Here is a 57671-nt window from a genome sequence, read left to right as displayed (position 1 = left end):
ACCAGGGCGCGGCCACCGGCGTCGGCGGCATCGTCCGCGACATCCTCGCCATGGGTGCCCGCCCGGTCGCGGTCGTCGACCCGCTGCGTTTCGGCGCGGCCGACCACCCCGACACCAAGCGCGTGCTGCCCGGTGTCGTCGCCGGCATCGGCGGCTACGGCAACTGCCTCGGCCTGCCGAACATCGGCGGCGAGGTCGTCTTCGACTCCTGCTACCAGGGCAACCCGCTGGTCAACGCCGGCTGCATCGGCGTGATGAAGCACGAGGACATCCACCTCGCCAAGGCCTCGGGCCCCGGCAACAAGGTCATCCTGTACGGCGCCCGCACGGGCGGCGACGGCATCGGCGGCGTCTCGGTCCTCGCGTCCGAGACCTTCGACGCTGCATCCGATAGTGCCGATGGCACGGGCAAGCCCAAGAAGCGCCCCGCCGTCCAGGTCGGCGACCCCTTCCAGGAGAAGCTCCTCATCGAGTGCACCCTGGAGATCTTCAAGGAGAAGCTGGTCGCGGGCATCCAGGACCTCGGCGGCGCCGGGCTCTCCTGCGCCACGTCCGAGCTGGCCTCCGCCGGTTCCGGCGGCATGCGCGTCGAGCTCGACCGGGTCCACCTGCGCGACGCGACCCTCTCGCCCGAGGAAATCCTCATGAGCGAGTCGCAGGAGCGCATGTGCGCGATCGTCGAGCCCGTGCACGTCGAGCGGTTCCTGGAGATCTGCGAGAAGTGGGACGTCATCGCCACCGTCATCGGGGAGGTGACCGAGGGCGAGCGCCTGGAGATCTTCTGGCACGGCGAGCAGATCGTCGACGTCCCGCCGCGCACGGTCGCGCACGAGGGCCCGGTCTACCACCGGCCGTACGCGCGCCCCGAGTGGCAGGACGCGCTCCAGGCCGACGACGCCGGCAAGCTGCCCCGGCCGCAGGACGGCGCCGAGCTGAAGGACCAGGTCCTGAAGCTGGTCTCGTCGCCGAACCAGGCCTCGAAGTCCTGGATCACGGACCAGTACGACCGGTTCGTGCAGGGCAACACGGTCCTGGCGCAGCCCGAGGACGCCGGCATGGTCCGTATCGACGAGGAGACCAACCTCGGCGTGGCCATGGCGACGGACGGCAACGGCCGGTACGCGAAGCTCGACCCGTACACGGGCGCGCAGCTCGCGCTTGCGGAGGCGTACCGCAATGTCGCCGCCTCCGGTGCCAAGCCGCTGGCCATCTCGGACTGCCTGAACTTCGGTTCGCCCGAGGACCCGGCCGTGATGTGGCAGTTCGCGGAGGCCACCCGTGGTCTCGCGGACGGCTGTCTCCAGCTGGGCACCCCGGTGACCGGCGGCAACGTCTCGCTCTACAACCAGACGGGCGAGACCGCGATCCACCCGACGCCGGTCGTGGCCGTGCTCGGTGTGATCGACGACGTGAACCGCCGTACGCCGATCGCCTTCGCGGAAGAGGGCCAGCTCCTCTACCTGCTCGGCGACACGCGTGAGGAGTTCGGCGGCTCGGCCTGGTCCGAGGTGATCCACCAGCACCTCGGCGGCATGCCGCCGGCCGTGGACCTCGACCGGGAGAAGCTGCTCGGCGAGATCCTGATCTCGGCCTCCCGCGACGGCATGATCGACGCGGCGCACGACCTGTCCGACGGCGGTCTGATCCAGGCGGTCGTCGAGTCCTGCCTGCGCGGCGGGAACGGCGCGCGTCTGGTCGTCCCGGAAGGCCTGGACGCCTTCACGTTCCTCTTCAGCGAGTCGGCCGGCCGTGCGGTCGTCGCCCTCCCGCGCAGCGAGGAGCTCCGCTTCACCGACATGTGCGGTGCGCGGGGTCTGCCGGCGGCCCGCATCGGTGTCGTCGACGGTGACGCGGTGGACGTGCAGGGCGAGTTCGCGCTCTCCCTCACGGAGCTGCGCGAGGCGCACGAGGCGACGATCCCGGCCCTGCTGGCCTGATACGGAGCGCGGGGAAGCCCCCGCCCGGACCGGAAGGTCGGGGCGGGGGCTTTCGCGTGTCCCCTTGCGGGCCATTACGTAATTACGTAATCTCGACGGCATGGAGCTGGAAGAGCGGGTCGCCGCGCTGGAACGGCGTATCGCGGCCCTGGAGAGCACGGCCGGCGGCGCGGCTGGACGCGGGACCGAAAGCGCGACGAGAAGCGCGGCCGGCAGCACGGCCGAAGCCGCGGATCGCCCCGGCCCCGTGGCCACCACCGACAGCCCGCTCTGGGCCCTCGAAGGCCTCAAGGCGCAGCTCGCGGCGGACGCGGGAGACCGGGGCGAGGACGGCGCGGTCGTCTTCACGGGTACCGTCAGGCTGCCGACCCGGGAGCGGTACGAGTGGCAGCTCGGCGCCTTCACCGGGCAGCTGTTCGAGGAGGACTGGGCGGACGCCGCCGAGTCCTTCGCAGCGCTCGGCCATCCCGTACGGCTCCGCCTGCTGCGGGAGATCCTGGGCGGCCGGCGCACCGCCGCCGAGCTGGCGGAGCTGGAAGAGACCGGCACGACCGGCCAGATCTACCACCACCTGCGCCAACTGACCGGCGCGGGCTGGCTCAGGACCGTCGGACGCGGTCGCTACGAGGTCCCGGGGCCCCGGGTCGTCCCGCTCCTGGTGGTCCTCACCGCGGCCCGCCCGTAACCGACACCACGATCCTCAGGGGGAATCCGGATGTCCTCGCGCAAACTGGTGGTGGCCCTCCACCGCGTGCTCTGGCTGGCGTTCGTCGTCCAGGTGCTCGCCTCGTTCGTCGTCGAGCTGCCGTACCCGTACTGGGTGGGCTGGCTGCCCGTGATCGTCGCGATGGTTCTCGGCGTCGGTCTCGCCCGGACCGCCCGCGGCCGGGTCATGGCCACGCCCCGCGCCGCGGTCGAGGTGGCCCCGCCGGTCACCGGCCTCTGGTCCGCGCTGAACAGCCCGACGGACCGGACGCCCAGCCACGGCACCCACCAGCTGGGCCAGACGTACGCGATCGACGTCACCCGGGAGGACGAGGCGCGGCCCCGGCCGGGCTTCGCCTGGCTGTGGCCGGTGGCCCGACGGAGCGGGGACTTCCCGGCCTTCGGCGCGCCGCTGCTCGCGGTCGCGGACGCGACCGTCGTGCACGCCGAGGACCGGCAGCGCGACCACCTCAGCCGGAACTCGCTGCTCGGCGTCCTCTATCTGCTGCTGATCGAATCCGGGGCGCGGAGCATCGGCGGAGCCCGCCGGGTCACCGGCAACCACCTCGTGCTCGACCTCGGCGGCGGTACGTACGCGATGTACGCCCATCTGAAGCGCGGCTCCCTGGCCGTCCGCGCGGGCGACCGCGTCTCGGCCGGCCAGGAACTCGCCCGGTGCGGGAACTCGGGCAACTCCACCGAGCCGCACGTGCACTTCCAGCTGATGGACGGCCCGGACCTGGACACGGCGAGCGGCGTGCCGTTCACCTGGCGCGGTGTCGGCGTACCGAGGAACGGCGAGACGTTCGAGGTGCCACGCGGCGCGGTCTACTCGGGCTGACCCCAGAAGGCGTCGGAGACGTCGATGTCCTCGACGCACTCGTCGATGTCGGAGATCTTGCCGCCGATGATGGTGAAGACGAGAGCGCCGTTCATCTCGATCCCCATGCCCATGTCCTCGCGCGTGGCGAAGAACCGGTTCGCCGCCACGGCATGGCCGCGGCCGTCGACGGAGACGCTCTGCAGCTCGATCCGCATCTCGCCGCGGGTGAGTTCGAACATCTTCCGGTACATGTCGAGGACGTTGTCCCGGCCCTTGATGTGCCCGGAGATCTGGCTCTCGCCGGGCGAGTGGTGCGTACAGTCCGCCGTCATCAGGGTGCCGACGGTCTCCATGTCCCCGCTGGTCCAAGCTTCGAAGCCCCGGCGGACCAGGGTGGCGTCAGGGTGCTCAGCCATGGCTGATCGACCCCTCTCGTACGTGTGCGGGTGTGCGGGCGGCCCTCCCTCTCCAGTCTCCGACTACCCTCGCCCCCATGCCACCGGCCAAGAAGCGCACCCGCGGTTACGACTCCGCCAAGATCAGGACCGCCGTGCTCGCCCAGTTCGGGCACGTACGGGAGGCGGTCGGGGCGCTGACTCCCGAGCAGCTCGACGGGCCGACCCGGCTCGGTGAGTGGACCGTACGGGACCTGGCGGCGCACCTCGCGTGGATGGTCGACTCGGTGCCGCAGCTCCTGGCCATGCCGGAGCGCGGCGGGGACCGGCTCGCCCTGCTCGACTGGCCGTTCGTGACCGCCGGCGCGTCCGAGCGGATCGACGCGCACACCCGTGGCATCGACGCCTCCGACCTGCCGGGGCTCTACGCGCGCGTGGCGGACGATTTCGGCAAGGCGGTGGCGGGCGCCGCCGACGAGCGGCTCCTGCCGGTGAGCTTCGGCGCGATGTCCCTCGCCGATTTCATGGTCACCAGGACCGTCGAACTCGTCGTCCACACCGACGACCTGAACGCGGCGACCGGCGCCGCCGTCCCGTACGACCGGCAGGCCCTCGCCGCCTGCACCCGGCTGCTCGCCGACACCCTCGCGGCGAAGGCCCCGGGCGGGGCGGTCGAGGTGCGAATCCCGCCGTACGCGGTGGTGCAGTGCGTGGAGGGCCCCCGGCACACCCGGGGCACCCCGCCGAACGTCATCGAGACGGACCCGCTGACGTGGATCAGGCTGGCGACCGGCCGGGCCGAGTGGGCCACGGAGCTCGACGAGGCCCGGGTCCGCGCGAGCGGCGAACGCGCCGACCTGAAGGGGCTCCTGCCCCTGATGGGCTGAGGCGCGGTCGGCGGTTCAGGACCGGACACGCCCTGGCCCCGCCCGGGCCCTGGAACCGGACGGCGGGCTTCTCCGTCACACCTGCATGCCGAAGCCACGCGCACTCCTCGCCCTGGTTCCCCTCCTCCTGCTCACCGCCTGCGGTACGGAAGGAGGCGGCGGCTCCGGTGCGGACACCGTCTCCCCGGACCTGCCGGTCACCGGCACGCACTGGACGGTGGACGCCGTCACGGTCGACGGCCGCAGGTCCGCCGCCCCGGACGGCGCCCGCGTCGACTTCGTGGAGAACGGCCGTGCCCGGGGGAACAGCGGCTGCAACTCCTTCGGTGCCGCCGTCGCCGTGAACGGCGACACCCTCACCGTCACCCCGCAGGAAGTCACCGAGATCGGCTGCCCCGCCGACCGGCAGCGCTTCGAGCAGGAGCTGATCAAGGCCTTCTCCGGCAAGCTCAAGGGGAAGATCGAGGGGGAGAGCTTCACCCTCGACTCCCCCGACGGGCGCGGTGGCCTGGAGCTGACCGCCGAACCGGCCGCCCCGCTGCGCGGCACCACCTGGAAGATCGACGGCCTCCTCTCCAAGGACACCGCGGCCTCGCTGCCCGCAGGCAGCGGGGGCAAGGCGCGGATCGTCATCGGCGCGGACGGACGGGTCACCGGCAACCTCGGTTGCAACAACTTCTCCGCGACCGCCCGCACCGACGAGAAGGCCCGCACACTCACCGTCGACGGCCCGGCCGCCACGACCCGCATGATGTGCGCGAGCCCGCAGATGACGCTGGAGACGAAGCTGTACGAGCTCCTCGACGGCCCGCTCGACTACCGCCTCGACCACCGCACGCTCACCCTCACCGACGCCTCGGGCGAGGGCTTCACCGCGGTCGCGGACGGCGCTCGGTAAACGCCGTCCACCGCGGTCGCGGACGGCGCTCAGTAGCGCAGCAGCCCCGCGTCGATCCGTTCCCAGGCCGTCCGCAGCGAGGCGGTGAGACCGGGCTCGGCGGTGGCCAGGTCCGCCTGCTCGCGGGCGTCCCGGCCGAGGTGGAAGAGCTGGTCGCGGCCGGCCTTGCCCCGGTAGTACTTCCAGTCGCCCCGGCGCAGGGCCCGCTCGCCCCGCACCCGCCAGAACAGGTCCCGCTCGGGGACCTCGTGGCCGCGCAGCAGGTGCCCGGCGAGGCTCGTGCCGTCGAGGGGGAAGGCGGGGTGCGGGCGGGCCCCGGCCAGTTCGAGCAGGGTGGCGGTCCAGTCGGGGGTGAAGACCGGGAGGCGGCTGACCTGGCCGCCGTCGATCCGGGCCGGCCAGCGCAGGATCGACGGGACGCGGATGCCGCCCTCCTGGAGGGAACCCTTGTGGCCGGAGAGCGGCCAGTTGTAGGAGAAGCGTTCGCCGCCGTTGTCGCTGGCGAAGAAGACGAGGGTGTCGCGCTCCTGGCCGGAGCGGCGCAGGGCGTCCAGGACCGTGCCGATCGACCGGTCGAGGTCCTCGACCATCTGTCCGTACTTCTCGATCGAACCGCCGTCCTGGTGCCAGAGGGCACGCCCGTCGCCCGCCTTGATGCGGCGGGTGATCTCGTCGCTCGTCTCCTTGTCGCCGTCGGCGACCCAGGGCCAGTGCGGGGTGGTGAAGTTCAGGTTGAGGAGCCAGGGCCGGTCGTGGTCGCGGCCGATGTACTCGCTCGCCCGCTCGGTGAGGATCCGGGTGTAGTAGCGCAGGTCCTTGTACGGGGCGTCGCCCTCGTAGAGGTCGTACTCGCCGCCGAGGCCGAGCTTCGAGTAGTACTCCAGGGCCCCGCCGAAGTTGCCGAAGAACTCGTCCCAGCCGGATCGGGTGGGGGAGTAGTCGGGGAGGTAGCCGCAGTGCCACTTGCCGATGAGGGCGGTGGCGTATCCGGAGTCGCGGAGCAGCGAGGCGAGCGTGGGGTGGGTGGGCTCCAGGCCGGCGGAGCGGTCGGCGATGGGTTCGGCGAGACCGCCCTTCGTACGGCCCGGATAGCGGCCGGTGTAGAGGCTGAAGCGGGTCGGGGAGCAGGTCGCGGAGCCGGAGTAGGCGTCGGTGAAGCGGACGCCCTGGCGGGCGAGCCGGTCGAGGTTCGGGGTGCGGATGTGCGGTGAGCCGTACGAGGAGAGGTCGGCCCAGCCGAGGTCGTCGCCGAGGACGAAGAGGATGTTGGGCCGCCGGGAGTGGCGGCGCGGGCTCGCGGCCCGGAAATCGCGCTCCTCGGGCGGCGCGGGCCTGGCGTGCGCGGGGGTGGCGCCGAGGGCCGCGGCGGCCGCGGCTCCGGCAGCGGCACCGCCGAGGGCACGGCGGGACAGGGGTGTGGACATGCGGGGTCTCCAGACGGAGGCAGAGACAGGTGGGGAAAGGGGAGGGGGAGGTCCGCGAAGGGCGGTCAGACGCAGCGACAGGCCGCGCTCGCGACACGGACGAGGTCCACGTGTCGGCGCTGGACGAGGGTGACCGACTGGTCACGCAGGGGCTGCATGGGGCTGGAGCTTCGTCCAGTCCCCGCGTACCTGTCAACGACCGTCTCGTACCCCGGGACGAGTGTGGCGGGGGCGTTGCGGCGGTGTTTCCAGGCCCGTGAACGAGCCGGGAACGCCCCGGAAACCCCCCGGGAACGCCCCGGGATTGCGAACTCCGTCACATCGCGAGGGCGCTCCGGGGCTGGTACGAGCGTCCGCTCTCCGCGGGGCCCGGGGCCGGATCCCTTACCGCGCCTGGTTCGTAGGCCTCTCCAAGCCGAAGATGATCAACTCGTATGTTCACACGAGTGCCGACGCCTCGGATTTCGCCAATTCGGACCAGTGGTCGAGCCCGTCTACACTCGGAAACGTGCCACGTGGTGACGGTCGACTCAATCACGACCTGCTTCCCGGAGAGAAAGGCCCCCAGGACGCTTGTGGCGTCTTCGGTGTCTGGGCTCCGGGTGAAGAGGTCGCAAAGCTCACGTACTTCGGGCTCTACGCCCTCCAGCATCGGGGCCAGGAATCCGCGGGAATCGCGGTCAGCAACGGCTCCCAGATCCTCGTCTTCAAGGACATGGGCCTCGTGTCCCAGGTCTTCGACGAGACCTCTCTCGGTTCCCTCCAAGGTCATATCGCGGTCGGTCACGCCCGCTACTCGACCACCGGGGCGTCCGTGTGGGAGAACGCGCAGCCGACGTTCCGGGCGACCGCCCGGGGCTCGATCGCGCTCGGCCACAACGGCAACCTGGTGAACACGGCGCAGCTCGCCGAGATGGTCGCCGACCTGCCCAAGAAGGAAGGCCGCACCACTCGTGTGGCGGCCACCAACGACACCGACCTGCTCACGGCGCTCCTCGCCGCCCAGGTCGACGAGGACGGCGAGCCGCTCACCATCGAGCAGGCCGCCGCGAAGATCCTCCCCGACGTCCGGGGTGCCTTCTCCCTCGTCTTCATGGACGAGCACACGCTCTACGCGGCCCGTGACCCGCAGGGCATCCGCCCGCTGGTCCTCGGCCGTCTCGAGCGCGGCTGGGTCGTCGCGTCGGAGTCCGCCGCCCTCGACATCTGCGGCGCCAGCTACGTCCGCGAGGTCGAGCCGGGCGAGCTGATCGCGATCGACGAGAACGGCATCCGTACCTCGCGATTCGCGGAAGCGAAGCCCAAGGGCTGTGTCTTCGAGTACGTGTACCTGGCCCGCCCGGACACCGACATCGCCGGCCGGAACGTGTACCTCTCCCGGGTGGAGATGGGCCGCCGCCTCGCGAAGGAGGCGCCCGTCGAGGCCGACCTGGTCATAGCGACGCCGGAGTCCGGAACCCCGGCCGCGATCGGCTACGCCGAGGCCTCGGGCATCCCCTTCGGCGCGGGCCTGGTGAAGAACGCCTACGTCGGGCGCACCTTCATCCAGCCCTCCCAGACCATCCGCCAGCTCGGCATCCGGCTGAAGCTGAACCCGCTCAAGGAAGTCATCAAGGGCAAGCGCCTGGTGGTCGTCGACGACTCGATCGTCCGCGGCAACACCCAGCGCGCGCTCGTCCGGATGCTCCGTGAGGCCGGCGCGGCCGAGATCCACATCCGGATCTCCTCGCCGCCGGTGAAGTGGCCCTGCTTCTTCGGCATCGACTTCGCCACCCGCGCGGAGCTGATCGCCAACGGCATGTCGATCGACGAGATCGGCAAGTCGCTGGGCGCGGACTCGCTCTCGTACATCTCCCTCGACGGGATGATCGAGGCGACGACGATCCAGAAGCCGAACCTCTGCCGTGCCTGCTTCGACGGCGAGTACCCGATGGAGCTGCCGGACCCGGAGCTGCTCGGCAAGCAGCTCCTGGAGACCGAGCTGGCAGCGGGACCGGCGGCCACCGCGGCCTCCGACGCCCTCCGTCGCCCGTAAGAACCCGCTGCGACCCGCAGTACGGCGAGCAGTACGACGACACGAAAGCTCTGAACCCATGTCTCAGACCACCGGTGCCAGCTACGCGAGCGCGGGCGTCGACATCGAAGCGGGCGACCGCGCCGTCGAACTCATGAAGGAGTGGGTGAAGAAGACGCAGCGTGCGGAAGTCGCGGGCCTTGGCGGCCTGGGCGGCTTCGCCGGCCTCTTCGACGCCTCCGCCCTCAAGCGTTACGAGCGTCCGCTGCTCGCCTCCGCCACCGACGGCGTCGGCACGAAGGTCGACATCGCCCGTCAGATGGGCGTGTACGACACGATCGGCCACGACCTGGTCGCGATGGTCATGGACGACATCGTGGTCTGCGGCGCCGAGCCGCTCTTCATGACCGACTACATCTGTGTCGGCAAGGTCCACCCCGAGCGGGTCGCCGCCATCGTCAAGGGCATCGCGGAGGGCTGTGTCCTGGCCGGCTGCGCCCTGGTCGGCGGCGAGACGGCGGAGCACCCGGGCCTCCTCGGCCCGGACGACTTCGACGTCGCGGGCGCGGGCACGGGTGTCGTGGAGTACGACCGGCTGCTCGGCGCCGACCGTATCCGTACGGGGGACGCGGTCATCGCCATGGCCTCCTCCGGTCTTCACTCGAACGGGTACTCGCTCGTCCGGCACGTGGTCTTCGACCGCGCCGGCATGACCCTCGACCAGCAGGTCGAGGAGCTCGGCCGGACCCTGGGCGAGGAGCTCCTGGAGCCCACGAAGATCTACTCGCTCGACTGCCTGGCCCTCACCCGGACCACGGACGTCCACGCGTTCAGCCACATCACGGGCGGCGGTCTCGCGGCCAACCTGGCCCGGGTGATCCCGGACGGCCTGCACGCCACGGTGGACCGTTCGACCTGGGCGCCGGGCGCGATCTTCGACCTGGTCGGCAAGGCCGGTCAGGTGGAGCGTCTGGAGCTGGAGAAGACCCTGAACATGGGTGTCGGCATGATGGCCGTCGTGCCGGGCGACTCCGTGGACGCGGCCCTGACGACCCTCGAGGACCGGGGCGTCGAGGCCTGGGTCGCGGGCGAGATCACCGAGCGCGGGGCGCACACGACCGGCGCGGAACTGGTCGGGGACTACGCCAAGTAGTCACCAGCGGTACGAGGTCCGCGGGGCGCTCCTGAGGGGCGCCCCGCAGGCGTTCCTCGGGGTCCGCCCGTACGGCCGGTCGCCCCGTACGCCAGGCCGCCCGTACGCGGACAGCACAGAAACCCGGCCGGGTGTCCCCGGCCGGGTTTCTGTGATGCGATTCAGAAGGTCAAGCGCGACGCGGGGACGACGCGGGGCCGGACTGGTCGTCCTCGTCCTCGTCGTCCTCGTTGTAGAGATCCGCGTACTGGGCGTACGGGTCGTCTTCCTCGTCGTCGTCCTCGAACGGCTCGCCATTCGGCGGCTGGCTCGAAGTCGAAGCGCCCAGCTCATTGGCCAGACGCGTCAGGTCCGTCCCGCCGCTGCTGTACTTCAGCTGGCGGGCGACCTTGGTCTGCTTGGCCTTTGCCCGGCCGCGCCCCATGGCTCGACCCCCTCGGTGACGGGGCTCGGTGGCCCCAGAGTCTTGACACGCGTTCATGAGTCGGAACGGACTCTCGACAGAGAGACCGGTCCGTAGAGCTTCAACGGTACCTGTTTCCGCGGGTCTACGGTACGCCGCGCGCATCACATACCCCGGTACAGAACCATCGAGGTGCCCTTTCCTCGCTGGTCAATCGCGATTTTAACCTCTTCTGGGGGGCCGACCCGCCGACGGGCGTGAGCGAAGTCTCCCCGCGGACGCCGTGCGGATGCCGTACGGGCGCCGTACGGACGTCGTGCAGACCTCACGCGGACCGCACACGGACATCACACCAACGTCGCACCAACGTCACGCAGGCGGCCCGGTGCCGGGCCGGCCCCCTCGTACGGCTCAGGCGCGCCGCGCCTCCGCCATCCGCTGCTCGGCGATCCGGTCGGACGCCGCGGCCGGCGGAATTCCGTCGGCCTTCGCACGTGCGAAGATTTCGAGAGTGGTGTCGAAGATCTTCGTCGCCTTCGCCTTGCACCGGTCGAAGTCGAAGCCGTGCAGCTCGTCGGCCACCTGGATCACGCCACCGGCGTTCACCACGTAGTCGGGCGCGTAGAGGATCCCGCGCTCCACGAGGTCCTTCTCGATGCCCGGGTGGGCGAGCTGGTTGTTGGCCGCGCCGCAGACGATGCTCGCGGTGAGGAACGGCACGGTCTCCTCGCTCAGGGCGCCGCCCAGCGCGCAGGGCGCGTAGATGTCCAGACCCTCGACGCGGATCAGGGCGTCGGTGTCGGCGACCACGGCGACCCCCGGGTGCTTGTCGGTGATCCGGCGCACCGACTCCTCGCGCACATCGGTGATCACGACCTCGGCGCCGTCCTCCAGGAGGTGCTCGACGAGGTAGTGGCCGACCTTGCCGACACCCGCGACGCCGACCTTGCGGCCGCGCAGGCTCGGGTCGCCCCACACGTTCTGCGCGGAGGCGCGCATGCCCTGGAAGACGCCGAAGGCGGTGAGGACGGAGGAGTCGCCGGCGCCGCCGTTCTCGGGCGAGCGGCCGGTGGTCCACGTGTTCTCGCGGGCGACGACGTCCATGTCGGCGACGTAGGTGCCGACGTCGCAGGCCGTGACGTACCGGCCGCCGAGGGAGGCGACGAAGCGCCCGTAGGCGAGGAGGAGCTCCTCCGTCTTGATCTTCTCCGGGTCGCCGATGATGACGGCCTTGCCGCCGCCGTGGTCGAGACCGGCCATGGCGTTCTTGTACGACATCCCGCGGGCCAGGTTCAGCGCGTCGGCGATGGCCTCGGCCTCCGTGGCGTACGGGTAGAAGCGGGTGCCGCCGAGGGCGGGGCCCAGGGCGGTGGAGTGGAGGGCGATGACGGCCTTGAGGCCGGTGGCGCGGTCCTGGCAGAGCACGACTTGCTCGTGGCCACCCTGCTCCGAGTGGAACAGAGTGCGCAGTACGTCAGCAGGAACGCCGGTCACATCGGTCACGGTGGTGACTCCCAAGTACGAAGCGGCGGGTTCGGCCCTCCCTGCGGGTGGGGGAGGACCAGTTCGGCAAGAGAGTAAGTCCTACCTGTGCGTAGATCGGCCTCAGTGCTCAGGATCACCCCCTCCCGGAGTACCTCCGTGGAAGGATTCGCGACATGTCGGTCGCCTCCTCGGTCCTCGTCCCCTACGCGTCCTATCTGCGGGTGTACGAGCCGCTGACCGCGTTCCCCGAGCCGGAGCGGACCCACTGGGCCCGGTACGCGCGCCGGCCGCGGACCCCGGGGGCGCAGGAGGAGCTGCGGCGGTCGCTCGCGGACCTGCTGCCGACGCCCCCGGTGCCGGTGCCGGTCCACGAGAGCGCGGAGGCCTTCGTCGCGCATCTGGACGGGGTGGTGGTGATCTGCCCGTGGCGGACGCGGCTGCGCGCGTGGCTGGCGGTGGAGGAGCTGGTGGCCGAGGGGTATCCGGGTCTCGTGCTCGACGCGATGCTGCCGCCGGTGGTGCGGTCCCAGGTGGCGAGCGACTACGAGCGGTGGCTGCCGCGGAACCCGGACGCGCGGCCGTGGATCCGTACGGCGGTCTGGCACGTGCCGCTGCGCTGGTTCGCGCTCTTCGGGGACGAGGACCGGCATTACGAGCCGGGAGAGCCGCGAGAGCCGGGGGCGCCCCGGGGCGCGGCGCCGGTGCTGCGCTACCGGACGACGATGGCGCAGGCGCGCCGGCGGCTTGCGAGGGCGCTGCGGGCGCTGCGGGAGTCGATCGACGAAGGTCCCATGACGGAGGGGCTCGTCGAGGTGGGCCGCTGGCTGGAGGAGTTCCATCCGCGGGCGCTCGTGGAGCTGGACTTCGGCGGCCTCGTGCACGCGGTCACGGAGGAGTGGCTGGCCGAGGACCGGTCGGCGGCGCAGATGGCGGAGGGGATCGCGGCGCTGCGGGCCGGCGACGGCGAGGCGGCGAGCGAGGCGTACGGGCGGCTCGCGGAGCGCTGGCGGGCGGTCAGGGACCTGCGCTTCGCGAATTGACATCACTCGGGCATCTTCGTCAGGTCGGTATCGACAAGACATGTCCGGCCGGTGTAAATGATCTTCAGGGATGTCCGGATCCCGCCTGCCGAATGTTGTTGGTCGGGGGCGCGGGTCCTTCGGCACCCGTCGGGCGGGGCCATTGGTCCCGATCCGGGCCTTTGGCTCAAGCGTGACGGACAGCACGTAACGCACCCTTGCGCCCATCGCCCACCCTCGTGCCAAAATAGGACAAGGAGTCCGGGGAGGGTTCCTTCCGTCCATCTATGGGCGGATCGCTCGACATTGCACTCTATGGGGGGTCTGGGGACTCCTGATCACTCTGTGACTGATCGTCACAGGCGTGTGACTGTCCGTTATGGCATGGTCCATCGACTTCCGCCGCTGATGAACACCTGCGAGGGCAATTCCATCGGTTTGGCCGACGTGGCTGGACGGATGGTGTAGTTGTAGTGCCGAGGACAAGCCGTTCGTCCTATAACCGACTCGGCCCGCTTCTGCCATTTCGGGCAACGCGGGTCAAGGTGCAGAATTTAGAGGAAAGAACCGAGAAGGTTCGGTTCTCCCGAGGAGGCCGCTCATGACCGCTCGCACCCCTGATGCCGAGCCGCTGCTGACCCCTGCCGAGGTTGCCACGATGTTCCGTGTGGACCCGAAGACGGTGACCCGTTGGGCGAAGGCAGGGAAGCTCACGTCCATCCGCACCCTGGGTGGACACCGCCGCTACCGCGAGGCCGAGGTTCGCGCGCTGCTGGCGGGTATTCCGCAGCAGCGCAGCGAGGCCTGAGGTCGCGCTGACACCCCGCAGTACCCCGTAACACCGGGCCTGTCCGGATCCCCCAATCCGGTCGCCCACCCATAGCTCTGCCGACGGATTCCTGCCCCAACAGGCCTTCGTCAACGGTCGCGCTGGACTCCGCCGGGTCCGGCGCGATCTTCTTTTGTGCCCGGCGCCACTCTCCGGAAGCCGGTGCAATTGCACATATTAAATTGGGCCGGTGTAGGAAGGGTGTAAGTGAAGCGGTTTCTGAAACTGCCTCAGTGACTCCCGTCACACCGGCGAAGGCTTGCCAAGAACAGCCTCCCACTTGCCGGGACGCTCCCAACCCGCCGTTGGTCATGGGTCGGTAGGGCTTTCGTCCTCAGTGGCCGCAGCCGGCCCCTCCGGCCTCTCCGGGCTCTCCGGCGACTCCTCCGGCCCCTCCGGCCCCTCCGGCCACCCCTCCGGCCCCTCGGGCTCCGGAGACTCCATCGTGAGCCGCAGGAGGCGGTGACAGACCACGCAGTGGCGCGTGAGGTGTCCGTAGCGCGACGCGGCCGCCAGATGGGCGCGCAGCAGTGCTCGTGTGTCGTGCCGTGCTGCGGACGCCGCGGCCATGCGCGACCACCTCCGGTGTGGGCCCCCGATCCCCTGATGTCCGGGGTACCGGCGGGCGCCTGGCCCCGTCAAGACACGGGAACACAACGAAAGGCCCGCATCGTGTGATGCGGGCCTTTCGGTAAAGCGAACCTGACGGGACTTGAACCCGCGACCTCCACCTTGACAGGGTGGCGAGCTAACCAACTGCTCCACAGGTCCTTGGTTGCGGCCCCTCGTGAGCGGCTGCAAGAAAGACTGTACAGCAGGTCAGCGGTCCGGTCGAACTCGCCGCCGGGCAGGCGCTCAGGGAGCCGCCGCGTCGATGGCCTTCACGATTCGCTTGTCCGAGACGGGGTACGCGGTGCCCAGCGCGTGCGCGAAGTAGCTCACCCGCAGCTCCTCGATCATCCAGCGGATGTCGGTGACCTCGGACGGCACCGGGCGCCCCTTCGGGAGCTGTTCGAGGAGCCAGGCGTACTCGTCCTGCATCTCCTGGACCTTCTCCATCCGGGTGGTGTCCCGCTGAACCCCGGTCGGCATCTGCTGGAGCCGACGGTCCACCGCCACCAGGTAGCGCATCAGGTCCGGGAGCCGCTTGAGCCCCGTACGGGTGACGAAGCCGGCCGGCATCAGCCAGGCGAGCTGCGTGCGCACATCGGTCAGGTTGGTGATCAGCGCCAGGCTGTTCGTCGACTTCAGCCGGCGCTCGCAGGCCTGCCAGGCCGCCAGGATCTGCTGGACCTGGCCCACCGTCCGTACGGTGGTGTCCACGAGGTCCGCGCGGACCTTGTCGTACAGCTTCCGGAAGGACTCCTCGTCCCACGCCGGGCCGCCGTGGTCCGCCATCAGCTTGTCCGCGGCGGCGGTGGCGCAGTCGTCGAAGAGGGCCTGGATCGAGCCGTGCGGGTTCGAGGACAGGGCCAGCTTCTGCTGGTTGGTCAGCTTGTCCGAGGCGAACTTCGCCGGGTTCACCGGGATGTTCAGCATGATCAGCCGCCGGGTGCCCCGCCACATCGCCAGTTCCTGCTCGGCCTCCGTGTCGAAGAGCCGTACGGCGACGGTCGCGCCCTCGTCCACGAGCGCCGGGTACGCCTTGACCGGCTGCCCGCCCCGCTTGGTCTCGAAGACCTTCGTGAGCGTCCCCATCGTCCAGTCCGTGAGCCCCGTGCGCTCCAGGGAGGGCCCGGAGCCGTCCGGGCCGCCCGTGGCGGCCGCCGCGGCCTGGGAGAGCGCCTGACGGGCCTTCGGACGCAGTTTCAGCCGCAGGGTCTCCAGGTCCTTGTCCTCGGCGAGCTTCCTGCGCCGCTCGTCGACGATCCGGAAGGTCACCTTGAGGTGCTCGGGGACCTTCGCCCAGTCGAAGTCCTCGGCGGTGACCGGGACCCCGACCATCCGCTGGAGCTCGCGGGCGAGCGCGCCCGCCAGCGGCTCCTGCACGGGGACGACCGCGTCCAGGAAGCGGGTCGCGAAGTTCGGCGCGGGGACGTAGTGCCGGCGGATCGGCTTCGGCAGGGAGCGGATCAGCTCCGTGACGACCTCGGCGCGCAGACCCGGGATCTGCCACTCGAAGCCCTCGTCCGTGACCTGGTTCAGCACCTGGAGCGGGACGTGGACGGTCACACCGTCGGCGTCCGCGCCGGGCTCGAACTGGTACGTCACCCGGAACTTCAACGGACCCTGACGCCAGGAGTCCGGATAGTCGTCCTTGGTGACCCCGGCGGCCTTCTCGTTGATGAGCATCTCGCGCTCGAAGTCGAGGTACTCCGGCTCCTCATGGCGCTTGTGCTTCCACCAGGAGTCGAAGTGGGCTCCGGACACGATGTGTTCGGGGACGCGCTTGTCGTAGAAGTCGAAGAGCGTCTCGTCGTCGACGAGGATGTCCCGGCGGCGGGCCCGGTGCTCCAGCTCCTCGACCTCGGTGAGCAGCTTGCGGTTGTCCGCGAAGAACTTGTGGTGGGTGCGCCAGTCGCCCTCGACCAGCGCGTTCCTGATGAACAGGTCGCGGGAGACCTCCGGGTCGATCCGGCCGTAGTTCACCTTGCGGTCGGCGACGATCGGGACGCCGTACAGCGTCACCTTCTCGAAGGCCATCACGGCCGCCTGGTCCTTCTCCCAGTGCGGCTCGCTGTACGTCTTCTTCACCAGGTGCTGGGCGAGCGGCTCGATCCACTCCGGCTCCACGCGCGCGTTGACCCGGGCCCAGAGCCGCGAGGTCTCCACCAGCTCGGCGGACATGACGAAACGCGGGGGCTTCTTGAAGAGCGCCGAACCGGGGAAGATCGCGAACTTGGCGCTGCGGGCGCCCAGGTAGTCGTTCTTGGCGCCCTCCTTCACGTCCTTCATGCCGATGTGGGACAGCAGACCCGCGAGCAGGGAGACGTGCACGGACTGCTCCGGCGCGTCCTCCTCGTTCACGTGGATGCCCAGCTGCTTCGCGACCGTCCGCAGCTGCGCGTAGATGTCCTGCCACTCGCGGATCCGCAGGAAGTTCAGGTACTCCTGCTTGCACATCCGCCGGAAGGAGCTGGAACCGCGCTCCTTCTGCTGCTCGCGGACGTACCGCCACATGTTCAGGAAGGCGAGGAAGTCACTCGTCTCGTCCTTGAACCGGGCGTGCTGCTGGTCGGCCTGCGCCTGCTTCTCCGCCGGCCGCTCACGCGGGTCCTGGATGGAGAGCGCGGCCGCGATCACCATGACCTCGCGGACACAGCCGTTCTTGTCGGCCTCCAGGACCATCCGGGCGAGGCGGGGGTCGACGGGCAGCTGGGCGAGCTTCCGGCCCTGCTGGGTCAGCCGCTTCTTCGGATCCTTCTCCGCCGGGTCGATCGCGCCCAGCTCCTGGAGGAGCTGCACGCCGTCCCGGATGTTCCGGTGGTCCGGCGGGTCGATGAAGGGGAACTTCTCGATGTCGCCGAGGCCGGCCGCGGTCATCTGGAGGATGACGGAGGCCAGGTTCGTCCGGAGGATCTCCGCGTCCGTGAACTCCGGCCGGGAGACGAAGTCGTCCTCCGAGTACAGCCGGATGCAGATGCCGTCGGACGTACGGCCGCAGCGGCCCTTGCGCTGGTTGGCGCTGGCCTGGCTGACCGGCTCGATCGGCAGCCGCTGCACCTTGGTCCGGTGCGAGTAGCGGGAGATTCGGGCGGTGCCCGGGTCGATCACGTACTTGATGCCGGGGACGGTCAGGGACGTCTCGGCGACGTTCGTGGCGAGGACGACCCGGCGGCCCGAGTGCGCCTGGAAGACCCGGTGCTGCTCGGCGTGGCTCAGACGGGCGTAGAGGGGGAGGACCTCGGTGCTCCGGAGGTTCCGCTTGAGCAGCGCGTCCGCGGTGTCCCGGATCTCGCGCTCACCGGAGAGGAAGACGAGGACGTCGCCGGGGCCCTCCGACTGGAGCTCTTCGACGGCTTCGCAGATCGCGGTGATCTGGTCCCGGTCGGACTCCTCGCTGTCCTCTTCGAGGAGGGGCCGATAACGAACCTCGACCGGGTACGTACGGCCGCTGACCTCGACGATCGGGGCGTCCCCGAAGTGCCGGGAGAACCGCTCCGGGTCGATGGTCGCGGAGGTGATCACGACCTTCAGGTCGGGGCGCTTCGGAAGGAGCTGGGCCAGATAGCCGAGCAGGAAGTCGATGTTGAGGGACCGCTCGTGGGCCTCGTCGATGATGATCGTGTCGTACGCGCGCAGCTCGCGGTCCGTCTGGATCTCGGCGAGCAGGATGCCGTCCGTCATCAGCTTCACGAAGGTCGCGTCGGGGTTCACCTGGTCGGTGAAGCGGACCTTCCAGCCGACGGCCTCGCCGAGGGGAGTGCGGAGTTCCTCCGCGACGCGCTCGGCGACCGTGCGGGCCGCGATCCGGCGGGGCTGGGTGTGCCCGATCATGCCCCGGACGCCCCGGCCGAGCTCCAGGCAGATCTTCGGGATCTGGGTGGTCTTTCCGGAGCCCGTCTCACCGGCGACGATCACGACCTGGTGGTCGCGTATCGCCTCCAGGATCTCGTCCTTCTTCTGCGAGACGGGCAGCTGCTCGGGGTAGGTGACCGCGGGCACGCGGGAGGCGCGCCCGTCGACGCGCTCCTTGGCCTTGGCCGCCTCGACGGCGATCTCGTCCAGGACGGCCGCGCGGGCCTCGGGCTTGCGGATGCGGCGGGCGCCTTCGAGACGGCGGCCGAGCCGGTGCGAGTCCCGCAGCGAGACCTCGGCCAGGACGGACTGGAGGGCGGCGAAGGAAGTAGACATACGGAATCCAGGATCGCACCTGTGGCCGAGAAGCGGCGAACCGATTTACGAGCGGCCGCGGCGGCGGTCGCACGCGGGGTGCGTACTATTTCGGGCACGTCGACCGGACCGGAGAGGTTTCGCATGTTCTGCACCACCCGCGCGCCGGCGGCGTTCGCCGCCCTCGCGGGACTGGTGCTGGCCCTCCTGATGTGCGGCGCGGGAGCGGGAGCGTCGGCCGAGGCCGGCGCGGGTACGGGAGCGGGTGCGTCGGCCGAGGCCGGGGCCGCGCCCGCGGGGGTTCCGCCCCTGATGGGCGCCGCCGTACCCGGCTGCGATCCCGGTCACCCCGCCGACGAAGGCGCCGCCGGCCCCGTCGTACCACCGCGTGCGCAGGGCTTCGCGGAGCTCCTGCCCGCGCTCGCCGCCGACCGGACGCCGTGCGGGGACCGGCACCCGGACCCGGACGGACGGGCCGCGTCGCCGGGACGTGAGCCACCCGCGCGCGTACCGCCGTCTCCCGTGGAGCTCTCGGTCCTGAGGGTGTAGACGGACGGCCGCCCTCCGTCCGTCTCTTCCGTCCCGCCCTTCCAGGAGCACTTCCGCATGTCCAGAACCAAGCCGGTCCTCCTCGTCGCCGGTGTCGCCGTCGCCGCCGCACTGCTCGGCGTCGTCTCGTTCACCGCCACCAAGCCCTCGTCCCCCGGCGTCTCCGGCTCCTCGGCCGTCGCCGAGGTGTCCGCCGACCCCTCCGCCGGCGTCTACCCCGAGCTGGAGGCCTACGCCCGCCGTGACGCCTCCGACAAGCTCGCCCTCGGCCGCGCAGACGCGCCCGTCGTCCTCATCGAGTACGCCGACTTCAAGTGCGGCTACTGCGGCAAGTTCGCCCGGGACACCGAGCCGGTCCTGATCGAGAAGTACGTCGACAAGGGCGTCCTCCGCATCGAGTGGCGGAACTTCCCGATCTTCGGCGAGGAGTCGGAGGCCGTCGCCCGCGCCTCCTGGGCGGCCGGGCAGCAGGGCCGGTTCTGGGAGTTCCACAAGGCGGCCTACGCGGAGGGCGCCAAGGAGAAGGGCTTCGGTAAGGACCGGCTCGCCGCCCTCGCGAAGGAGGCGGGCGTCCCCGACGCGGCCCGGTTCACGAAGGACACCGACGGGGCCGCGGCCCGCGCGGCCGTCCGCGAGGACCAGGAGCAGGGGTACGCCCTCGGCGCCACCTCCACCCCGTCCTTCCTGATCAACGGCCGGCCGATCGCCGGCGCCCAGCCCCTCGAGACCTTCACGGAGACGATCGAGGCGGCGGCGGAGAGCGCCGCCGCGAAGTCCGCGAAGTCCTCGAAGGGCAAGCCGTGACCTCGGGCATCGGCTACTTCGCCGCGTTCCTCGGCGGGCTGCTCGCCCTCCTCAGCCCGTGCAGCGCCCTGCTCCTGCCCGCCTTCTTCGCGTATTCGATCGACACGCGCGCGAAGCTGGTGGCGCGGACCGGCATCCTCTACGCGGGTCTGGCGACCACCCTCGTCCCGCTCGGCGCGGCCGGCTCCTTCGCGGGCCGCCTCTTCTACGGCCACCGGGACCTCCTCGTCACCGTCGGCGGCTGGCTGATCGTCGACCTCGGCGTCCTCCAGATCCTCGGCCTGGGCTTCGCCTCCCGCCGGATCGCCGAGGCGAGCGGCCGGATCCGGCCCACGTCGGCGCTCTCCGTCTACGCCCTCGGCCTGGTCTACGGCCTCGCGGGCTTCTGCGCGGGCCCGATCCTGGGCAGCGTCCTGACGGTGGCGGCGCTGAGCGGCAGCCCGGCGTACGGAGGGCTGCTCCTCGCCGTGTACGCGCTCGGCATGGCGGTCCCGCTGTTCGTCCTCGCGCTGCTCTGGGAGCGGTACGACCTGGGCCGGCGGCGTTGGCTGCGCGGCCGGCCGCTGCGGGTGGGCCGTCTGACCCTCCACTCGACCTCGCTGCTCTCGGGTCTGTTCTTCGTCGCCCTCGGCGCGCTGTTCCTGGTCTTCGACGGGACGACCGCGCTGCCGGGCCTGCTGTCGGTGGACGACTCGTTCGCGGTGGAGCAGCGGGTGGCGTCGCTCGGCCGTGCGGTCCCGGACTGGGCGCTGCTCGTCGCGGTGGTGGCCGTGGTGGCGCTGGTGCTCGCGGTGCGGGGCAGGCGGGGGAGTCGTACGCGTACGGGGGAGGGCGAGGGGGTGTGACGGTACGGGGGAGGGGCGCGGGCCCCTCCCCCGTAACCCCGCCTTTTCTCCGGACACACGACGAAGGCCCCGTTCTCTCGAACGGGGCCTTCTGTTTGTGGCTGGGGCCGGGGTCGAACCGGCGACCTATCGCTTTTCAGGCGATCGCTCGTACCAACTGAGCTACCCAGCCACGAAGCTGTTTCCAGCTTCAGCGACTCTGACGGGACTTGAACCCGCGACCTCCACCTTGACAGGGTGGCGAGCTAACCAACTGCTCCACAGAGCCTTGCTATGTGCGAGAACTAGTCTCGCACACGGTGGTGCGTACCCCCAACGGGATTCGAACCCGTGCTACCGCCTTGAAAGGGCGGCGTCCTGGGCCACTAGACGATGAGGGCTCTAGACCCACCATCGCGCTTCTCAGCGCGTCGGGGACGTCAGAAGCATATGGGATCCCGGCCGCTATCGCCAAAACGGTTTCCCGGCGGGGGAGAATGGGCGCGTGCTGGAGATGACGCGCGAGGAGTTCGAGGAGCTTGTCGCCGAGGCCCTGGACCGGATCCCGCCAGAGCTGACGCGGCTGATGGACAACGTGGCGGTGTTCGTGGAGGACGAACCGGCCCCCGACGACCCCGACCTGCTCGGGCTCTACGAGGGGACGCCGCTGACCGAGCGCGGTGAGTGGTACGCCGGAGTGCTGCCGGACCGGATCACGATCTACCGGGGGCCGACGCTGCGGATGTGCGAGTCGCGCGAGGACGTGGTCGCGGAGACGGAGATCACCGTGGTGCACGAGATCGCCCACCACTTCGGCATCGACGACGAACGGCTGCACGCGCTGGGCTACGGCTGAGCCGAGCGGTCGCGCGTCATGGCCCTCGGCTGAGCCGAGCGGCCTCGCGGGGCAGTGGTCCCTCGGGTCGCGGCCTCGTGGGGGCCGTGTCCCTTGTGGCGCCCGGGGAGTTGGGCAGCGTGACGCGTTCCGTTCCTGCCTGTTGTGTCCTGGAGGTGCCCCCGTGCGCCATTTGCCCACCCCGGTGAGATGGGCCGCCACCGCGCTGGCCGTCGCGGCCTGTGCCGGTCTGAGCGGCTGTATGAGTGTGAGTGACGACGGGGCGAAACCGGCGCCCGGCGCGTCCGGCGGGAAGCAGGGCGTGGCGACCGAGTCCGCGGGCGGTGACGCCGGAGCCCCGGGCGGCGACGGCGGCGCGGGGGACGGCCGGTCGGACGCGGGCGGCCCTGAGGCGGCCGGCGCGGGTACGGAGTCCCCGGTGCCGAGCGGCTCGCCTTCCGGCAGTGCGAAGCCCTCTCCGGGCGCGGCGCTGCCCGCGGAGGGTCCGGACGGCCGCGGCGGCCCGTCGAAGCCGCAGCCGACCGGCGGGGGCCATGACGGCCCGGGCGGCGGCGCGGGCGGCTCCGCGGGCAACGGGAACGGCGGGAGCGGCGGGAGCGGCGGGAGCGGCGACGGCGGGAGCGGCGGCGCGGGAGGCAGCGCCGGCGGATCCGGTGGATCGGGAGGTTCGGGTGGCGCGGGCGGGGGCGGGGCCACGCCGACGCCGGAGCCGACGGAGCCGAGCCCCGAGCCGACCCCGGAGCCGCCGGAGCCGACCCCCGAGCCGACGCCGGAGCCCACCTCGGACCCCACCGATTCGCCGAGCCCCGGGACCGGCACCCAGATGGGTGATGTGCGGGCGGCGGACGGGCCGGGAGCGCCGCCGGAGCCGACGGCATCTCCGCAGGTCGGACCGGTGTGACGGAGTCCGGTTTGCCATAGGTGGGGGAGGGTGCGTATGGTGGTAGATCGTTTGATCCCATTGCCCGGCGCCGACACAGAAGAGCGCCGTGTGGCGCGTACTCTCCCTAGCCGTGGCTGACCGCATTGAGGCGGTCGATTTGCGAATTCACGGAGTTACGGGCGCGTGCCGAGACTCCGGAAGGTTTCGCATTTCGCATGTCCATTTCCAGTTCTGACCACGCCGTCATGCCCGAGAACGACGAGATCGTCGAGACCGTAGAGGTCACCGAGATCGTTCACATCGAGGCCGGCGACATCGTCGACTCGGTCGACACCCTCGACTCGATCGACACCGACTCGACCGACACCGACGCGGACGACTCCGCCGAGGAGCCGTCCGAGCCCACCCTCACCTTCGGCGACCTCGGTCTGCCGGAAGGCGTCGTGCGCAAGCTCGCGCAGAACGGCGTCACCAGCCCCTTCCCGATCCAGGCGGCGACCATCCCGGACGCCCTGGCCGGCAAGGACATCCTGGGCCGCGGCCGTACCGGCTCCGGCAAGACCCTCTCCTTCGGTCTCCCCACCCTGGCGCAGCTGGCCGGCGGGCACACCGAGAAGAAGAAGCCCCGCGCGGTCATCCTCACCCCGACCCGTGAGCTCGCGATGCAGGTCGCGGACGCCCTCCAGCCGTACGGCGACGTGCTCGGCCTGAAGATCAAGGTCGTCTGCGGCGGTACGTCCATGGGCAACCAGATCTACGCCCTCGAGCGCGGCGTCGACATCCTCGTCGCCACCCCGGGCCGACTGCGCGACATCATCAACCGTGGCGCCTGCTCCCTGGAGAACGTCCAGGTCGCGGTCCTCGACGAGGCCGACCAGATGTCGGACCTGGGCTTCCTGCCCGAGGTCACCGAGCTGTTCGACCAGATCCCGGGCGGCGGTCAGCGCATGCTCTTCTCCGCCACCATGGAGAACGAGATCAGCACGCTGGTCAAGCGCTACCTGACGAACCCCGTCACGCACGAGGTCGACAGCGCGCAGGGCAACGTCTCGACCATGACCCACCACGTCCTCGTCGTGAAGCCGAAGGACAAGGCGCCGGTCACGGCCGCGATCGCCGCCCGCAAGGGCCGCACGATCATCTTCGTCCGCACCCAGCTGGGCGCGGACCGCATCGCCGAGCAGCTCCAGGACTCGGGCGTCAAGGCCGACGCGCTGCACGGCGGCATGACGCAGGGCGCCCGTACGCGCGTCCTCGAGGACTTCAAGAAGGGCTACGTCAACGCCCTGGTCGCCACCGACGTCGCCGCCCGCGGCATCCACGTCGACGGCATCGACCTGGTCCTGAACGTGGACCCGGCCGGCGACCACAAGGACTACCTGCACCGCTCGGGCCGTACCGCCCGAGCCGGCAAGTCCGGTGTCGTCGTCTCGCTGTCGCTGCCGCACCAGCGCCGCCAGATCTTCCGGCTGATGGAGGACGCGGGCGTCGACGCCTCGCGCCACATCATCCAGAGCGCCGGCGCCTTCGAGCCGGAGGTCGCGGAGATCACCGGTGCCCGGTCCCTGACCGAGGTCCAGGCCGACTCGGCGAACAACTCGGCCAAGCAGGCCGAGCGCGAGGTCGTCGACCTGACCAAGCAGCTCGAGCGCCTCCAGCGCCGTGCCGTCGAGCTCCGCGAGGAGGCCGACCGCCTGGTGGCCCGCGCCGCCCGTGAGCGTGGCGAGGACCCGGAGGCGGCCGTGGCCGAGGTGGCCGAGGCCGCCGAGGCCGAGGTCGCGGCGGCTGCCGTGGAGGCCGAGCGTGCCGCTCGCGTCGAGGAGCAGCGCCGCGAGGAGCGCCCGGCCCGCGACGAGCGGGGCAACTACGAGCGTCGTGGCGGTGACCGCGGTGGCTTCAACCGTGACGACCGTGGTGACCGCGGTGGCTTCCGTGGCGGCGACCGCGGTGGTGACCGTGGCGGCTTCCGCCGCGACGACCGTCCCTCGGGCGGCTTCCGTCGGGACAACGACCGTCCGTCCGGTGGTTTCCGTCGTGACGACCGTCCCTCCGGTTCCTTCAACCGTGACGACCGCGGTGGCGACCGTGGCGGCTTCCGCCGCGACGACCGTCCCTCGGGCGGCTTCCGTCGGGACAACGACCGTCCGTCCGGCGGCTTCAACCGCGACGACCGTCCGTCCGGTGGCTTCAACCGTGACGACCGTGGCGGCCGTTCCTTCGAGCGTCGCGACAACGACCGTCCGTCGGGTGGCTTCAACCGTGACGACCGTGGCGGCCGTTCCTTCGAGCGCCGTGACAACGACCGTCCGACCGGCGGTCACCGTGGCAGCGACCGTCCGTTCAACCGTGACCGTCGCGACGACCGCCCCGCCGCCGGCGGCGGCTTCCGCTCGGGCGGCGACCGCCCGTACGTCCGCCGTGACGACCACCGCGCCGGTGGCGACCACCGCGGCACCGGCTCGACCGGCGGCTCCTTCGGCCGCCGCGACGACAAGCCGCGCTGGAAGCGCAACGGCTGATCAGGCCTAGCGGCCTGGAGCACTGAGCAGGGCCCGTACGACACTTCGGTGACGTACGGGCCCTGCTCCGTTCCCGGCACGTATCCCGATCCCGTATCCCGTATCCCGTATCCAATATCCCGTCTTCCGTTCGACCGGATACGCTCAGCCGGTCGACGTGGGTGAGGAGTGCCGGCCGGGGGGCCGGCGGAGGCTTCTCCCCGTATCCCGCACTTCGGGTCGCCCTGGGGAGGGACCTCCTTGTCTCGTTTCGCACGTGTGCGGTATTCCCGCGCGCGTATCGCCGTCCTCGCCACCACGCTGCTCGTCTCGGGGATCGGGCTCTCGCCTGCCGCGGCGGCCTCGACGGTCGTGGGTGTCGACCAGGTGGACATCACGCCGAACTGGCGGACCGTGCCCCGGCAGGAGACCGTGCTCGCGGTGGGGCCCACGGGTTACGCGCACCGGACGGAGGACGCCGACGAGCACAGCGGGGAGGAGACGCGGTGGACCGACTTCGCGAGCGGGGAGAGCGTGCCGCTGGGGTACGGCACCGGCAACGACTCCTTCGGTGAGTGGGGGACCGGCGGCCGGTACGTGTACCTCCAGCGGGGGATCGGCACCCACTTCGTCCGTGACGTCCTCACCGGTGGGGAACAGCCGCTGACCGTCCCGGCGGACACGAGCTTCCGGGGGATCCTCGGCGAGACGCTGCTCTTCCAGCAGTACGAGCCGGGCTCGTCGCACGGCACGACCACCGGGCACTTCCTCCGGCGCGTCGGCGACCCGGACGGGACGACGATCCCCGTCACCGGCTGGCCCGAGGGCTTCGACCCGCACGAGGCGCGGCTCGCGGCCGGCGACGGCGACACGGCGGTGCTCCGCTTCAAGAGCCCGGTCTCGTACGGGTACACCGGCCTGGGCGTCGTCGACCTGCGGACCGGGAGCATGCGGGTGATCACCTCGGCCACCCCGTCCGCCGACGTGTTCGTCGGGGCGGTCACGATGACCCCGGAGCGGATCGCCTGGGTCGACAGCGCCCGCACGGTCCACATCCGGCGGTTGGCCGACCTGGACGGCCTCGAGACGACCTTTCCGCTGCCCGAGGGGTTCGCGTCGGGCGACGTCGGGCTCGTCGGCGACTGGGTCCTCGCCTTCAGCGACGCGAGCGGCACGGACGCGGCGCTCCACCGCCGCCTCGTCGCGTTCTCCCCGACGGGCGCGCCGCACCCGCTCCTCGAGCGGGCCGAGGGGGAGGCCACCCAGGTCGGTGACGGTTCCGGCGTCGCCGTGGTCGGCGGTACCTCCGCCACCGACTGGTCCCTCCTCAAGGTCGTCCCGGGCAAGGCCGGGGGCGCTCCCGTCCTGGAGAAGCTGCGGAGCCTGGAGCCGCTCCCGGCGAAGATCGACGGGCTCGCGCTCGGCGCCGGCCGGCTCACCACCCTGGAGCACGACGGGCCGAAGGGGCGCGGTTTCTACGGCCGTACGCTGCCGGTCGGCCCGGTCCACACCGGGCAGTCCGCTCCGGCGTGGCAGGGCGTCGAGGCGGACGCCGAGTGGCGGAAGACACCGCTCTTCGACAGCGGCGACGGCCGTACGGTCTCCCTCCCCCGCATCCCGTACACCGCTCGGGCGGTCGTCGCCCGCAGCGGTACGGGCCGGACGACGCGGGTCACCGTCGACCAGGACGGCCGGATCGCCGACGCCTTCGGCCGCTGGGCGGTCTTCCAGACCGGGACGCCCACGTTCCCCGGCGAACTCGACCCCGACGGCAAGACGGTCGTCGTGGACCTCGACACGTCGACGGAGGTGTCGCGCCAGTCGCAGACCGCCGCCGCGCTGTGGGGCGACACGCTCTTCACGGGCACGGCGACGGTCGGCGAGGTCGCCCGCAAGGACCTGGCCACCGGAAAGGACCTCGGCCGGATCACGACCGGCTCCGGCTGCCCGCTGACGGAGCTCCAGACGGCCGGCGGGCGCTGGCTGTACTGGGCCTGCGGACAGTACGCCCAGCAGGGCGTCGTCGACCTGTGGAGGGGTGCCAGGATCGCCCTGCCCCCCTCGTACGGGGGAGGCGGGCTCCTCGGCGACGGCTACTTCGTGGACCACCAGTACGACTCGTACCTCCGGATCACCGACTTCTCCGGCGGTACGGCGAAGGCGCCGCGCCCCCTCGTCGACACCCGGCCGGTGCACGGCGACCGCCGCGAGGCCTGGACCGTCGACCGGTTCGGCGGCGGCGTCGCGTACAAGGACCCCGAGAACCGTGTCCACGTGGTGTGGCCAGGCGTTCCCACCTCCGACCTGACCGCCGCCTCGGCGAGCGTGCCCGCGACGATGCTGATGCGGGACGGCTGGAAGGCGTCCTGGACGGGGCTCTCCAAGCCCGCCTCGATCTGGCAGCTGACGATCCGCGACCGGTACACCGGGAACCCGGTCCGCAGCTTCGGGGCCTACGAGACCCGGGGCGGCCGTATCGACGTCTCGTGGGACGGCAGGACGGCCGCGGGGAAGGCCGTCGCGAACGGCTCGTACACCTGGCACGTCCAGGTGAACTCGGCGGACGGGCAGGGCAGGGACCTCAGCCGGACCGGCGTCGTCACGGTGCACGGCGGCAAGCCGGCCTGGCGGGACATGGCCGGGAACGACACGCAGGGCGACCTCCTGGTGATGGACACGGCGGGTCTGGTGTCGATGTACCGGGGCGACGGGTACGAGGGTCTGTCGGCGCGGATCGCGGGCACGGGCGCGAAGTTCGCGACCACGTCCGTCCTGGTGCCCTTCGGTGATGTGAACGGCGACGGGTGCGGGGACGTCCTCGCCCGGGTGGGCGACCAGCTGCGGGCGTACCGTCCCGGGTGCGGGAAGGTGGTCTCGGCCTCCTCGCCGTACACGCTGATCGGCTCGGGCTGGGGACAGTACGACGCCCTGACGTCCCCCGGCGACGCGAACGGTGACGGGTACGCGGACCTGATCGCGCGCCAGACGTCGACGGGCGACATGTACTTCTACGCCGGCACGGCCGACCACCGGCTGAAGACCCGGCTCCGGATCGGCACCAACTGGAAGCTGTACAAGAAGGTCGTCGGCGCCGGCGACCTGAACGGCGACGGGCGCGGCGACCTGCTCGGCGTGGACGCGGCCGGCGCGCTGTGGCGGTACGACGGCACGGCGACGGGCGGCGTGACCGGGCGGGTGAAGATCGGTCCCGGCTGGAGCGTCTACTCGTCCCTGGTCGGCGTCGGCGACATCTCGGGCGACGGCTGCGCGGACCTGACCGCACGCGACACCGCGGGCAGGCTCTACAGCTACGCGGGCACGTGCCGCGGCACGTACGGCTCCCGCTTCCTGATCGGCGGCGGCTGGAACACCTTCAAGTCGCTGTTCTGATTCCTGACCGCGGCCGTCGGTGGGCCGGCGACGTTCCGCGGCGCGCGGTCCGGCCCGTGTCGGATACCCGATCGGTTCTGCGGATCTCTCGGGCTATGCTGCACGGGTGTGCTTGTCCACGGGCCGTTAGCTCAATTGGCAGAGCAGCGGACTTTTAATCCGTTGGTTGTGGGTTCGAGTCCCACACGGCCTACGTGTGGCGGGGGAGGGGCAACCCTCTGACCTGCTGCGGAGCGCCCCGATCGGTTTCGGCCGGTCGGGGCGCTCCGTCGTTTCCGGTGAGGGGCGTGGCGGTGGCCGGCCGGACTGTCCGAGCTGTGACGTAACGTCAGGCTCTGGGGTGGGGTGGGGTCGATCCGTCGGCGCGGGCATGGGGTGGGTGCGATGAGTGTGAAGCCGAGCTTCTTCGAACGGGCCGGGCGCCGCCCGTTCGTCTGGCTGGTGTGCGCCGGGTTGGCGGGCGGAGGGCTCACCGGCTGTCTGTCGCCCTCGTTCCTCAAGTCGTGCGAGGGGAGCGAGGCCCTGGTCGAGGAGGTGGCGTCGCTCAGGATCTTCGACGCCGCGCCCGCCGGAGCGACCGCCCTCCGGGGCTTCGAGGAGGTGGAGTCCGAGTGCGTCGCCGACAGCGGTGACGCGTGGGTGGCCGCCGACCGGGTCTACACGTATCCCGGCACACAGGCCCAGGTGCTCCGGCACTACCGGACCGTGGCCGAGCGCGACGGCTGGGAGCTGGTCCCCGAGGACCCCTCCCTTGCCGCGACGACCGGCCGGGATGTCGGGCTCTGCTTCACCCGCGGCGGGCACGGGGACATGAAGGTGCTGGACGTCTTCTTCCCGACCGCCGAGTACTTCGAGTACGGGGGCCTCACCCCTCCCGGACCCGAGTTCGACTCCGGAGCCGGCTACGTGGTGACCGTCAGCTCCGAGGTGGACGGTGACGTGCAGGGGTGCTGACGCCGTCGCGGGGTTCGGCCCGCGTTTCGGGGGAAGATCTTTCTGCCGCGAACGCCTCCGGCCGGGGCTGGACATGCGGGACCGTGGGCGAGGCTGGAACGTGGACGCCTAGCGTGGAGGTACGACGGTGAACGGATCCCATGATCCGATGGGAGAGGCCCGGCGGCTCGCCCGGTGGGCGCTGGCCGCGGCCGCGGCGACGGTCGTGCTCCTGCTGACCGGACTCGGCACCGGCGGGCTGCTGATCCTCTTCAGCGGGCTCGTCGGGCTCGCCTGCTCTGCCGTGGGGATCTGGTGGTTCCTCGCCCACCGAGGGCCGCTGCGCGTCCTCGGCGCCCTGCTCGCCGTCGGCGCGCCCCTCGCGGTCCTCAGCCTGTACATCGTGGGGGGCCTCTGGCTGACCGCGCTCCTGGCCCTCGGGCTGTGGGGCGTGGCGCTGCTCTGCGCGAGGGCCGCCCTGCGCCGCCTCCGGGACCTGAACGGCGGCGGCAGGGCCGGTCGGACCGACCTGGCGCGCGGCCGGCGGCGGTCCAGACCCCGGCGGGCCGTGCTGATCATGAACCCTCGGTCCGGGGGCGGGAAGGTCGCCCGGTTCGGGCTCGTCGAGCGCGCCGAGAAGCTGGGCGCCCGGGTCGTCCTCCTCGACGAGACCGCCGAGAGCGATGTCACCGCGCTCGCCCGGGCGGCCGTGGCCGACGGCGCCGACCTGCTCGGGGTGGCCGGCGGTGACGGTACGCAGGCGCTGGTCGCCGCCGTGGCCGCCGAGCACGACCTGCCGTTCCTCGTCATCTCGGCCGGTACCCGCAACCACTTCGCCCTCGACCTGGGCCTCGACCGCACCGACCCGGCGACCTGCCTGGACGCCCTCGTCGACGGCGAGGAACTCCGGGTCGACCTGGGCTCCGTCTCCGGGCGCGCCTTCGTGAACACGGTCTCCTTCGGTGTGTACGCGGACGTCGTCCAGCACCCCGAGTACCGCGACGCGAAGGCGGGCACCGCGCTGGAGATCCTGCCCGATCTCCTCCAGGGCGGTGAGGGCGACCGTCTCGACGCCGTCGCCGACGACGTCCGGCTGCCCGCGCAGCAGGCGATCCTCGTCAGCAACAACCCGTACGCCGCGCCCGATCCGTTCGGTGCCGCCGCCGCCCGGAGACCTCGGCTCGACCTGGGGCGGCTCGGCGTGATCGCCGTCCGGGTCGACGGGGCGGCACAGGCCGCCGAACTGGCCGTACGGGGTACCCAGTCGGCCGGCCTGAACGTGATGACGGCCGACCGGGTCGTGGTGACGGGGAAGGCCGTCGGCGGGTTCGGCGGCACCCCCTCACCGTCCGTCGGCGGGTCCGGCGGCGCCCCCTCCCCCTCCGGTTCTCCCGCCCCCGGCTCCGACGACGCCGGTTCCATCGCCGTCGCCGTCGACGGCGAGGCGCTGATCCTGCCCACCCCCGTCGTCTGTACCCTCCGACCCGGTGCCCTGCGGGTCCTCGTGCCCCGTAACCGGCCGGGCGCCAGCGACCCCGTGCCGCGCATGAACTGGCGGCGCGTCATCGAAGTCGCCTTCCACCACCCTTCCCACCCCTACCCGAGGAGCGGCGCATGACCGGGACGACCACCGAGAGCCCCTACCGGGCCGTACTCCGGGACCTCCGCGCGATCGACGGCGCCGTGTACGCCGCCGTGGCCGCCACCCCCAGCCCCGCGCTCGACGCCGGGCTCCGCAGGCTCTCCCACACGGCCGACCATTCCAAGATCTCCTTCACCCTGGCGGCGGCGCTCGCCCTCGTCCCCGGCCGGCCGCGCCGGGCGGCCCTCGCCGGGGTCGGGGCCATCGCCGTCGCCTCGGCCGCGGCGAACCTGCTGGGCAAGCGTCTGGTCCGCCGGGAGCGGCCGGACCGGGAGGCGGCCCGGGTGGTGGCGGGCCGGCATGTGCCGATGCCGGACTCGGCGTCGTTCCCCTCCGGGCACACCGCGTCGGCGGTCGCCTTCGCCACCGCCGTGGGAGTGGTGCTGCCGCCGGCCGCGGTGCCCCTCCAGGTCCTGGCGATGGCCGTGGGCTACTCGCGGGTCCACACCGGCGTCCACTACCCGGGCGACGTCGCCGCGGGCGCCGTCCTCGGCATCGCGAGCGCCGCCGTCGCCCTGACGGCCGGAGCCTCCTGGTCGGCCGCCACGGGGTCGACCTTCAGAGGCGCGGTCGCCAGGGGGTCGGCCGCCGGGCGGAGGTGACCGGGGCGGAGAGGCCCGTCAGTACGCCGCCCGGGCCAGGTCCTCCTCCGAGAGGTCGAGCGTGGCGAGGCGCTCCGGGTCCGCCAGGATGTGCAGCTCGACGATCCGGTCGCCGGCGATCGTGAACGCCATGAGGGCGGCCGGGCGTCCGTTCGCGACCGACAGGACCGCGGGCGCGCCGTTGACCAGGAGCGGCAGTGCCGCCGTGCGGAACCTGGCGTACGTGAGGGCCTGCGAGATGACGGCCTCGGCGCCCCGGACGATCTTGGAGACGGCCGCGAGGGCCTTGCCGCCGTCGGCGCGCAGCACCACGTCCGGGTCGAGCACCGTGAGCAGTCCCTCGAAGTCGCCGCCCTGTGAGGCGGCGAGGAAGGCGTCGGCGATCTCCCGCTGCCGTCGCGCGTCCGGCCCGGCGGCGGGGGAGGCGTCCTGCACCCGGCGGCGGGCGCGGCTGGCGAGCTGGCGGGTGGCGGCCGGGGTGCGGTCGACGATCCGGGCGATCTCGTCGAAGGAGACGGCGAACATGTCGTGCAGCACGAACGCGAGCCGTTCGGCCGGTGACAGGGTCTCCAGGACGACGAGGAGCGCGAGGCCGACGGATTCGGTGACCTCGGCCGCGTGCTCGGGGTCGGTGGTGTCGGGGAGCCGTACGACGGGGTCGGGGACGTAGTACTCCAGCGGGTCCTCGCGGCGCGAGCCCCGGGAGCGCAGCATGTCGAGGCAGACGCGGCCGACGACCGTGGTCAGCCAGCCGCTGAGGTTCTGGACCCCGCTGACGTCGCTGCGGTTCAGCTTGAACCAGGCCTCCTGGACGGCGTCCTCGGCCTCGCTCAGCGAGCCCAGCATCCGGTACGCCACCGCTCTCAGATGACCCCGGTCGGCCTCGAAGCGCCGGGCCAGCAGTTCGTTGGTGTCGCGGTCCTGTTCCACTCGTCGTTCTCCCCGTTCGCGTCCCGTCGTGCCGTCATGCCGTCATGCCGTCATGCCGTCATGACGGAGGAAACCTCGTCGATGTGACACGGCTGCGGCGGCGGACCGGACCACGGAGCTGAAGCCGTGAGATCCCGATGTGTGAGATCCACGCCGCCTCCTGGCGAACGCCCGGGTTTCCCCGGTCGCCGCCCCCGACCACCGTGGATCCTCACTTCAGCGCGGTGATCTTCGTCCGTAGATTGATCACCATGACGACGACAACGACGCAGGTCAACCCCGTTCTCCGCACGCCGCCGGCCTCCCCTGCCGCCGCTGCCGCGTACTTCTCCGCGAGCCTCGCCTTCCACGCCGACGTCTCCGATGTGGCCTCCGCGCTCGCCACGGCGGCCGCCGAGGGCACCGACCCGGGCTTCGTGGTGATCGACTCGCGGTCGACCGCCTCCTGGGACCAGGGGCACGTCCCCGGCGCGCTCCACCTGCCGACCGCGCTCATCGCCGAGCAGGCCGACCAGCTGCTCGACCGGTCCGTGCCGGTCGTCACGTACTGCTGGGGCCCCGGCTGCAACGGCGCCACGCGCGCGGCGCTGGCCCTTGCCGAGCTGGGCTTCCAGGTGAAGGAGATGCTCGGCGGCTTCGAGTACTGGGTGCGGGAGGGCTTCGCGTACGAGACCTGGGAAGGCCCCGCGGAGAAGGCCGCGGACCCGCTGACGGCACCGGTCGACGCCGACGACTGCGGCTGCTGACCGGCTGCTGAACGCCGCCGATCTGCTGCTGATCGGTTGCTGACGTAAACCGATTTCGTGATTGCCCCGCCCGTAGCGTAGAGTCAGGTTTACCGACGCGGGGTGGAGCAGCTCGGTAGCTCGCTGGGCTCATAACCCAGAGGTCGCAGGTTCAAATCCTGTCCCCGCTACTCAGTAGCAACGAAGGCCCGGATCCAGTCACTGGATCCGGGCCTTCGTCGTGTGCCCGTTTCCCGGCACTTCTCCGCTTGACCTTGACGCGACGTCAAGATTTAGCGTTCTCGGTATGGAGTGGTCGATCCAAGAGATCGCCAAGAAGGCCGGCACCACCAGCCGCACCCTCCGGCACTACGGAGAGCGCGGACTGCTGGAGCCCAGCCGGATCGGCGCGAACGGTTACCGGTACTACGACCAGGCGGCGCTCGTGCGTCTGCAGCGGATCCTGCTGCTGCGCGAGCTGGGGCTCTCGCTGCCCGCCATCGCCGAGGTCCTCGCGGGGCAGCGGGACACGTCCGCCGCCCTCCGCACCCATCTCGCCCTCCTGGAGCAGGAGCGCGAGCGCATCGGACGCCAGATCGCGTCGGTGCGGACCACTCTCCACAAGACCGAGAACGGAGACGAACTCATGGCCGACGAAGTGTTCGACGGTTTCGACCACACGGTGTACGAGGAGGAGGTCACCGAGCGCTGGGGCCGCGACGCGTACGAGCAGGGTGACCGCTGGTGGCGTTCGCTCGACGCCGCGCAGAGGAAGGCGTTCATGGACGAGCAGTCCGGCATCGCCCGCGACTTCGCCCGGGCGCTCGGGGACGGCCTCGCCGCCGACAGCGACGAGGTGCAGGCGATCGCGCGGCGCCAGGTCGCGTGGCTGTCGCACACGACGACCCCGAGCAAGGAGTACGTGATCGGTCTCGGCCGGATGTACGTCGACGACCCGCGCTTCACCGCGAACTACGACAAGCACGGTGAGGGGACCGCGGTCCTCGTCCGGGACGCGATGGAGGTCTACGCGGAGCGGAACCTCTGACGGCCGCCTCCGCGCAGGTCCGCGCCGGGCTCCGCCCCGTACGCCAGTCGGACCCGTGGAAGTCGCCGCACGGCGGGGCGGCGGCCACCCTGGAAGGGCGCGGTACCGACCGCGGCCGGGTACGGACCGGGCAGGAGAGCACAGGTGGGGCACCCCCTAGGAGCGGGCGGCGGTGGGCGGCGGGGCGGCGAGGGCCGTCGCCCGTACGGGCGTGCCCGGCGGTTCATCCGCGCGCTGCCGCCGCTGGTCATCGCCGGCGGGGTCGTGTTCGACCTACTGACACCGCCCGCGTACACCGCCGCGCCGCTCTTCTCCGCCGCCCCGCTGATCGCCGCGCCCTTCTTCTCCACCCTCACGACGCTCCTGACGGGGATCGCCGCCGTCCTCGCCTCCGTCGGGCTGCACCTCTACAACGGCACCGCCGACGAGGTCCCGACCCTGACCGAGACCCTGACCGTCGTCACCGTCTCCGCGCTCGCCCTTCTCGTCAGCCGGGTCGTGCGCAGGAGCGGGGAACGGCTCGCCTCTGCGCGGGTCATCGCGGAGACCGCGCAGAAGGCCGTGCTGCCGACGCCGGCCGAGCGGATCGGCGGACTGCAGTGCGCGGCCCGTTACGAGGCGGCGCAGGCGGACGCGTTCATCGGCGGCGACCTGTTCGCCGTCCAGGACACCCCCTACGGGGTACGGCTCGTGGTCGGGGACGTCCGGGGTAAGGGGATGGAGGCGGTCGAGGCCGTGGCCGTCGTCATCGGGGCCTTCCGGGAGGCGGCCGAGCAGGAGCGGAGCCTGGAGGGCGTGGCGCAGCGCCTGGAACGGGCGCTGGCCCGCGAGGGCACCCGCAGGGACGGGCTCGACGCCTTCGAGGGGTTCACCACCGCGGTCCTGGCCGAGATCCCGCGCGGCGACGGGAGCGGCACCTTCGACGGTTTCGTACGGGTCGTCAACCGCGGGCATCCGCCGCCGCTGATGCTGTACGCGGACGGGCGCCTGGACACGCTGGAGCCGACCGAACCGGCGCTGCCGCTCGGCATGGGTGATCTGGCGGTGTGGCCGGACCGGGCCGAGGGGCGGCCGTACCCGCCGGGCGCGACGCTGCTCTTCTACACCGACGGCCTCTCGGAGGCCCGGAACGCGGCGGGAGTCTTCTACGACCCGGGCGCGCGCCTCGCCGGGCGGATCTTCCCGGGGCCCGAGGAACTGCTGGACGCGCTGGTGGACGACGTACGGCTGCACACGGGCGGCGGGGCGACGGACGACATGGCGCTGCTCGCGCTGAGCCGTCCGGCGACGGGGCAGCCGGAGCGGCGCCGCACGATGCCGGTGGTGCCGCCGGGCGGCCCCGGTCACCGGCCGTAGTCGAGAGGTGTCGCTGCGATAACAATTGACATAACGTCAGATCGCGGGGGTTTGGGCGGCGCCTGCTGAAGGGCGGTCAACTCGGACCATTCCCTACCAATTCAATGAATGATCAAGAGGAACGGCTTGGAATCGGGACCCTCCGTCTATTAACGTTCGATAACGCAGCGCGGTCGTCCCAGCCGCCGCAAGAGGCGGCACCGTGCGCACGCGCCGAATCCTGAAAAGGAACCGGGGAACCACCAATTGGGGTGAATCGGGCCCTTCGCACCTGTGCGACCGTGCCCGTAGGAGACCTTCCTGCTCCGAACCCGTCAGCTAACCCGGTAGGCGAGAAGGAAGGAAAGGAGCGCCCCTTCGTGGCGTCCAACACCCCTGCCCCCGAGGCTCCCTTCGACGCCTTCGGTGGTGGTGCGGGTCCCGCCGCGCCGGGCACCGAGTGGAACCCCACCGAGGATTCCCTCCGCGCCCAGAGCCGCTCCGGCGGCCGGCACCGGGTCGTCAAGCAGCGTTCCAACTTCGCCCGTTCCTCCACCGTCCTCGGTGTCGGTGTCATCGCGGCCGTCGGCGCGGGCGGCCTCGCCACCGCGCAGGAGAAGCCTCCGGTGGCCATCTCCTTGCCGGACCTCCCGGACCTAAACCTGCCCGACGCCCACGACCTCCCCGGCGTCGGCGCCCTCCTCCCGGACGCGGACGACGCGGGTACGGGCTCGGCCTCGGGCGCCGGCGACGACATGGCGGCCGCCGGCGCGGCCCGCTCCAACCCGAACCCGCTCACCGCCGCCACGTACACCACCCTCGACAACGAGCAGGCCGGGAAGACCGAGCAGGCGGGGACGGCCGAGCAGGCCACGAGGACGGCGGCCGGCACCGCCGACGCGGGCGAGGCCCTGCGCGCCCGCATCCTCCAGCAGGCCGAGCAGCAGCAGGCGTCCGCGGACGCCGCGGAGAAGGCCGCGGCGGAGAAGGCGGCCGCCGAGAAGGCGGCGGCGGAGGCCGCGGCCAAGGCCGAGGCCGCGGAGAAGGCGGCCGCCGAGGCGAAGGCGAAGGCCGAGGCGGAGGCCAAGGCCAAGGCGGAGGAGGAAGCACGGGCGAAGGCCGAGGCCGAGCGCCTCGCGCAGCTCGCCGCGAGCTACTCGATGCCGCTCTCCTCGTACTCCGTCAGCGCCACCTACATGCAGTCCGGCTCGATGTGGTCCTCCGGTCACCACACGGGCCTCGACTTCGCCGCCCCCACCGGCACCCCGCTCAAGGCGGTCCACGGCGCCACCGTGAAGTCGGCGGGCTGGTCCGGCTCGTACGGCTACCGGATCGTCCTGGAGCTGGAGGACGGCACCGAGGTCTGGTACTGCCACCTATCGTCCATGACGGTCGGCGTCGGCCAGACCGTGGGCACCGGCGAGACGATCGGCCGCGTCGGCGCCACCGGCAACGTCACGGGCGCCCACCTCCACATGGAGGTGCACACGCCCGGCGGCACCGGCATCGACCCGGCGGAGTGGCTCCGCTCGAAGGGCCTGACGGTCTGAGGCCCGAGAGCCGAGAACTTCGGCTCAGCTCCGGTACGGGTTGTAGCCGTCGTAGTCCAGGTACTGCGGCGGCGACCAGGCCCGGCCCGTGGCCCTGGCCGCGTAGGTGAGCGCGGGCGAGGCGACCTCGCGGCGCTGCCACAGGTGGTGGAGCAGCTCCTGCTCGCGGGCCGGGAAGTCGGGTCCTGCCGTGCCGCGCCGGGCCCGGTCCCTGAGGAACGCCAGGGTCGTCGCGAAGGACTCGTACTCGCCCACCGCCCGCGCGGCCGGCGGGCCGTACGTCCGGGCCGCGAACGAACGGGCCAGCTGACGGGCCCGCATCGAGGAGAGCGCCAGCGGCTCGGCGGGGGAGAGCCAGCCGGCCGCCGCGTACGCCGGGAGCTCCCCGGATATCGTGCGCAGCTCCCGCTGCCGGCTCCACACCGCGAGCCAGGTCAGCAGGCCGAAGGCCGGGACCATGAGCGCCCCGTACACCGCGAAGAAGGCCCAGGGCCCGCCGAAGGTGGCCGAGCCGTTCCAGGCGGCGTGCAGGCCCATCGCGAGCAGCAGCCCCGCGAGCGGCAGCAGCACCTTCCGGAGGCGTTTCCCGCGCGGGGCGAGCGCGGCGAAGCCGAAGCCGATGCCGGTGAGCACGGTGAACAGCGGATGCGCGAACGGAGACATCACGACCCGTACGAAGAAGGTCGCGGCGGTCACCGAACCGAGCCCTGAGGTGCCGAACTCCTGGTCCTCGCCGAAGGCGTTGCCGAGGTAGAGGATGTTCTCGGTGAAGGCGAAGCCGGTCGCGGTGAAACCCGCGATGACGACTCCGTCGACGAGGCCGCCGAAGTTCCTTCTGCGGAAGAGGAACAGCAGCAGGATCGCGGCCGCCTTCGCGCTCTCCTCCACCACCGGCGCGACCACCGTGGCGCCGAGCGTGTCCGCCGAGTCCGGGTCCGCGGTGGCCGTCGCGATCCAGCGGACCGCGAAGGTGTTCGCGAGGATCGCGACGAGCGCGGCGGCGAAGGCGCCCCAGGCGAAGGCGAAGAGCAGGTTCTTCCACGGGCCTGGCTCGACCCGGTCGAGCCAGCGGAAGGCGGCCATGAGCAGCGGTACGGGAAGCAGGGCGAGGCCGAGGCCGACGAGGAAGCCCTCGGTGCCGGTCTGCTCGCGGACCAGCGCCAGGATGAACAGGGCGCAGATCGCGAGCACGGTGATGACGGCGATGGCCCGGACCAGCTTGCTGCGCCAGAAGGCCCGGCGTGGCCGGTACCGCCACTGGGACCGGTCGGCGGCGGCGGGGAAGGCCGGCTCCTCGGTGTCCCGGTGGGGGACGGGAGCGGTCTCCGGCTGGTCGGAGGGGGCGGGGTTCGACACGTGTGCGACCCTAACGACCCCCACCGACACCGGGCGACGCAGTTACCCGGTTACCCGCTCGGGGTCACTTCCGGCGGAAGAGCAGATCGTGCACGACATGGCCCTTGTCCAGGCCCTGACCCTCGAAGCGGGTGAGGGGCCGGAAGTCGGGGCGGGGCGCGTAACCGCCGTCGGCCAGGGTGTTCTCGAAGTCCGGATGCGCGGAGAGCACCTCCAGCATCTGCTCGGCGTACTCCTCCCAGTCCGTCGCGCAGTGCAGTACGGCTCCGGGCTTCATCCGGGTCGCGAGGAGGTCGAGGAACTCGGGCTGGATGAGCCGCCGCTTGTGGTGGCGCGCCTTGGGCCACGGGTCGGGGAAGTAGACCCGGCAGCCGTCGAGGGCGTCCGTGGCGAGCATCTCGCGGAGCAGGATGATCGCGTCGCCGTTGGCGACCCGGACGTTCGTCAGGCCGTTGCGGTCGGCGAGGCCGAGCAGATTGCCCTGGCCCGGGGTGTGCACGTCGACGGCGAGGATGCCGGTGCCGGGGTCGGCGGCGGCCATCTGCGCGGTCGCCTCGCCCATGCCGAAGCCGATCTCCAGGACGACCGGGAGCCCGTCGAACATCGCGCCGAGGTCGAGGACCCGCTTGCCGTCGATGTCGAGGCCCCAGTCGGGCCACCGCTTCAGCATGGCCTCGGCCTGGCCGGTGGTGACGCGGCTGCGGCGGGGCTGGAAGCTGCGGATGCGGCGCTCGTGATGCGACCCCGCGGGGTCGGGCAGGGGCCCCTCGCCGGGGGCGAACCGCTGGCTGCCGCGCGGGGTGGGGTACGGGCTCTTCTCAGTCTGCTCAGACACAATGCCCCCAATTCTACGGCGCCCGGCCTCCCACCAGGCCCGGCGTGGGGCCGGTCACAGGAAGGCCAGCGCCCGGCCCGCCACCTCCCGGCCGATCGGCAGCGACGCCGTCGCCGCCGGCGAAGGCGCGTTCAGGACGTGGACCGTCCGGGCCGCCTCCCGGATCAGGAAGTCGTCGACCAGCGTCCCGTCCCGCAGCACCGCCTGCGCCCGCACCCCCGCCGAAGACCGCCGCAGGTCGGACTCCCGCACCACGGGCAGCAGTCGCCGCACCGCCTCCGTGAACGCCCGCTTCGACAGCGACCGGTGCAGCTCCCCCGCCCCGTACCGCCAGTGCGCCCGGGCGATCGACCACGAGCCGGGCCACGCCAGGGTGGCGCCCAGTTCGCGCGGGCGGACGACGGACCAGCCGTACCCCTCCCGCGCCAGCGCCGGAACCGCGTTCGGCCCGATGTGGACGCCACCGTCGATGCCCCGGGTCAGGTGCACCCCGAGGAAGGGGAACGCCGGGTCCGGCACCGGATAGACCAGGCCCCGCACCAGCGAGGGGTCCGCCAGCTCGTAGTACTCCCCCCGGAAGGGGACGATCCGCATGCCCGGGTCGTCGCCCGCGAGCCGCGCGATCCGGTCGCAGTGCAGCCCCGCGCAGTTCACCAGGACCCGCGCCCGCACCACCCGCCCGTCCGCCGTCCGCACGGCGACCCCCCACGGCCGCCGGTCGATCACGGTGACCTCGGCCCCGTACAGGATCCGTGCGCCGGAGGCCTCGGCGAGCCGCTCCGACACCGCCCCGTAGTCGCAGATGCCGGTCGTGCCGACGTGGATCGCGGCCAGGCCCCGCACCCGCGGCTCGTACTCGCTGATCTGCGCCGGTCCCAGCTCCCGGACCGGAATGCCGTTCTCCCTGCCGCGCTGCACGAGCGCGTGCAGCCGGGGCAGCTCCTCGCGCGCGGTGGCGACGACGAGCTTGCCCGTCACCTCGTACGGAATGTCCCACTCCGCGCAGAACTTGACCATCTCGGCCGCGCCCTCGACCGCGAACCGGGCCTTGAGCGAGCCCGGCCGGTAGTAGATCCCGCTGTGGATCACCCCGCTGTTGCGCCCGGTCTGGTGGCGCGCGAGGGCGTGCTCCTTCTCCAGGACCGTGACCCGGGTGCCGGGAGCGGCGCGCGTCAGGGCGTAGGCCGTCGACAGACCGACGATCCCGCCGCCGATCACCAGCACGTCACAGTCAAACACCAGCGCCACCTCCCACCCCCGATAGTGCACTGGCCCACTGACATTCCCGTGAAACCTCGCGCGAGCTCACGAGACGCAGGTCACGCCGCCGGGGCGCGGGCGTCACGCCGCCGGGGCGGGCATCACGTCAGGCGGGGTGGGCTTCACGCCGCCGGGGTGGGCTTCACGCCGGGCGGGCTCACGCCGGGGCGACAAGCAGCGGCCTGGCCCGCTCCCGCAGTTCCATGACCCGCGGCTCGTCCCCGTACGGTTCGAGCCGGTGCAGCAGATCCCGTACGTACTCCGTCGTCCGCGCCGAGGAGATCCGGCCGGCCACCTCCACCGCGCGCGTACCCGCCGCGCAGGCCGCGTCCAGGTTGCCCGACTCCAGCTCGGCCACGGCCGACACCACGAGCCGAAGCCCGTGCGAGCGGACGAACTCCTCGGTCGGCCGGGAGAGCGCCTGCTCGGTGAAGCGGCGCACCTCGCGGGGCGCCTTCAGGTCGCGGTAGCACTCCGCCGCGTCGGCGCAGAACCGATCGTACGAGTAGAAGCCCAGCCAGGTCGGGTCGGCGTCGCCCGCCCGGGAGCGCTCCAGCCAGCCCTCGGCGGACTTGAGCGCGGCTGCGGCGGCGACCCCGTCACCGGCCTTCGCGTGCGCGCGTGCCTCGACGAGCCGGAAGAAGGACATGGTGCGGGCGGTGGCCAGGCCCCGGTTCCGTTCGAGCGCGGCCTGGGCGAGGTCGACGCCCTCGTCGGCGAAGCCCCGGTAGGTGGCCTGGAGGGACATGGAGGCGAGGACGTAGCCGCCGAGGGGCACGTCGGCGGCGGCGCGGGCGAGCCGCAGGGCCTGGATGTAGTAGCGCTGGGCGGCCTCCTGCTGGCCGGTGTCGAAGGCCATCCAGCCGGCGAGCCGGGTGAGCTCGGCGGTCGCGCCGAACAGGGCCCGGCCGACCTCGTCCGAGTAGGAGGCGAGGAGGAGCGGTGCGGCGTCCACCCGTAAGCACTCGGGGACCATGGACGACCGCCAGTCCCCGCCGCCGTACTTGGAGTCCCAGCGGCGCGCGTCCTCGGCGGCCTCGCGGAGTTTGGCGACGTCGCTGTGACCCACGCGCGCGTGCTCCGCGACGGCGACGGCGGCAGCGGCGGCCGTGATGCCGCCCGCAGCGGGCGGTGCCTCGCGCTCCACCGACGGGTCGGCGGGGGTTATCAGCCAACGGGACGCGGGCGTCGCGTACGCGCTCACCGCGAAGGACCCGGCGAGCGACTGCCAGATCCCGCCGCCGGCCCGCCGGCCGGCGAGGTCGAGCCGGTACAGATCGGTGGCCGAGCGCACCGCCTCGCCCACGTCGCGCGGGAAGGCGAGCCCCACCTCGGGCGCCGGGTCGGCGTCGGCGAGCCCGATCTCGTGCAGCGGCACGGGCCGGCCGAGCTTCTGCCCGATCGCGGCGGCGATCAGGTGCGGCGCCGCGCCCTGCGGCACCATGCCCTTGGCCACCCACCGGGCGACCGAGGTCTTGTCGTACCGAAGCGTCAGGCCCCGCTGCGCCCCGAGGTCGTTGACGCGCCGGGCGAGCCCGGCGTTGCTGATTCCCGCGAGGGCGAGAACCGTGCCGAGCTTTTCGTTCGGCCCGCGTTGCTCCCTGGACATGACGCCACCCCTCGACAACACAGACGGCCGCCACGACGCCGGGCATAGGCGTGCGGCATTCGTAAACACAGCGTAGTTCGCCGCATCCCTACCGTTAAGGGGCGGAGTTCCGTATGGCGAGATTGTTGTGTGAAAGGCCGACGGGTCGGACCGGTCGGCCGGATCGTGCTCCTGCCGTGTGGCCGTGCGCCCGGCCGTGCGCTCTCTCCGGGCCGTCGGGGGAGCGCTTCCATGGGGAACGCGTGGGTCGGCCCACTCGGCCGGGAAGGGTGTCCCGGACCAGTGGGCTGGGGGATACCGCCGCCCCGCTCCCCGCGGGCGGCGGACGGCACCGGGAGGCGGGAGCGCCTCCCGGGCTGCCGGTGACCGGTGGGAACCGCTGAGCGCGGGCGGATGCCCGGACGCCTTCCACCCCCGCCGGGGAGGGTCGATATTTGGCCGAATGACGCCGGTGGTCAACTGGCCCATGCCAGGGGCGCATTCACCTTTCGCGCGCGTGCGCCCGGACCCCGCCCGGTGCGCCGTTGTCGTGGCAGCATGTCCTCCACCGGAACGGACGTGGAGGCGCCGATGCGATGGCTGGTGGGCTGGAGCAGTGTCGCCGCGAGCTTCGCAACGACGGCCGGACGCTCGTACGGCGCCGGGAACAGCGCGCACGGCTCGTACGACGCCCGCCACGACAACGGCTACGGAACCGGTTACGGCGGCTCCGCTCCCTCCTCTTCCTCCTCCGCCGCCACCGAGGGGCGCACGGTGCAACCGGTGGGCGCACAACTCCTGTGGGGCGACCCCGATCCGCTGTGGGCGGTCGGCGACTGGCGCCCGGACGAGGTGCGGGTGGTGGCCCTCGACGACCACACCCGCCTCGCCGTGCTCGGCTGTTGCGCCGCGAGCGACGAGGAGCTGAGGATCGGCCTGCTCACCGCGCGCGGGGGCGCGTTGCGGCACCTCACGGCCTGGCCCGGAAGCTACACGGCGGTCGTCAAGGCCGGCCGCCGCGTCACCGTCACGGGTGATCTCGCGGGCGCCCGTCCCGTGTTCCACACCCCGTGGCAGGGCGGCACCGCGTACGCCACCGCGGCCCTGCCGCTCGCCGACCTCGTCGAGGCCCAGCTCGACATCGGCCACCTGGCCGCGCTGCTCGCCTGCCCCGAGACCCCCGAGGCGCTGCGCGACTCCACCCCGTACGAGGGGGTCCGGCGGGTGCCGCCCGGCCACGCGCTGATCCTGCGGGAGGGCGCGCGCGAGATCACCGGGTACGAACAGGTCGCCTCGCTCGCGGTCGCGGCGGCCCAGACGGACCCCCGGCAGGCCGTCGAAGGGGTACGGGACGCCCTGGTCGAGGCCGTACGCGCCCGGCTCACCGCCCCCCGGCACGCGCCGGAGACCTCGCTTCCCGACCCGGGCCCCGTCCCCGGCATGGGGCCCGCCGACCGCCGGGCGGCCCGGGGCGCCGGCCCGGCGCCCGGCATCGGCGCCGATCTGTCCGGCGGCAGCGCCTCCGGCACGCTCGCGCTGCTCGCGGCGGGGCTCCCGGGGGTGCCGGGCACGATCATCGGCCACGGCACGGGCGCGGGGGAGCGGCTGCTCGCCGTCACCTTCAACGACCTGGTGACACGGACCGGTTCGAGCCGTGCGGACGAGCTGAAGCGGGCCGGGGAGATCGCGGCCGACCCGCGCCTGCACCACGTGGTCGTCGCGGGGGGCGAGGAGGCACTCCCGTACGCCGTCCTCGACGGTCCGCTCACCGACGAGCCGGGGCCCGCGCTCGTCACGGCCGAGCGGCACCGGAGACGGCTCGCGGGCGGCAGCGCCGACCACTTCACCGGCATGGGCGCCAAGCAGGTCCTGGACGCGCACCCGGCGCGCCTGGCCGACCTCCTGATGGACCGCAGGCGCCGCTCCCTGGTGCGTCCCGTGACGGCGCTGGCCAAGGCGTCGGGGCCGTCGGCGGGTTCGCTGCTCGTGCCGCTGACCGTGTACCGGGCGGCGCGGAAGCTGGCGCGTACCCCGTACCGGACGGGTCTGGAGGCGGCGGCCCAGCGGGTCCTGGAGGCGAACCGCACGGCGCCGGACGGCTTCGGCCCCCTGGAGGCGTCCCTCTCCGCACTCACCTGGTCGCGGCCGGGGCCGGCGGCGCGGTGGCTGACGGGGGAGGCGCTGGCTGAAGTATCGGTTCGCCTGAACCGGGCGGCGACCCTGCCGACCTCCGTCCAGCGCCCGGGCGAGGCACGCGCGCGTGCCGCCCTCGCGCGCGCCGCGGCCGACCACCGGGTGCTCGAACAGGCCGCCGAGATCCGCGGCCAGCGCCTCCACGCCCCCTTCCTCGACAACCAGGTGGTACGGGCCTGCCGGGCCCTCCCGGAAGCGCTCCGGGTCCAGCCGGACGCACGCGCGGGCGTCCTGCGCACGGTCCTCTCCGGCGCAGGCGTCCACGACCTCCCGCCGGGCTGGGGTGCCCCGCACCCGGCGGTCCCGGCCGCCGCCACGCGCGCGGGCCTGCGTACGGCGCTGCCCCAGCTCCTCGCCCTCTTCGACGCCCCGCTCCTCGCCGACGCCGGCCTGATCGAGGCCCGCGTCGTCCGCAAGGCCCTCCGCGCGGCGGCCGACGGCGAACCGGTCCCCCTGGACGGCCTGGCCGACCTGGTCTCCACCGAACTCTGGCTCCACCGCCTCCTGTCCCGCCGAGGCTCCTGCTGGACGAACACCACGGAACCCCGCGCCCACCGAGCGGTCCAGGGCCCCCTGATCCCGGCGTCGAGGTCCTTGCCGGCCTGACGGCGGGGCCGTCGTCCGTTCCGAGCCTTCCGAGCCCTCCGAGCCCTCCGGGAGCGACTACGGCCACAAGTCCATCCACAAGCTGGGGACAACCGTCGCGCTTCCCCGCCCCCTCGGCTTCGACCTCGACACCTCCGCGTTTCGACGGCCCGACCCCGAGGGCCGCACCCGGGTAAACCCCGAGGCGTACGCGCCACCCACCGGACACAATGAGCCGGTGCGGTATCTCATCCTCGGCACCACCGAGGCCCTCGACCCCCGCGGCACCCCCCTCCCCCTCGGCGGCGCCCGGCTTCGCGCGCTCCTCACCGCGCTCGCGCTGCGCGGCGGCCGGTCGGCCTCCGTCGTCGAACTCGCCGACGACGTGTACGGGGACGACCCACCGCAGGACGCGCCCGCCGCCCTCCAGGCCCTGGTCGGCCGCCTCCGCCGGATCCTCGGCAGGGAGGCCGTCGCCTCCACCCCCGGCCCCGGCTACCGGCTCGTCGCCGCCCCCGACGACATCGACCTGTACGTCTTCGAGCGCCATGTCAGGGACGCGGTCGCCCGCCTGGACGACGGCGACCCCGACACCGCCGCCGCCCTCCTCCGTCACGCCCTCGCCCTCTTCCGCGGCCCCGCCCTCGCCGACCTGCCCGACCCGGCCGGCGTCCGGCCCGAGGCCCAGCGGCTCGCGGCGCTCCGCCGGCGCGTCGAGGCCGATCTGCGCCGGGGCGCCACCGACGGACTCGTACCGGAACTGACCGAACTCACGACCACGTACCCGTACGACGAGGCCTTCCGCGCCCACCTCATCCGCGCCCTGCGGGCCGAGGGCCGCCACGCCGACGCCCTCGCCGCCTACGAGTCGGCCCGCCGCACCCTCGCGGACGCCCTCGGCACGGACCCGGGCCCCGAACTCACCGCCCTCCACCGGGAACTCCTCGCGGGCCCGCCGCCCCGACCCGCCCGGGGACCCCGTACGGGCTCCGCCCCCCGCGACGACGAACCAGCGGAACCGACCGCACCCGCGACCGGGCCCCCCACCCCCGGCAACATCCGCCCCCGCCTCACCTCCTTCGTCGGCCGCGAGCCCGAGCTCGCCGCGCTCCACGCCGACCTGGCCCGCTCCCGCCTCGTCACGCTCACCGGACCCGGCGGATCCGGCAAGACGCGGCTCGCCGAGGAGGCCGCGCTCCGGGCGGTCGGGGGGCCGGCCGCCTGGATCGTCGAACTGGCCCCGCTCGACGACCCCGAGGCACTCCCCGGCGCCGTCCTCTCCGCGCTCCGGCTCCGCGAGATCAACCTGCTCACCCGTGACGGCGTACCCCTCCAGGACGACCCCACCGCCCATCTCGTCGAGCATCTGTCCCGCCGCCCGCTCCTCCTCGTCCTCGACAACTGCGAGCACGTGATCGACGCGGCCGCCGCCCTCGCCGAGACCCTCCTCACCCACTGCCCGCAGCTCCGCGTCCTCGCCACGAGCCGCGAACCCCTCGGCGTCCCCGGCGAGTCGGTCCGCCCCGTCGAGCCCCTCCCGCCCGACCCGGCCCACCGCCTCTTCGTCGAGCGCGCCCGCGCCGTACGCCCCGCCTTCGACCTGGCAAGGGAGGACGGCGAGGCCGTCGACGAGATCTGCCGCAGGCTCGACGGCCTGCCGCTCGCCATCGAACTGGCCGCGGCCCGGCTGCGTCTGCTCACCCCGCGCCAGATAGCCGACCGCCTCGACGACCGTTTCCGGCTCCTCACCTCCGGCGCCCGCACCGTCCTGCCCCGCCAGCAGACCCTCCGCGCGGTCGTCGACTGGTCCTGGGACCTGCTCGACCCGGACGAACGCACCCTGCTCCGCCAGGTCTCGGTCTTCGCCGGCGGCTGGGACCTCGCCGCGGCGGAGGCCCTCTCCCCGCGTGCGGCCGACTCCCTCGGCGCCCTCGTCGACAAGTCCCTCGTCGTCGCCACCCCCACCGACGGCGGCGAGATGCGCTACCGGCTCCTGGAGACCATCCACGAGTACGCGGCCGAGCGCGCCTCCGAGACCCCGATACTCCTCGCCGACGCCGAGGCCGACCACACCGCCCACTTCACGGCCCTCGCGGAGACCGCCGAGCCCATGCTCCGCTCGGGCGAGCAGCTTCCGTGGATCGACCGGATCGAACGCGACCTCGACAACATCCGCGCCGCCCTGCACCGTACGCTCGTCACCACCCTCGTCACCTCCCCCGACGAGGCCGCCGCCCACCGCCTCGTCTTCGCCATGGGCTGGTTCTGGTGGCTGCGCAACTACCGCCCCGAGGGCCTGAGCTGGGTCGATCGCACGATCGCGCTGGGCGAGGACCCGGACGACCCCGCCGACCCCCGGTACTGGCCCCGCATGCACCTGCGCATGATGCACTTCTTCCTGTCGGTCGAGAGCCACACGACGGGCGACTACCAGCGGCCGGAGACGCTCGCGCTCGTGCGGCGCGTCCGGGCCGCGTTCGGCGAGCGGCCGGGGCCCGAGAGCGCCCGCTTCCCGGGGCTGCTGTGGCCGTTCACCGCGTACCTCACCGAGGAGCCGGCCGTGATCCGGCACCTCCTCGACGTGGCCGTCGCCAACTGCCGCCGCCACGGCGGCGACTGGGAGGTCGGCGTCAGCCTCATGTCCCGTACGCACATGGTCGTCGACCTGCCCGGCGGGATGCCCGGCGTCGACGAGGACCTGGCCGAACTCCGTGTCCTCGCCCGGCGCGTCGGCGACCGCTGGATGGGGGCCCAGATCGCGAGCGCGGCGGGCGAGGCCCATATGGCACGCGGCCGCCACGAGGAGGCCGGCGAGGCGTACGAGGAGGCCCTCCGCCTGGCCCGCGAGGTCGGCGCGCACGCCGAGTCCCCGTTCCTCCTGGCCCGCCTGGCCGAACTCGCCTACCGCAAGGGCGACACGGCCGCCGCCGAGGCCGCCCTCGACGAGGCAGCCCGCGAGGCCGAGCGCCACCATGTGCGCGACAGCAGTGTGTACGTGCGCTTCCTGCGCGCGGCCCTCGCCCTCCACCGCGGTGAGGCCGCGGAGGCGCGGACCCAGGTGGAGGAGGCGGGCAGGACGGTCGCGACCGGCACGCCCCCGCCCCACTTCGCGGCGGTGATGCTCGGGCTCCTCGCCCGGGTGGAAGCCCGGGAGGGCCGGGGCGCCGCCGCCGTGGGCACGGCCGCCGAGGCGCTGCGGAACGCACGGGACGCGCAGTGCGCGGAGTTCGTCGCCGTCGGCCTCGCGGAGGGGCTCGCCGTGACCCTGGCGGACGCGGCCGAGCCGTACCGCGCCGTGATGGTCCTGGCCGCCGTCGACGGCTGGCTCGACGAGGCCCCCCGCTCGGTCCCCGGGCTCCAGGAGATCGAGGAGGTGACGGCCCGGGCGCTGGCCGCGCTCGGCCCCTCGGGTCTCGCCGCCGCCCGCGCGGCGGGCACGGGCCTCGGCGTCGACGAGGTGCTGGCCCTCGCGGAGACCGTGACCGCCACCGCCCGGGAGGGCGTCAGGAGCAGCTGATCCGGGACTCGGCCCAGTCGGCGACCACGACGCGCCCGAACGGCGTGTGCTCCTCCACCACGAGCCGGAGCGTGCTGCGGCCGGTGATGTCGACCCGCACCGGGACCGGCGGGTCGCCCGGCCGGACCACGTCGGACCGCCAGAGCCGCTCCTCGTCCCCGTACACGGAGAAGCGGACGCCGCCGACGCCGAGCGGGGCGCTCAGGTCGTCGACGCCGACGACCGCCTCGTAACGCGTGCACCGCCGGTTGAGGTCGATGAACAGCGACGACGGCGCTTGGACGCTCACCCCGTGCGCGTACGGGGTGTCGGCGATGGAGAGTCCTTCGCGCAGCCACATCCAGCTGCTGTCGGAGAGCGCGACCTCGGGCTTGGTGCCGTCGCCGAAGATGCCGTAGTCCAGCTCGTTGACCTGGTAGACCGACGGCGGCGCGGGCGGCGGCTTCGGCTTCGGCTTCGGTGACGGTTTCGCGGGGCTCGGCGTCGGCGTCGGGGTGGGGGTGGGTGTCGGCGTGGGGCTGGGCGGCGGCGGCTTCGGCGACGGCTTCTCGGGACTCGGGGTCGGCGAGGGCTTCGGCGGGCTCGGCGTGGGGGTCGGGGCCGGCGGCTCGGACGTCACGGGCGGGGGCGGCGGTACGGGCTCCGGCGGCGGCGAGGGCTTCGGCGGGGGCGCGGGCTCCGCCGGTACGACGGGGGTGACGACCGGCGGTTTCGGCTTGGGCGCGGCCACGGGCTGCGGGTCCCCGGCCATGGCCCAGACGAGCCCGGCGGCCGCGGCGACGGCCATGGCCGCCGCGACAGCCGCCTTCGCGGGCGCGCCGAGCCCTTCGGCGGCGGCGCCTCCGGAGGCCGCGCCTCCCGAGGACCCGGAGGCGGCGGCCGCGGCGCCCGCACCGGCCGCGCCGACGGCGCCTCCTGCGACGACACCGGCCGCCTTGAGCGAGTACCCGGCGGCGAACCAGCCGATGACGGCGATCGGCAGCAGCGCGGGGATCCCGGCGTTGACATGGGCCAGCTCACCGGCGGCGAGCCGGCACTTGGCGCACTCGTCGAGGTGCTTGCGCAGTCCGCGTTCGGCGCGCATGCGCAGGCCACCGCGCGCGTAGGCGCCGAGCCGGTCCGCGTACCGCGCGCAGTCGCCGCCGGCCGTCAGGGACTGGCTGACGTGTGCCTGGAGGTAGGCCTGCTTGAGTCCCTCGCGGGCGCGGCTGGCGAGTACGGCCGTGGCGTTGGCGGTGAGCCCGAAGAGCGGCGCGACCTCGCTCGGCGACTCCTCCTCGACGGTGGTGTGCCAGAGGACGGCCTGCCAGCGCTCGGGCAGCGAGCGGAAGGCCTGCATGGCGAGCGACTGCTCGGCCTCGTGCATGGCCAGCACGTCCGCGCCCAGTTCGAGCGTGTCCTGGTCGGAGAACTCGGAGGAGCGGGCGGCGTCCGCCGCGAACAGGGCGAAGTCCTCGACGAGGTGTTCCCGCTTCTGGGTCCTGGCCCAGTTCGCCGCGACCCGCCGGACGGTGGTCATGAGGTAGGCGCGTACGGCCTGTTCGGGCCCGGCCCCGCCCCGCACCGCCTGGAGGGTGCGGGCGAAGACCTCGGCGGTGAGGTCGTCGGCGGTGTGCGCGTCCCGGCAGCAGGTCCTGGCGTACCGGCGCACGGCGTCGGAGTGGCGGCGGAACAGTTCCTCGTACGCGGAGTCGTCGCCGTCCCGCATGAGCTGGACGAGCTCGGAGTCGGAGGGCGGCAGCTCGACGGGCGGCGGGAGCACGGTGTCGTGCTCGTGCGCGTGTGCGTGTGCGTGTGCGTGATCCTGCGTCGCGTCGGCATCGGCGAAGACCCCCGGGGGCGCTCCCGCGCTGCCCGCCACGGCGCCCGTCCCCCACCCGGACACCTTGCCCTCGCGCTGCGGCGGAACGCTCGCGTCGAACACCTCGGCCGCCGTGTCCGGCGCGCCGGAGAGGGGTCCACCCTGACTCGGCACCTGTCCGGGGGGCAGGCCCCCGGTCTCGGCGGCACCGCCGTTGCCCAGCGGTTCGTCCCGACCGTCACCGCTCATCGCGGAAGCCCCCGTACGCATGCTCAGACCTGAACACCGGCCAAGCCTGCCACAGAGCGCGGGCGCGCCGAAGCGCCTCGTCCACTTACCACTCGTCCGGGGCGACTTCGTGCATCCGGGCGTAACCGCTCACACGTTCGTGTCATGCTCACTGGTCCGCCCGGACCAAGAACCCGCTACCGGGACCGCAGCCCCTCAAGAAGGATGTCGAGGAGCCGGGTCGACGCCGCCACCTGCTGCACCGCGTCCGGCAGGGCCGGGGCGGCGGTGGCGATGACGAGGAGGACGTCCGCCACGGTCACGTCCCTCCGCAGCTCACCCGCCTCACGCGCCCGGTCGACCAGCCGGCCGACCACCTCGAGAAGCTCGGACGCGCCCGCGTCGTCCCGCTCCTCGGCCGGTACGGGCCGAGGCGAGACCACCCGCGCGTCCGCCGGCTCGGAGACACCCCGCTGGTACGGCACCCGGGCCGTGTTCTCCGCGTCCTCCGTGTCGTCACCGAAGGACGGCACCGTGGCGTCGTCCACGCGCACCCGCAGCACCTGCGGCGGGAGCAGCCGCCCCGCGCCCGAGGCCACCGAGGTCCGCAGGAACCGGGAGAGCGCCGACCACGGCTCCTCCTCCTGACCGAGCGCGGCCCGCGCCTGCTCCGTCAGCCGGGAGGTCTCCTCCTCGGCTATGCGCCGCACAAGGACGTCCTTGCTCGGGAAGCGCCGGTAGACGGTGCCGACGCCGACCCGGGCGCGGCGTGCCACGTCCTCCATCGGAGCGCCGTAGCCGAGCTCGCCGAACACCTCGCGCGCGGCGCGCAGGACGTGCTCCAGATTGCGCTGGGCGTCCACCCGCAGCGGCGCGGACCTGCCGCCGACCGCCACCGATGCGCCGTTGCGCTCGGAGCCGACGACGCCCGCGTGGAGGCCGTCGTCCACGGTCGCCGTCCCGGCGCCCGTCTGCCATCGTGAATCCTGAATATGCATAAGCGTTCCCCCGCTCATGATGTCTCCCCCCGGAGACTCCCCGCCCTGACACGGGGCTTCCGGACGGTGAGCGCATCGGTCCACGCGCTCTCCTCCGACACCCCGACGAACTACGAACATAGTTGAGTCCGGGTCAATTCAGAAGGGGGAGTTCCGTACGGTGCGCCCCCCGATCGGAGCAAGGACCGGAACACTCCCGATTCCGGACCACCGCCGGACCCGTCCCGCCCGCCCTGACCTGCGCCGTTTCCCCCGCACCCGACTCGCGCGCCACCCCGCGCCTCCGTACCCTTCCGGTCACACAATTTGTCGAGGCTGTGGACAAACCACGGACGGGAGTGCGTCATGGGACAGTGACCGAACCTGCGCGCATTCTCGTCGTCGGCGGTGGCTACGTCGGCATGTACACCGCGCTGCGCCTCCAGCGGCAGCTCAGGGCCGAGCTGAGAGCCGGCGCCGCCGAGATCGTCGTGGTCACCCCCGAGCCGTACATGACGTACCAGCCGTTCCTGCCCGAGGCCGCGGCCGGCTCGATCTCCCCGCGCCATGTCGTCGTGCCGCTCCGCAGGGTCCTCGACCGCTGCCGGATCGTCATCGGCGAGGTCCAGTCCGTCGACCACGCCAAGCGGACCGCGTCCCTCGCGACCCTCGCCACCGCGGAGGAGGGCACCGGCGCCGTCGACCTCACCTACGACGAGCTGGTCATCGCGCCCGGCTCCGTCTCCCGCACCCTCCCGGTCCCCGGCCTCCTCGACCACGGCATCGGCTTCAAGACCGTCGAGGAGGCCATCGGGCTGCGCAACCACGTCATCGAGCAGATGGACATCGCCTCCTCGACCCGCGACCCCGGGCTCCGTGACGCGGCCCTGACCTTCGTGTTCGTCGGCGGCGGGTACGCGGGCGTGGAGGCCCTCGCCGAGCTGGAGGACATGGCCCGCTACACGGCGCGGTACTACCACAACGTCAAGCCGGAGGACCTGAGATGGGTCCTCGTCGAGGCCTCGGACCGGATCCTGCCCGAGGTGGGCGCGGAGATGGGCCGGTACGCGATCCGCGAGCTCCGCGCCCGGAACATCGACGTACGCCTGGAGACCCGCCTCGATTCCTGCGAGGACCGGGTCGCCGTCCTCAGCGACGGCACCCGGCTGCCGACCCGCACCGTCGTCTGGACCGCAGGCGTCAAACCGGCCCCCGTCCTCGCCGAGACCGACCTGCCGCTGAACGAGCGCGGGCGGCTCCGCTGCACGGCCCAGCTCGCCGTCGAGGGCGTCGCCCACGCCTGGGCCGCGGGTGACGCGGCCGCCGTCCCCGACGTGACCGCGGAGGAGCCCGGCAGGGAGTGCGCGCCCAACGCGCAGCACGCGGTCCGCCAGGCCAAGATCCTCGCCGAGAACATCGCGGCCTCCCTGCGCGGACAGCCGCTCAAGGAGTACGCGCACGCGTACGCCGGCTCCGTCGCCTCCCTCGGCCTCCACAAGGGCGTCGCCCACGTCTACGGACGGAAACTCAAGGGATATCCGGCCTGGTTCATGCACCGCGCCTACCACCTCAGCCGGGTGCCCACCTTCAACCGCAAGGCCCGGGTCCTCGCCGAGTGGACCCTGTCCGGCCTGTTCAAACGGGAGATCGTCTCCCTCGGGTCCCTGGAACACCCCCGCGCCGAATTCGAACTCGCCGCCGCACCCCCACCGGACCCCGGCGACAAGCCGTCGTCCTGACATCACTGTCAGTGCACTCGTCCACACTGGACGTGTGACCATAGGTGGGCTCACACCTGCACAGCGTGACTCTGCACGGCACCGACACCACGAGGCATACAGATCCGTGAACTTCACCCGTTGGAGCGCCCGGCTCCCCGGCACACAGCGCCGCGCGGCGCGGGGGACCGAAGGCTCCGTGCCCGCCGCCCGCGGTGAGTACGCGCGGCAGCTGGGGCAGCTCATCAACAACGCTGCCGACGCGACCGACGCGACCGACGCGACCGACGCGACCGACGCGACCGACTCGGCCGAGGCGCCCGGCGCCGCCGACCCGTCCGAGACCGTCGACGTCCCCGCCGTCGAGGACTTCTCCGTACGGGAGCTGCTCGGCCGTCTCCCCGGCCTGGTCGTGCTCGTGTACGGCCCGGAGCACCGCATCGCGTACGTCAACGACGCCTATGCCGCCGCCTTCGGGCCGCGCCCCGCGGGCGCCACCCTCGCCGGTTCCTGCCCGGAGGCCGAGGAGCTCGGCCTGCCGCCGCTCATCGACCAGGTGCTGCGCAGCGGCAAGCCGCGCACGGTCAAGTCCCGCCGCACCAAGGACGGCGGTTCGTACACGGTGACGTGCCTGCCCGTGGACAGCCCCCACGCGGACGGCGGCGGAGTCCTCGTCCACGCCGCGGACGTCACCGACCACGCCGAGGCAGCCGAGCGGCTGCGGGCCTCCGAGCGCCGCCACCGCGAGACCGCCGTCACCCTCCAGCGCTCCCTGCTCCCGCAGGACCTCGAACAGCCCGACGACCTGCGGATCGCCGCCACCTACCAGCCCGGCGGCACCGACGCGGCCGTCGGCGGCGACTGGTACGACGTGATCACCCTCGGCGCCGGCCGCACCGCGCTCGTCATCGGCGACGTGATGGGCCGCGGCGTGCGCGCCGCCGCCGTCATGGGCCAGCTCCGCACCGCCGTCCGGGCCTACGCGCGCCTGGACCTGCCCCCGCACGAGGTGCTCCAGCTCCTCGACGGCCTCGCCGCCGAGATCGACGCCAGCCAGATCGCCACCTGTGTGTACGCGATCCACGACCCCAACGAGGGCAAGCTGGTCTACGCCTCCGCAGGCCACCTCCCGATCCTCGTACGGGACGAGGACGGCACCGTCCGGTGCGCCGAGGACCCGACCGGACCGCCGCTCGGCACCGGCGGCTGGCTCCACACCTCCGGCTCCATCGCCCTGCCGCCCGGCTCCACCGCCGTCCTCTACACCGACGGCCTGGTCGAGCGCCGCCGCGAGGACATCGACGAGGGCGTCGCCGCTCTCGCCCGCGCCCTCTCCGGCGCCAGCGGCACCCCGCAGGTGGTCTGCGACCGGCTGCTGCGCTCCCTCGGGGTCACCGCCGAGCACGACGACGACGTCGCCGTCCTCGTCGTCCAGCACCCGTCCCGCAAGGGAGCGGACGCGGAGCTCTTCCACAACGCCGCCCTGGAACTCCTCGGCGGCGTCGAGGCCGCCCCACGCGCGCGTGCCTTCGCCTCGGGCGTCCTGTCGTCCTGGCGTTTCCCGGTCGAACTGCGGGACCTGGGCGTACTCGCCACCAGCGAACTCGTGGCGAACTCGCTCCAGCACGGCACCCCGCCGATGCGGCTGCGGCTTCGCCGTACGGACCGCCGCCTGATCATCGAGGTGACGGACGGGGACGACCATCTGCCGCGCCGCCGCAGGGCGGAAACGGAGGACGAGGCGGGTCGCGGTATCTCGATCATCGCGACGATCGCCTCGTCCTGGGGGAGCCGCCGCACACCGGGCGGCGGCAAAGCGGTGTGGTGCGAGTTCGCCCTGCCGGACTAGGGCCCGGCTAGGCGGCGGCGGTCTCCTTCTCCGGCATGTGCTGCGCCACCACCCGCGACGGCTTCACGGCGAGCGACGGCTGGTTCTGCTCCGGGGTCAGCTGCCGGCCGAGCCGCACGGCGAGGAACGTGATGCCGAGCGAGAACAGCACGAAGGTCACGATGTACGGACCGTGCAGCGCGGCCCCCATGGGCCCGCCCACGGCCGGCCCGACGGCCAGTGCCAACTGCTTGACCAGCGCGAAGGCCGAGTTGTACTGCCCGACCCTCGACTCCGGAGCCAGATCCGCCACCAGCGGCGCCACGGTCGGCGACAGCATCGCCTCACCGAGCCCGAACAGCGCGTACGTGGAGACGAAGGCCGCCGTCGCCATCGCCTGACTGCCGTGCCCGAGGCCCGCGTACCCGGCGATCAGCCAGGCCACCGTCCAGATCAGACCCACGGCCGCGATCACCCGGGTCCGCTTACGGCGCTCGACGAACTTCAGCACCAGGAACTGGGCGGCGACGATCACCGCCGTGTTGGCGGCGAGCGCCATACCCAGCGTCGACGGCTGGATACCGGCGGCCTCCGTGCCGTACGCCGCGAGACCCGACTCGAACTGTCCGTAGCAGGCGAAGAAGAGGACGAAGCCGAGGACACACAGCTGCACCATCGCCTTGTGCCCGAGCAGCGCCCGGATACCGCCGCCCTTCCCGCCCTCGGAGGGACGGGCATCCTGGAGCGCGGGGGACCCGGTCATCCGCACGGTCCCGACGATCGCCGCGAGGACGAGGAACATCGCCGCCTCGATCGAGAACAGCAGGATGAAGCTGCCCGGACGGCTCGTGTCGACCAGCAGACCGCCGATCAGACCACCGACACCGAGCCCCAGGTTCTGCAGGAAGAACTGCGTGGCGAAGGCCCGGGTGCGACCGACACGCGTCGAACACCAGACGATCATCGTGGCGAGGGCCGGCTGGAGCACGGCCGTACCGGCACCGAGCAGCGCCGCCGCCCCCACGGCCGTGGGCACGCTGAAGGCGAAGCCCATGCCCACCGCCCCCACGGCCGCGACGACCGAGGCCACGAGGAGGACCGGCACGGGCCCCCGCCGGTCGATGGCCCGCCCACTGAACGGCAGCACCACCAGCGCGGCCATGGCGAAGACGGCCAGGACGATGCCCGCCGTCGCCGCGCCCAGATCCCGCACCTGTGCCACGTACACATAGAGGTACGGCACGGTGAAGCCGAGTCCGAACGCGCTCAGCGCGCTGCCTGCCTGAATACGGCGCATCGCTGCGCCCCTCGCCTTGGTCACACTCACCCACTTCGGTCGCAGGTTCAGAGGTGTACCTCTGAACCTTGAAGACTTCAACACTAAAGTTAACGGCTTAACAGTACACACCGAAGGACTTCAACGCCAACGAGACGCGTGGGATACTCGCCTGCATGTCCGACAACCCCGAGCGATCCGGCCCGCAGGCTCCGCAGGAGCCGAGCCTCGACGAGCAGATCGCCGCCTACCAGCGCGAGTACCGCGACCTCGACCCCCAGGTCGAGAAGGTGGTCTCGGCCCTCGGCCGGCTGAACCGCCGGATGAACGTGGCGTACGGACGCCAGCTCGCCGACCTCGGCATCAGCAACGCCGAGTGGGAGGTCCTCAAGACGCTGGTCCTCTCCGGAGAGCCCTACCGCCTGGGCCCCGGGGAGCTCGCCAAGCGCCTGGGTCTCACCCCGGCCGCGATGACCCACCGCATCGACCGCATGGCCGGCGAGGGCCTGGTCACCCGCGACCGCGACGAGAACAACCGGGTCCGTGTGATCGTCGAGCTCACCGACGAGGGCCGCTCGAAGTGGCTGGAGGCGATGCGCATGGCCACGGACTTCGAGGAGGACCTTCTCCAGGACCTCACGGGTGACGAGAAGGGCCTGCTCGGAGAGGTCCTCATCCGCCTCCTCCGCCGCGTGGAGCACACCCAGCCGGACGCCGGCGGCCGTCTGACGGACCTCGACTGAGACCACCGGACGGGGGTTGACACACCCCTGCCGGATGCGTAGTGTTCTCCGAGTTGTCACAGAGCCGGAACGGTTCTTCGACAACCACTCCGCCGCTGATAGCGGCACCCCTACTCAGCACGATCTCCCCACCGGGAAGAATTTCGGCATGCCGAAATTCATTTCGAAAGTCTCGATTATGAGGCGCCGGGGGAATCCGCTAGAGTTCGGGACGTCGGAACGGCCCAACAGCCGCAAAGACAAACCCCGCTGACTGGGAATCAGACGCCGAAAGGTTCTGATAGAGTCGGAACCGCCGGAAGGGCCCGGAGCGAAAGCGAAAGGGACCGGAAAGCACCGAGGAAATCGGATCGGAAAGATCTGATAGAGTCGGAAACGCAAGACCGAAGGGAAGCCCGGAGGAAAGCCCGAGAGGGTGAGTACAAAGGAAGCGTCCGTTCCTTGAGAACTCA

General features: G+C 72.4%; 43 protein-coding genes, 6 tRNA genes and 1 riboswitch (1 of these 50 running past the window's edge). Of the genes, 30 read left to right on the top strand and 19 right to left on the bottom strand.

Annotated elements, in window-relative coordinates:
• The 3 genes from purL to ACIRB7_RS28250 all read left to right on the top strand — a co-directional run.
• On the top strand, nucleotides 1-1937 hold the 3' portion of the coding sequence (gene purL / locus ACIRB7_RS28260) for a phosphoribosylformylglycinamidine synthase subunit PurL (RefSeq protein ID WP_403603839.1). It extends 340 nt beyond the left edge of the window; only the last 1937 of its 2277 coding nucleotides appear in the window; its start codon lies off the left edge, out of view; it ends in the stop codon at nucleotides 1935-1937.
• Nucleotides 1938-2037: 100 nt separating this feature from the next.
• A complete protein-coding gene (locus ACIRB7_RS28255; protein ID WP_403603837.1) occupies nucleotides 2038-2622 on the top strand; it encodes an ArsR/SmtB family transcription factor in 585 nt (194 codons plus the stop codon).
• 30 nt (nucleotides 2623-2652) lie between these two features.
• Nucleotides 2653-3483 (top strand): M23 family metallopeptidase, encoded by an 831-nt coding sequence (locus ACIRB7_RS28250; RefSeq protein ID WP_403603835.1) that lies wholly within the window; start codon nucleotides 2653-2655, stop codon nucleotides 3481-3483.
• On the opposite strand, the gene ACIRB7_RS28245 is transcribed toward ACIRB7_RS28250, so the two are convergent.
• A complete protein-coding gene (locus ACIRB7_RS28245) occupies nucleotides 3471-3881 on the bottom strand; it encodes a nuclear transport factor 2 family protein (protein WP_403603833.1) in 411 nt (136 codons plus the stop codon). The genes ACIRB7_RS28250 and ACIRB7_RS28245 overlap by 13 nt on opposite strands.
• A 77-nt stretch (nucleotides 3882-3958) precedes the next feature.
• Between ACIRB7_RS28245 and ACIRB7_RS28240 the strand changes: the two genes are divergently transcribed.
• Together ACIRB7_RS28240 and ACIRB7_RS28235 are read left to right on the top strand one after the other, a co-directional pair.
• On the top strand, nucleotides 3959-4747 hold the full coding sequence (locus tag ACIRB7_RS28240) for a sterol carrier family protein (protein WP_403603831.1): 789 nt from the start codon (nucleotides 3959-3961) through the stop codon (nucleotides 4745-4747).
• 85 nt (nucleotides 4748-4832) lie between these two features.
• On the top strand, nucleotides 4833-5645 hold the full coding sequence (locus ACIRB7_RS28235; protein ID WP_403603830.1) for an META domain-containing protein: 813 nt from the start codon (nucleotides 4833-4835) through the stop codon (nucleotides 5643-5645).
• Nucleotides 5646-5674: 29 nt separating this feature from the next.
• On the opposite strand, the gene ACIRB7_RS28230 is transcribed toward ACIRB7_RS28235, so the two are convergent.
• Nucleotides 5675-7069, bottom strand: a complete 1395-nt coding sequence (locus ACIRB7_RS28230; protein ID WP_403603828.1) for a sulfatase — start codon at nucleotides 7067-7069, stop codon at nucleotides 5675-5677.
• 65 nt (nucleotides 7070-7134) lie between these two features.
• A complete protein-coding gene (locus ACIRB7_RS28225; RefSeq protein ID WP_403603826.1) occupies nucleotides 7135-7227 on the bottom strand; it encodes a putative leader peptide in 93 nt (30 codons plus the stop codon).
• Nucleotides 7228-7577: 350 nt separating this feature from the next.
• On the opposite strand from ACIRB7_RS28225, the gene purF reads away from it, so the two are divergent.
• Together purF and purM are read left to right on the top strand one after the other, a co-directional pair.
• Nucleotides 7578-9104 (top strand): amidophosphoribosyltransferase, encoded by a 1527-nt coding sequence (gene purF / locus ACIRB7_RS28220; protein WP_403603824.1) that lies wholly within the window; start codon nucleotides 7578-7580, stop codon nucleotides 9102-9104.
• A gap of 58 nt (nucleotides 9105-9162) precedes the next feature.
• The gene (gene purM, locus ACIRB7_RS28215; protein ID WP_403603822.1) at nucleotides 9163-10236 is read left to right on the top strand and encodes a phosphoribosylformylglycinamidine cyclo-ligase; all 1074 of its coding nucleotides are present in this window, start codon (nucleotides 9163-9165) and stop codon (nucleotides 10234-10236) included.
• A 169-nt stretch (nucleotides 10237-10405) separates the two neighbouring features.
• Here the strand turns inward: purM and ACIRB7_RS28210 are convergent, their stop codons facing one another.
• Together ACIRB7_RS28210 and ACIRB7_RS28205 are read right to left on the bottom strand one after the other, a co-directional pair.
• Complete coding sequence (locus ACIRB7_RS28210; protein WP_403603820.1) at nucleotides 10406-10660, bottom strand: DUF3073 domain-containing protein; 255 nt, start codon at nucleotides 10658-10660, stop codon at nucleotides 10406-10408.
• 390 nt (nucleotides 10661-11050) lie between these two features.
• Nucleotides 11051-12142 carry a Leu/Phe/Val dehydrogenase gene (locus tag ACIRB7_RS28205; RefSeq protein ID WP_403603818.1) on the bottom strand — a complete coding sequence of 364 codons (1092 nt, stop codon included), beginning with the start codon at nucleotides 12140-12142 and terminating at the stop codon, nucleotides 11051-11053.
• Nucleotides 12143-12297: 155 nt separating this feature from the next.
• On the opposite strand from ACIRB7_RS28205, the gene ACIRB7_RS28200 reads away from it, so the two are divergent.
• Entirely contained in the window at nucleotides 12298-13164 is an 867-nt protein-coding gene (locus ACIRB7_RS28200; RefSeq protein WP_403603816.1) for a hypothetical protein, read from the top strand.
• Nucleotides 13165-13744: 580 nt separating this feature from the next.
• Complete coding sequence (bldC, locus tag ACIRB7_RS28195) at nucleotides 13745-13951, top strand: developmental transcriptional regulator BldC (protein ID WP_003949541.1); 207 nt, start codon at nucleotides 13745-13747, stop codon at nucleotides 13949-13951.
• A 330-nt stretch (nucleotides 13952-14281) separates the two neighbouring features.
• Here the strand turns inward: bldC and ACIRB7_RS28190 are convergent, their stop codons facing one another.
• From ACIRB7_RS28190 to hrpA, 3 genes are all read right to left on the bottom strand, one after another.
• A complete protein-coding gene (locus ACIRB7_RS28190) occupies nucleotides 14282-14542 on the bottom strand; it encodes a DUF6274 family protein (RefSeq protein ID WP_403603814.1) in 261 nt (86 codons plus the stop codon).
• A 127-nt stretch (nucleotides 14543-14669) separates the two neighbouring features.
• Nucleotides 14670-14743 (bottom strand) — tRNA-Asp (locus tag ACIRB7_RS28185).
• A gap of 84 nt (nucleotides 14744-14827) precedes the next feature.
• The gene (hrpA, locus tag ACIRB7_RS28180) at nucleotides 14828-18766 is read right to left on the bottom strand and encodes an ATP-dependent RNA helicase HrpA (RefSeq protein WP_403603812.1); all 3939 of its coding nucleotides are present in this window, start codon (nucleotides 18764-18766) and stop codon (nucleotides 14828-14830) included.
• Nucleotides 18767-18889: 123 nt separating this feature from the next.
• Here hrpA and ACIRB7_RS28175 point away from each other — a divergent pair, with 123 nt between their 5' ends.
• The 3 genes from ACIRB7_RS28175 to ACIRB7_RS28165 are packed head-to-tail and all read left to right on the top strand — an operon-like array spanning nucleotide 18890 to nucleotide 20943.
• Nucleotides 18890-19294 (top strand): hypothetical protein, encoded by a 405-nt coding sequence (locus ACIRB7_RS28175; RefSeq protein ID WP_403603810.1) that lies wholly within the window; start codon nucleotides 18890-18892, stop codon nucleotides 19292-19294.
• A 57-nt stretch (nucleotides 19295-19351) separates the two neighbouring features.
• On the top strand, nucleotides 19352-20098 hold the full coding sequence (locus tag ACIRB7_RS28170) for a DsbA family protein (RefSeq protein ID WP_403603808.1): 747 nt from the start codon (nucleotides 19352-19354) through the stop codon (nucleotides 20096-20098).
• Nucleotides 20095-20943: a cytochrome c biogenesis CcdA family protein gene (locus tag ACIRB7_RS28165; RefSeq protein WP_403603806.1), complete on the top strand. Its 849-nt coding sequence runs from the start codon at nucleotides 20095-20097 to the stop codon at nucleotides 20941-20943. Before ACIRB7_RS28170 ends, ACIRB7_RS28165 begins: the two co-directional genes overlap by 4 nt.
• A 98-nt stretch (nucleotides 20944-21041) precedes the next feature.
• On the opposite strand, the gene ACIRB7_RS28160 is transcribed toward ACIRB7_RS28165, so the two are convergent.
• The 3 genes from ACIRB7_RS28160 to ACIRB7_RS28150 all read right to left on the bottom strand — a co-directional run bounded on the left by ACIRB7_RS28160 (nucleotide 21042) and on the right by ACIRB7_RS28150 (nucleotide 21323).
• Nucleotides 21042-21115 (bottom strand) — tRNA-Phe (locus ACIRB7_RS28160).
• Between the two features lie 22 nt (nucleotides 21116-21137).
• Nucleotides 21138-21211, bottom strand: a tRNA-Asp gene (locus tag ACIRB7_RS28155).
• A gap of 39 nt (nucleotides 21212-21250) precedes the next feature.
• Nucleotides 21251-21323 (bottom strand) — tRNA-Glu (locus ACIRB7_RS28150).
• Nucleotides 21324-21427: 104 nt separating this feature from the next.
• Here ACIRB7_RS28150 and ACIRB7_RS28145 point away from each other — a divergent pair.
• The 8 genes from ACIRB7_RS28145 (at nucleotide 21428) to ACIRB7_RS28110 (ending at nucleotide 31726) form a co-directional block, all read left to right on the top strand.
• Nucleotides 21428-21778 (top strand): metallopeptidase family protein, encoded by a 351-nt coding sequence (locus tag ACIRB7_RS28145; protein ID WP_187622110.1) that lies wholly within the window; start codon nucleotides 21428-21430, stop codon nucleotides 21776-21778.
• A gap of 241 nt (nucleotides 21779-22019) precedes the next feature.
• Nucleotides 22020-22679 (top strand): hypothetical protein, encoded by a 660-nt coding sequence (locus tag ACIRB7_RS28140; RefSeq protein ID WP_403603804.1) that lies wholly within the window; start codon nucleotides 22020-22022, stop codon nucleotides 22677-22679.
• Between the two features lie 197 nt (nucleotides 22680-22876).
• Nucleotides 22877-25180, top strand: a complete 2304-nt coding sequence (locus ACIRB7_RS28135; protein ID WP_403603802.1) for a DEAD/DEAH box helicase — start codon at nucleotides 22877-22879, stop codon at nucleotides 25178-25180.
• A 258-nt stretch (nucleotides 25181-25438) separates the two neighbouring features.
• Nucleotides 25439-28549, top strand: coding sequence for an FG-GAP-like repeat-containing protein (locus ACIRB7_RS28130; RefSeq protein ID WP_403603800.1), 3111 nt, complete (start codon nucleotides 25439-25441; stop codon nucleotides 28547-28549).
• 120 nt (nucleotides 28550-28669) lie between these two features.
• A tRNA-Lys gene (locus ACIRB7_RS28125) sits at nucleotides 28670-28742 on the top strand.
• A gap of 191 nt (nucleotides 28743-28933) precedes the next feature.
• The gene (locus ACIRB7_RS28120) at nucleotides 28934-29503 is read left to right on the top strand and encodes a hypothetical protein (protein WP_403603798.1); all 570 of its coding nucleotides are present in this window, start codon (nucleotides 28934-28936) and stop codon (nucleotides 29501-29503) included.
• 148 nt (nucleotides 29504-29651) lie between these two features.
• A complete protein-coding gene (locus ACIRB7_RS28115; protein WP_403603796.1) occupies nucleotides 29652-31100 on the top strand; it encodes a diacylglycerol/lipid kinase family protein in 1449 nt (482 codons plus the stop codon).
• Nucleotides 31097-31726: a phosphatase PAP2 family protein gene (locus ACIRB7_RS28110; protein WP_403603794.1), complete on the top strand. Its 630-nt coding sequence runs from the start codon at nucleotides 31097-31099 to the stop codon at nucleotides 31724-31726. The genes ACIRB7_RS28115 and ACIRB7_RS28110 overlap by 4 nt, the downstream gene beginning before the upstream one ends.
• 18 nt (nucleotides 31727-31744) lie before the next feature.
• Here the strand turns inward: ACIRB7_RS28110 and sigJ are convergent, their stop codons facing one another.
• Nucleotides 31745-32656 (bottom strand): RNA polymerase sigma factor SigJ, encoded by a 912-nt coding sequence (gene sigJ / locus ACIRB7_RS28105; RefSeq protein ID WP_403603793.1) that lies wholly within the window; start codon nucleotides 32654-32656, stop codon nucleotides 31745-31747.
• 251 nt (nucleotides 32657-32907) lie between these two features.
• On the opposite strand from sigJ, the gene ACIRB7_RS28100 reads away from it, so the two are divergent.
• From ACIRB7_RS28100 to ACIRB7_RS28080, 5 genes are all read left to right on the top strand, one after another.
• Complete coding sequence (locus ACIRB7_RS28100) at nucleotides 32908-33402, top strand: rhodanese-like domain-containing protein (protein WP_403603791.1); 495 nt, start codon at nucleotides 32908-32910, stop codon at nucleotides 33400-33402.
• A 96-nt stretch (nucleotides 33403-33498) separates the two neighbouring features.
• Nucleotides 33499-33572 (top strand) — tRNA-Met (locus tag ACIRB7_RS28095).
• 116 nt (nucleotides 33573-33688) lie between these two features.
• Nucleotides 33689-34429 (top strand): MerR family transcriptional regulator, encoded by a 741-nt coding sequence (locus ACIRB7_RS28090; RefSeq protein WP_403603789.1) that lies wholly within the window; start codon nucleotides 33689-33691, stop codon nucleotides 34427-34429.
• A gap of 144 nt (nucleotides 34430-34573) precedes the next feature.
• Entirely contained in the window at nucleotides 34574-35785 is a 1212-nt protein-coding gene (locus ACIRB7_RS28085) for a PP2C family protein-serine/threonine phosphatase (RefSeq protein WP_403603787.1), read from the top strand.
• Between the two features lie 201 nt (nucleotides 35786-35986).
• Nucleotides 35987-36133: riboswitch (cyclic di-AMP (ydaO/yuaA leader) on the top strand.
• 11 nt (nucleotides 36134-36144) lie between these two features.
• Entirely contained in the window at nucleotides 36145-37314 is a 1170-nt protein-coding gene (locus ACIRB7_RS28080) for a M23 family metallopeptidase (RefSeq protein WP_403603785.1), read from the top strand.
• A 24-nt stretch (nucleotides 37315-37338) separates the two neighbouring features.
• On the opposite strand, the gene ACIRB7_RS28075 is transcribed toward ACIRB7_RS28080, so the two are convergent.
• The 4 genes from ACIRB7_RS28075 to ACIRB7_RS28060 all read right to left on the bottom strand — a co-directional run bounded on the left by ACIRB7_RS28075 (nucleotide 37339) and on the right by ACIRB7_RS28060 (nucleotide 42374).
• Nucleotides 37339-38670 carry a PrsW family intramembrane metalloprotease gene (locus ACIRB7_RS28075; protein ID WP_403603783.1) on the bottom strand — a complete coding sequence of 444 codons (1332 nt, stop codon included), beginning with the start codon at nucleotides 38668-38670 and terminating at the stop codon, nucleotides 37339-37341.
• Nucleotides 38671-38734: 64 nt separating this feature from the next.
• Nucleotides 38735-39505, bottom strand: a complete 771-nt coding sequence (trmB, locus tag ACIRB7_RS28070) for a tRNA (guanosine(46)-N7)-methyltransferase TrmB (protein WP_403603781.1) — start codon at nucleotides 39503-39505, stop codon at nucleotides 38735-38737.
• 54 nt (nucleotides 39506-39559) lie between these two features.
• On the bottom strand, nucleotides 39560-40744 hold the full coding sequence (gene lhgO, locus ACIRB7_RS28065; protein ID WP_403603779.1) for an L-2-hydroxyglutarate oxidase: 1185 nt from the start codon (nucleotides 40742-40744) through the stop codon (nucleotides 39560-39562).
• A gap of 178 nt (nucleotides 40745-40922) precedes the next feature.
• Nucleotides 40923-42374, bottom strand: coding sequence for an MFS transporter (locus ACIRB7_RS28060; RefSeq protein ID WP_403603777.1), 1452 nt, complete (start codon nucleotides 42372-42374; stop codon nucleotides 40923-40925).
• A 570-nt stretch (nucleotides 42375-42944) separates the two neighbouring features.
• Between ACIRB7_RS28060 and ACIRB7_RS28055 the strand changes: the two genes are divergently transcribed.
• Together ACIRB7_RS28055 and ACIRB7_RS28050 are read left to right on the top strand one after the other, a co-directional pair.
• Complete coding sequence (locus tag ACIRB7_RS28055) at nucleotides 42945-45152, top strand: asparagine synthase-related protein (protein WP_403604367.1); 2208 nt, start codon at nucleotides 42945-42947, stop codon at nucleotides 45150-45152.
• A gap of 217 nt (nucleotides 45153-45369) precedes the next feature.
• On the top strand, nucleotides 45370-48648 hold the full coding sequence (locus ACIRB7_RS28050; RefSeq protein ID WP_403603775.1) for an AfsR/SARP family transcriptional regulator: 3279 nt from the start codon (nucleotides 45370-45372) through the stop codon (nucleotides 48646-48648).
• Here ACIRB7_RS28050 and ACIRB7_RS28045 read toward each other — a convergent pair.
• Nucleotides 48635-50698 carry a sigma-70 family RNA polymerase sigma factor gene (locus tag ACIRB7_RS28045; RefSeq protein WP_403603773.1) on the bottom strand — a complete coding sequence of 688 codons (2064 nt, stop codon included), beginning with the start codon at nucleotides 50696-50698 and terminating at the stop codon, nucleotides 48635-48637. The two genes, ACIRB7_RS28050 and ACIRB7_RS28045, sit on opposite strands and share 14 nt — an antisense overlap.
• A 176-nt stretch (nucleotides 50699-50874) precedes the next feature.
• Complete coding sequence (locus ACIRB7_RS28040) at nucleotides 50875-51675, bottom strand: TetR/AcrR family transcriptional regulator (protein WP_403603772.1); 801 nt, start codon at nucleotides 51673-51675, stop codon at nucleotides 50875-50877.
• Between the two features lie 353 nt (nucleotides 51676-52028).
• On the opposite strand from ACIRB7_RS28040, the gene ACIRB7_RS28035 reads away from it, so the two are divergent.
• Together ACIRB7_RS28035 and ACIRB7_RS28030 are read left to right on the top strand one after the other, a co-directional pair.
• Nucleotides 52029-53393 (top strand): NAD(P)/FAD-dependent oxidoreductase, encoded by a 1365-nt coding sequence (locus tag ACIRB7_RS28035; RefSeq protein ID WP_403603770.1) that lies wholly within the window; start codon nucleotides 52029-52031, stop codon nucleotides 53391-53393.
• A gap of 106 nt (nucleotides 53394-53499) precedes the next feature.
• Nucleotides 53500-55221 (top strand): SpoIIE family protein phosphatase, encoded by a 1722-nt coding sequence (locus tag ACIRB7_RS28030; RefSeq protein WP_403603768.1) that lies wholly within the window; start codon nucleotides 53500-53502, stop codon nucleotides 55219-55221.
• 7 nt (nucleotides 55222-55228) lie between these two features.
• On the opposite strand, the gene ACIRB7_RS28025 is transcribed toward ACIRB7_RS28030, so the two are convergent.
• A complete protein-coding gene (locus ACIRB7_RS28025) occupies nucleotides 55229-56497 on the bottom strand; it encodes an MFS transporter (RefSeq protein ID WP_403603766.1) in 1269 nt (422 codons plus the stop codon).
• A gap of 155 nt (nucleotides 56498-56652) precedes the next feature.
• On the opposite strand from ACIRB7_RS28025, the gene ACIRB7_RS28020 reads away from it, so the two are divergent.
• Nucleotides 56653-57219 carry a MarR family winged helix-turn-helix transcriptional regulator gene (locus tag ACIRB7_RS28020; protein ID WP_403603764.1) on the top strand — a complete coding sequence of 189 codons (567 nt, stop codon included), beginning with the start codon at nucleotides 56653-56655 and terminating at the stop codon, nucleotides 57217-57219.
• The last annotated feature ends 452 nt before the right edge of the window (nucleotides 57220-57671 follow it).

The organism is Streptomyces sp. NPDC093795 (assembly GCF_044764665.1).
Lineage (GTDB): Bacteria > Actinomycetota > Actinomycetes > Streptomycetales > Streptomycetaceae > Streptomyces.
This window is presented reverse-complemented; position numbering and strand designations above follow the sequence as displayed.

Coding starts and splice junctions, on each gene's coding strand:
- ACIRB7_RS28255 (WP_403603837.1), top strand. CDS start 2,038: ATGGAGCTGGAAGAGCGGGTCGCCGCGCTGGAACGGCGTATCGCGGCC.
- ACIRB7_RS28250 (WP_403603835.1), top strand. CDS start 2,653: ATGTCCTCGCGCAAACTGGTGGTGGCCCTCCACCGCGTGCTCTGGCTG.
- ACIRB7_RS28245 (WP_403603833.1), bottom strand. CDS start 3,881: ATGGCTGAGCACCCTGACGCCACCCTGGTCCGCCGGGGCTTCGAAGCT.
- ACIRB7_RS28240 (WP_403603831.1), top strand. CDS start 3,959: ATGCCACCGGCCAAGAAGCGCACCCGCGGTTACGACTCCGCCAAGATC.
- ACIRB7_RS28235 (WP_403603830.1), top strand. CDS start 4,833: ATGCCGAAGCCACGCGCACTCCTCGCCCTGGTTCCCCTCCTCCTGCTC.
- ACIRB7_RS28230 (WP_403603828.1), bottom strand. CDS start 7,069: ATGTCCACACCCCTGTCCCGCCGTGCCCTCGGCGGTGCCGCTGCCGGA.
- ACIRB7_RS28225 (WP_403603826.1), bottom strand. CDS start 7,227: ATGCAGCCCCTGCGTGACCAGTCGGTCACCCTCGTCCAGCGCCGACAC.
- purM (WP_403603822.1), top strand. CDS start 9,163: ATGTCTCAGACCACCGGTGCCAGCTACGCGAGCGCGGGCGTCGACATC.
- ACIRB7_RS28210 (WP_403603820.1), bottom strand. CDS start 10,660: ATGGGGCGCGGCCGGGCAAAGGCCAAGCAGACCAAGGTCGCCCGCCAG.
- ACIRB7_RS28200 (WP_403603816.1), top strand. CDS start 12,298: ATGTCGGTCGCCTCCTCGGTCCTCGTCCCCTACGCGTCCTATCTGCGG.
- bldC (WP_003949541.1), top strand. CDS start 13,745: ATGACCGCTCGCACCCCTGATGCCGAGCCGCTGCTGACCCCTGCCGAG.
- ACIRB7_RS28190 (WP_403603814.1), bottom strand. CDS start 14,542: ATGGCCGCGGCGTCCGCAGCACGGCACGACACACGAGCACTGCTGCGC.
- hrpA (WP_403603812.1), bottom strand. CDS start 18,766: ATGTCTACTTCCTTCGCCGCCCTCCAGTCCGTCCTGGCCGAGGTCTCG.
- ACIRB7_RS28175 (WP_403603810.1), top strand. CDS start 18,890: ATGTTCTGCACCACCCGCGCGCCGGCGGCGTTCGCCGCCCTCGCGGGA.
- ACIRB7_RS28170 (WP_403603808.1), top strand. CDS start 19,352: ATGTCCAGAACCAAGCCGGTCCTCCTCGTCGCCGGTGTCGCCGTCGCC.
- ACIRB7_RS28140 (WP_403603804.1), top strand. CDS start 22,020: ATGAGTGTGAGTGACGACGGGGCGAAACCGGCGCCCGGCGCGTCCGGC.
- ACIRB7_RS28135 (WP_403603802.1), top strand. CDS start 22,877: ATGTCCATTTCCAGTTCTGACCACGCCGTCATGCCCGAGAACGACGAG.
- ACIRB7_RS28120 (WP_403603798.1), top strand. CDS start 28,934: ATGAGTGTGAAGCCGAGCTTCTTCGAACGGGCCGGGCGCCGCCCGTTC.
- ACIRB7_RS28115 (WP_403603796.1), top strand. CDS start 29,652: ATGGGAGAGGCCCGGCGGCTCGCCCGGTGGGCGCTGGCCGCGGCCGCG.
- ACIRB7_RS28110 (WP_403603794.1), top strand. CDS start 31,097: ATGACCGGGACGACCACCGAGAGCCCCTACCGGGCCGTACTCCGGGAC.
- ACIRB7_RS28100 (WP_403603791.1), top strand. CDS start 32,908: ATGACGACGACAACGACGCAGGTCAACCCCGTTCTCCGCACGCCGCCG.
- ACIRB7_RS28090 (WP_403603789.1), top strand. CDS start 33,689: ATGGAGTGGTCGATCCAAGAGATCGCCAAGAAGGCCGGCACCACCAGC.
- ACIRB7_RS28060 (WP_403603777.1), bottom strand. CDS start 42,374: ATGTCCAGGGAGCAACGCGGGCCGAACGAAAAGCTCGGCACGGTTCTC.
- ACIRB7_RS28055 (WP_403604367.1), top strand. CDS start 42,945: ATGCGATGGCTGGTGGGCTGGAGCAGTGTCGCCGCGAGCTTCGCAACG.
- ACIRB7_RS28045 (WP_403603773.1), bottom strand. CDS start 50,698: ATGAGCGGTGACGGTCGGGACGAACCGCTGGGCAACGGCGGTGCCGCC.
- ACIRB7_RS28040 (WP_403603772.1), bottom strand. CDS start 51,675: ATGCATATTCAGGATTCACGATGGCAGACGGGCGCCGGGACGGCGACC.
- ACIRB7_RS28025 (WP_403603766.1), bottom strand. CDS start 56,497: ATGCGCCGTATTCAGGCAGGCAGCGCGCTGAGCGCGTTCGGACTCGGC.
- ACIRB7_RS28020 (WP_403603764.1), top strand. CDS start 56,653: ATGTCCGACAACCCCGAGCGATCCGGCCCGCAGGCTCCGCAGGAGCCG.